Below are 57,671 nucleotides of genomic sequence, written 5' to 3'. Positions count from 1 at the left end.
CATAAATTTAATGGTCGTTGAAAATTGAGTACACAGAAAAGTGTCAAAGCCAATGGATGGCCTTTTCTTAAGCGACCAAGGACGGATCAGTGTCTTTTCGGCACATTCAAATTGATCAAATATTAAATGGAATGGGTATTATTCAACTTTTGTCATTGTTATAAGTAGAGTTCGTATGTCTGGTGAATTTAATTTAATCGACCGGTATTTTTCTCATCGTCAGGAAAATCGTTCGGATGTACAACTGGCTCTTGGGGATGATTGTGCATTGCTGACGGTGCCAACAGGCTATCAATTGGCGGTCAGCACCGATACTGTGGTGCTTGGAGTGCACTTTTTAGCCGACGCTAATCCGGCTGATATTGCCTATAAAGCTTTAATGTCTAATATCAGTGATTTGGCCGCGATGGGTGCTACGCCAGCTTGGTTATCAATGGCGATAAGCATGCCCCAGTTTGCTCAAGAGGTTGAGAATAATGCTACTCTAGGCACGGATGATTGGTTTACTGAAAACTGGCTAGAGGCATTTTGTGACAGTATGTTTACTTTGGCCAATCAGCATAATTTGCAGTTAATTGGCGGTGATACCACCAATGGCCCACTGACGATCACCTTCACTATTCAAGGTTTTGTGCCATCAGGACAAGCAATGACTCGAAGTGGCGCTAAGTTGGGTGATTGGTTGTATGTCAGTGGTAACCTTGGTGACAGTCTGGCTGGGTTAGAGGTAATATTAGATCCAAGCAAATCAAACAGGCCGCATGCGCAATATTTAGTACAACAACATTTTCGAGCTCAGTCTCGCATCAATTTTTCGCAATCTTTGCGTGGTTTAGCATCAAGCTGCATTGATATTTCCGATGGGCTGACTTCTGATCTTCTGCATATTCTCAAGCGTTCAAATGTTAGTGCTCGCTTGAATATTGATGCGTTGCCTGTTTCAATCCAAAGCTGTGACTTTTACGGCTCAATGGCACAAGCCCAACAAGCAGCGTTAACGAGTGGTGAAGAATATGAATTGTGTTTTACTGTCCCCGATCAATATAAAACAGAAGTTGATAAATTAGAGGCAACGTCGAATGAAAACTTTGCTAAGGCTTATTGTATTGGGCGAATTATTGCACATCCAGAATTAACTCAACAACCAGAAATTCAATTGTATCTCGATGATAAATTACTTAATTCAAACAATAGCAGTAAACTGTTAACTGGTTTTGATCATTTCAAATCTTAATAACATCTTTAACGCTTAATAAAAAGGCAACAACATGTCCAATCAAGCAAGCGATGTAAACCCAAAATCGAGGATTAAACTTTCTAATCCATGGCACTTATTAGCGGTAGGGTTTGGCAGTGGTTTGTCTCCGATCATCCCTGGAACCATGGGAACATTAGCTTCTATCCCTTTCTATTACCTCTTGGTTCAATTGCCGTTAATCGCTTATATCGTAGTGGTAGTGGCGTCGTATTTTATTGGTGTAACCATTTGCCAGAAAACCTCCGATGATATGAAAGTGCATGACCATGGCTCTATCGTATGGGATGAGTTTGTTGGCTTTTGGATCACCATGCTCGTAGTGCCTTTAATGGGGATCTCTATTTGGAACTGGCAAATGGTGGTAGCGGGTTTTGTGCTATTTCGCTTTTTTGATATGGTAAAACCTTGGCCAATTAGCGTGTTAGATCGCCGTGTTGGTGGCGGTTTTGGCATTATGATTGATGATGTTCTGGCCGGTGTTATGGCGGCAATCGTATTGTATTTTGTCAGTGGTTATTTAATCTAAAATAGTATTATTTTAAAAGTTAGCTAGGAAGAATTATGTCTAAGAAAGTTTATTGTGTGGCTCAGTTTCAACCGAAAGCCGGCAAGGAAGATGAATTATTTGCAGTGCTGCAAGCATTAGAGCCCAATACATTACGCGAAGATGGTTGCATTCAATATGTGGTGACGCGTCATCGCACCAGCCCTTACGCGGGCGGTGAAAGTTATCCGATTGCGTTCCATGAGATTTGGGCAAGCAATGAAGCGTTTGAAGCACATTGTGACCGTAAAGAAATTGGTGATTTTTTCCAGCAGCAATGTGTGGCAGAAAGCGGTTTAGTTGAAAAGTCGAATGTAGCCATTTACAGCGACGAACCCAATAACTTTGATGCGCCTAAAATTTAAATGGTGAAATAAAAATATAAAAAAACGAGCCTCAATATGAGTCTCGTTTTTTTTGTTTCAATGCGGGTTCTTTTATTTGAATAGAGGCGAGTGCTTAAGCTAAATAGGCCTTAATCTGCTTTTCTATTCCTGCTGCATCTAACTCAAGATCAGCATATAACTCTTGCTGTGTGCCTTGAGAAACAAAGCGATCGGGTAAACCAAGTTGCAATACCGGTTTGAGTAGTTTTTGCTGCATCATAAACTCAATAACACCAGATCCTGCGCCGCCAGCAATTACATTTTCTTCCACCGTGACCAGTACATCGTGTGTATTAGCCAGTTCACGGATCAGAGCTTCATCGAGCGGTTTGACAAAGCGCATATCTGCCACGGTGGCATTAAACGCTTCAGCGGCTTTTACTGCATCTGGCAGGAAAGTACCAAAACATAAAATCGCCACTTTAGGTGTTGTTTTATCGTCCTTTTGGCTCGTGCGAACAATACGCCCTTTGCCTATTTCTAATGCGTTCATATCTTGTTGGATCTCTGTGCCACAACCGCTACCGCGTGGGTAACGAACCGCACTTGGTCCTTGATGCATATGACCGGTGTAGAGCATTTGACGACATTCGTTTTCATCGCTTGGCGTCATGATCACCATATTCGGAATGCAGCGCATAAAACTGAGATCAAACGCACCTTGATGAGTTTGACCATCAGCGCCAACCAGACCGGCGCGATCAATTGCAAACATCACTGGCAAATTCATGATCGCCACATCGTGGATCAGTTGATCATAACCACGTTGTAGGAAGGTCGAATAAATGGCCACGATAGGGTGATGGCCTGAAACCGCCATCCCAGAGGCCAGCGTAACCGCATGTTGCTCGGCAATTGCGACATCAAAATATTGGCTTGGGAACTCTTTAGAAAAACGCACCATGCCAGAGCCTTCACGCATAGCAGGGGTAATTGCCATGAGTTTCGGATCGGTGGCGGCCATATCACATAAGAAGTCACCGAAGATTTTAGAGAATGTCGGTTTGCCGCCGCTGCTTTTTGGCAACGAACTTTCTTGTGGATCAAATTTTGGCACGCCATGATAACCAATGGGATCTTTCTCGGCAGGCTCATAGCCTTTGCCTTTTTTGGTCATCACATGCAAAAATTGCGGCCCTTTAAGGTTGCGCATGTTCTTTAATGTTTTAACCAGTTCATTGACATCGTGTCCGTCAATTGGGCCAATGTAGTTAAAGCCAAGTTCTTCAAACATGGTACCCGGAACCACCATACCTTTTAAATGTTCTTCAGTGCGGCGTACTAACTCTTTGATTGGTGGCACGTTAGAGAGCACTTTTTTGCCGCCTTCACGGATAGAAGTGTAAAAGTTACCGGTTAATAATTGAGCTAAGTGATTGTTGAGCGCGCCAACATTTTCCGAAATCGACATCTCATTGTCATTTAAGATCACGAGCATATCAGAGTGGACATCACCGGCGTGGTTCATGGCTTCAAATGCCATACCCGCAGTAATAGCACCATCGCCGATAACGCTAACCACTTTACGATCTTTCCCTTCTTTTTGTGCGCCAATCGCCATGCCTAACGCAGCGCTGATTGAGGTGGAAGAGTGGCCGACCGATAAGGTGTCGTATTCACTTTCTTCGCGCCACGGGAAAGGGTGCAAGCCATCTTTTTGACGAATGGTTGAAAGGCGATCGCGGCGTCCGGTTAAAATCTTATGCGGATAAGCTTGGTGACCCACATCCCACACGAGCTGATCAAAAGGGGTGTGATAGACATAATGCAAAGCGACGGTGAGTTCAACCGTGCCAAGACCAGAAGCTAAGTGACCACTGGATTGGCTAACAGAGTTGAGCAAATAGGTACGCAGCTCATCACATAATTGAGGTAAGCTTTCTTTTGGTAACGTGCGCAATTCATCCGGCGTATTGGCGAGTGCGAGCGTTGGATATTTTGAGATATCAAGAGTCATAAGGTAGTCGCGCTTATTATGTTAGTTCTTATAATTTTAATGGCTACGCTCGACGGCGTATCGTGCGAACTCTTCGAGTAATCGAGTATTGTACGGTATTGCTTGCAGAGCGAGTAGAGCTTCTTGCAGCAAGTTTTGCGCTTTTTGTTGTGCGCCCTCTAATCCTAGCAGTGCTGGGTAGGTGCTTTTATTCAGTTCTTGGTCTGAGCCTTGGGGTTTGCCTAACGTTTCAGTGTCACTCGTCACATCTAAAATATCATCGTGAACTTGAAAAGCCAGACCGACTGCATCGGCGTATTTATCTAATTGTGGCAATATTTCAATACATTTGGCACCGGCGCATAATGCCCCCATACGAATGGCACATTTGATCAGTGCACCGGTTTTGTTGCGATGAATGTTTTCAAGCTCATCGAGTGTAACTGACCGGTTTTCAGCTTCTAAATCTAACGATTGGCCCATGCACATGCCAAGTGCGCCAGAAGCACGCGCCAGTTCTTGGATTAAACGAATACGTTGCGGTTCGCTGATTGGATCTAAATAACCTTCAGATAAAATAGTAAACGCCAAGGTTTGCAGTGCGTCACCGGTTAAAATGGCGGTCGCTTCATCAAATTCAATATGGCAAGTGGCTTGACCACGGCGCAATTCATCATCATCCATGGCGGGTAAATCGTCATGGATTAATGAATAAGCGTGAATACATTCAATCGCGGCAGCCGGCGTATCAAGTGCATTAGGCTCTAACTCAAACATTTGACCCGTTATATAAACTAAATACGGGCGTGCGCGCTTACCACCTAATAACAAACCGTAGCGCATCGCTTGAGTGAGGGCTTGTTTTTGCTGCGGAATGCGGTCTAACCACGCATTAAGCTGTTGAGTATTACGGGTTTGATATTCGGTTAACGCCATTTTCATATTAAATATCGCTTTGTGGATCAAACGGAATTAACTCAGCATCATCACTGTCGTTTAATAAAATTTCGACACGCTGTTCTGCTTCGCTCAGTTTGCCTTGGCTCACACGGGCAAGAGATATACCGCGTTCAAACTTTTTAAGGGCATCTTCAAGATCTAAATCACCGTTTTCAAGTTGATCCACCAAGCTATCGAGCTCAGCAAGTGATTCTTCAAAACTCATATTTTCAGGTTTTTTATTGGCCATATTCTTCTGCTTGGTCGTGATACCCGTATGAGAGTGAAAGCCTTGGCTTAACGCGGGTATTTTAGAAGGTTAATTGTATTTATCCCTAGAGACTGAAACAAGGGCTAATCTCATGTTTGTCACATTCATTTCAATATATTTTTAACTTTAATCTAGTAACAGGGGAAATCAATTTTGTCGGTGGATAATGTAGTGTATAATTTTGCGCCTCAGATTTGGCGATATCTTAACCTAGTTGATAGCGATGAGCTTCAGTTGAATAAGCTCTTAAACTTAAACATAGAGAATGAAGGTATTGCGCTCCGTAACCCGATTAAAAGCGAATCATAATATGAAGTTTATTGTTAAGCCCCATCCAGAAATTTTTGTCAAAAGTGACTCGGTCCGTAAACGTTTTACCCGAGCTCTGGAGCGCAATATTCGCACTATTATCCAACGTAGAACGGACTCTGTTGCGGTATTTAACCGTCGTGACCATATTGAAGTGGCGGCTAATAGCGATAAATATTTTGCCGAAGTGCTGGAAATTCTCACCCATACACCGGGGATTCATCACTCACTTGAAGTGGTGCAGTCAGAATTTACCGATATGCACAATATTTACGAGCAAGCATTAGTGCAAAGCCGTGATCTTATTGTTGATAAAACCTTTGTTGTGCGTGTTAAGCGCCGTGGCAAACATGATTTTACCTCAATTGATGTAGAACGTTACGTGGGTGGAGGTTTAAACCAAGCGGTAGAATCGGCCAAAGTGAAACTCAACAAGCCGGATGTCACGGTTAATATTGAGATTGATGGCGATACGCTCAATCAAGTAGTGGCGCGTCATAAAGGTTTAGGCGGTTTTCCTCTTGGTACTCAAGAAGATGTATTAAGCCTGATCTCTGGTGGTTTTGACTCAGGCGTTTCAAGTTATTTACACATTAAACGCGGCTCTAAAACCCATTTCTGCTTCTTTAATTTAGGCGGTCCTGCGCATGAGATTGGCGTAAAACAGGTGTCGCACTTTATTTGGAATAAGTACGGTTCGTCAGCCAAAGTGAAATTTGTCGCTGTCGATTTTGAACCGGTTGTAGCTGAAATTCTTGAAAAAGTTGATGATGGCCAGATGGGCGTGGTACTTAAGCGTATGTTTATGCGCGCCGGTGGCATGATTGCTGAAAAATTTGGCATTGAAGCTTTAGTAACAGGCGAAGCGCTTGGACAAGTATCCAGCCAAACCTTAACTAACTTACGTTTGATTGATAACGTCACCGACACATTAATTCTGCGCCCGCTGATCAACTGGGATAAAGAAGACATCATTAATGTGGCGCGTGATATCGGCACCGAAGACTTTGCCAAAGTGATGCCAGAATACTGTGGTGTGATCTCGAAAAAACCAACCGTTAAAGCGGTCAAAGCCAAACTTGAAAAAGAAGAATTGAATTTTGATTTCGATATTCTAGAGCAAGTGGTGATGAATGCGCGCGTGATGGATATTCGAGATATTGAAGCACAAAGCCAAGAGCAAGCGCCAGAAGTGGAGCAAGTTGCGGAAATCGCAACAAATGCTGTGGTGCTGGATATCCGTAGCCCAGATGAGCAAGAGACCAGCCCACTTAAGATCGCCGATGTTGAAGTGAAACATTTGCCGTTTTATAAATTGGCCACTCAATTTGGCGATTTAGATCAAGCTAAAGAGTACTTATTGTATTGCGATCGTGGTGTCATGAGTCGCTTGCAAGCTTTGTATCTACAAGATCTTGGTTTTAATAATGTTAAAGTGTATCGCCCTTAGTTTTTTGACTCAGTGAATGATTAAACGGTTCAAGTTAATTATTTAAAATAACGCTCTAAAGTAAAAAGTAAAAAGTAAAATGCCGACATTGACGTTATTTCAATTGTCGGCATTTTTGTATTATTACAATAAGCAAAAAAAAAGCACAGCCGACTAAAAAGCCGACTGTGCGCAAAGTTTGATAAATAATCAAAATACTATAAAAGTAAAGCAATGAGGGACTATCGCTTTACTGAAAACTCAAAAAGAGTTAATGCAAACACAACATTAGCATTAGTAAATTACAAGGTGATCCTTGCGAATACATCGAGTAAGTCATTAATGTGGGATGAAATATAGAGTTTTAATGGTAGTTCAGCAATGGACAATTTATAATACTTCGCATAAGAAAAATTAATGAGTAGGTTTTGGTTATGGCACGACGTTTACCCCCACTAAATTCATTGCGCGTTTTTGAAGCAGCCGCACGTTACTTGAGTTTTACACGCGCTGCTGAAGAATTGTTCGTTACCCAAGCGGCAGTCAGTCATCAAGTCAAAGCATTAGAAGAATTTTTAGGAATGAAGCTGTTCCGCCGTCGAAATCGCTCCTTATTACTGACTGAAGAAGGCCAAAGTTATTTTCTCGATCTGAAAGATATTTTCACCGCCATCTCTGATGCCACTGATAAAGTATTAGAGCGCAGTGAAAAGGGCGCGTTGACGATCAGCTTGCCGCCGAGTTTTGCCATCCAATGGCTAGTGCCTCGCTTGGCCGATTTTAATGCTCAAGAGCCGGATATCGATGTGCGTATTAAAGCGGTCGATATGGATGATGGTTCTTTGTCAGATGATGTTGATGTGGCGATTTATTATGGCCGTGGCAATTGGCCGGGTGTTCGCGCCGATAAACTCTATTTAGAATGTTTGATCCCCGTGTGTTCACCGCAGTTATTACTGGGGGCGAAGCCTTTAACTGGGCTTGAAGATTTAAAGCATCACACCTTGTTGCATGACAGCATGCGTAAGCATTGGAAAAGCTTTATGAAAGAACATCAAGTGGATGGTGTTAGTGTGAATCATGGCCCGATCTTTAGTCACTCGATGATGGTGATCCAAGCGGCAATGCATGGTCAGGGGATCGCCCTTGTCAATAATGTATTGGTGCAACCTGATCTCGATGCCGGGCGTTTGGTGCAACCGTTTGACGAAGTGTTGATGAGTAAAAACGCCTTCTATGTAGTGTGTGATAATAAACAAGCCGATAGCGGCCGTGTGGCGACCTTCCGTGATTGGATGATAAGCAAAGCAGCAGCAGAACAAGATGTGTTACTCGACAATGATTTAGAAGAAAACCATTTAGGCAATCAAGCATGAAACTTGCGCCTGAAAGAGACCTGAATCGTGAGCAAAAAATCGTGATTGATGACATCGATATACCCGTGTTAGTTGATGGCAATGAACATGCCGCTATCACGGTTTTGTTGGCTCATGGCGCTGGTGCGGGAATGGATCATGAGTTTATGACTGATATCGCGCAGCGTTTAGCTTGCGAACAAATCAAAGTGGTGCGCTTTAATTTTCCTTACATGGCCAAGCGGGCGATCACAGGCAAGAAGAGTCCGCCGGATCGCGCACCAAAATTATTAGCCGCGTTTGAAGCGTTAATTGCCCATTATACTCAATCAAAAACCTGCTTATTTTTAGCGGGTAAGTCGATGGGGGGACGCATGGCAAGCCATCTATCTCAACTTGAAACCGTGCGCGGCGTAATGTGTTTAGGTTTTCCTTTTCATCCGCCAAAACAGCTTGAAAAATATCGTGGTGAGCATCTTGCCTGTGTGACTAAACCTATGTTGATTGTGCAAGGCGAGCGCGATACTTTCGGTACCCGTGAGGAGTGTAGTGCGTTTGTACTGTCATCTTCTATTGCACTTGAATTTATCCCAGATGGTGATCATGGTTTTAAACCTCGAGTGCGTTCTGGTTTTACTGAAACGGGCAACCGCGAATTAGCCGTGACCAAGATGCGTGATTTTATTGAGCGTAATACTGGCGCGATGAGGAATGACAATGACAACAACATCTAAAGTGTTTGCATGCAAAGGACAGCGTTTACTGGCCGTTGCGGGTATCTCTGGCTTTATCGTGGTGGCGCTAGGTGCATTTGCCGCTCACGGCTTAACTAAAATGTTGCCAGAGTATTTGCTAGCGGTATTTAAAACCGGGGTGCAATACCAAGCGTGGCATACCTTTGCACTGTTGGCGTGTGGCATTTTATTGCAAATAACGGCCCAGCAGCAACAGATGGGCTCGAAACAACAACAGGCGGATTCGCAAAATCAACAGACGGATCCTAAGCATCAAATAAACCGCTATAATGAAAAAGCACGAAAAGGGCTAGCTTATGCTGGTGGTTGCTTTATCATCGGCATCCTTTGCTTTAGTGGTAGTCTTTATGCGCTGGCACTAACCGGCATAAAATGGTTTGGTCCGATTACCCCACTCGGTGGTGTGTTCTTTATGCTGGGCTGGATCATTTTTACCCTTTCTGTAATAAGACTTAATAAGGTGACATCGTGAAACACGTTTTACTTTACTGCCGCTCTGGCTTTGAAAAAGAGTGTGCGGGTGAAATTCAAGACAAAGCCAATGACCTAGAACTTTTTGGCTTCCCACGTGTTAAAAAACAATCGGGCTATGTTGTGTTTGAATGTTACCAAGACGGTGATGCCGATAAGCTGATCAGTAAGATTGACTTTAAAACTCTGATCTTTGCTCGTCAAATGATGGCGGTCAGTGCTGAGCTATCCAATTTACCGGTGGAAGATCGTATTTCTCCGATTTTAGCGGCACTGGAAGCGCAAGATAAATTTCCAATGTGTGGTGATATCCGGATTGAAACGCCAGACACCAACGAAGCCAAAGAGCTACTGAAGTTTTGCCGTAAATTTACCGTACCAATGCGCTCGGCATTACGTGGTAAAGGCTTTTTGTTTGCTAAAGATAATGCCAAAAAGCCAGTCTTGCACGTGTGCTTTACCGCGCCAGGCCAGTGTTATGTGGGCTATTCATTGCCGCAAAACAACTCGCAGTTTTTTATGGGGATCCCGCGTTTAAAATTCCCATCCGATGCACCGAGTCGTTCGACTTTAAAACTCGAAGAAGCGTTCCATGTGTTTATTCCTAAAGATGAGTTAGATACTCGTTTAGCACCTGGCATGTGGGCAGTTGACCTTGGGGCTTGCCCTGGCGGTTGGACTTACCAATTGGTGAAGCGTTCGATGTTTGTACACGCCGTCGATAACGGTGCGATGGCGCAAAGCTTAATGGATACCGGCCAAGTGAAGTATCACGCTGCCGATGGCTTTAAGTTTATCCCACCGAAGAAAAACGTGACTTGGATTGTGTGTGACATGATCGAGAAGCCATCACGTGTTGCTCAGCTAATGGGTGAGTGGTTGATCCGTGGTTTGGCGAAAGAAGCGATTTTCAATCTTAAACTGCCAATGAAAGGCCGTTACGATGAAGTGCTGGATGATATTGAAAACTTGAAGCAGTTCTTCGATGAAAATGAAGTGCCTTACAAGCTACAAGCGAAACATTTGTACCATGATCGTGAAGAAATCACTGTCCATGTGCAAGTATTGAAAAATATCTCCCCATACTAAAAAGTGATTTAGGGCGAGCTGGACAGCTCGCCCTTGTTTTTAACTTAACTTGTGTTGTGACAAGAGAGAAAATAAATAATTAAATTAGGCTATCTTACAAGCGAGATTCCCTGTCTATTCGCTTAAGCTCATGCATGGAATGATAGTTGTGGGTCGATTTTGATTCCGTTGTTACGCTTTATTCTCAAACCTCACATCCTGCAAATTAAAGCCAAGCTTCATATCGGTTTTTAAGGCAGCGATCTGCTTGCAGGTTCTGGCCAGTTCAATATGTTCATCCAATTTCTTTCGATATTTAGGTGCTAGATCTTCAGCGGCATAAGCGCTTTCAATATCGCCATATTGTTGCAATATTTCTTTGGCAGCTTTAGGCCCAACACCAGGGACGCCCGGTACTTTACTGGAACTGATCCCAGTCAATCCCCAATAATCGGCCAGTTGCTGTGGTTGTACCCCAAACTCTTGCTCGATAAATGGTGCGTCTAACCAGCGGTGTTGGAAGTAATCACGAATTTGGATATTGAGCGTCAGCAGTTGGCAATAGCCTTTATCGGTCGAAATAATAGTCGTTTTCTCTCCAGCAGAAGCCACTTTACACGCCAAGGTTGCCACTAAATCATCGGCTTCATCACCATCGGATAACAGAGAATCAATCCCAAATTCCCACCATGCCGCTTGAATCGATTCTAAACCTGCGAGTAACGCTTCAGGCATCGGCTTTCGATTTTCTTTGTAACTTGGCAGTACTTCGGCGCGCCAGCCACGGTTTTGCAAATGATGATCAAACACCGCAATAATATGAGTCGGTTGGGATTCATTAATGATTTTATGCAAGGTTCGAGTAGTGGTCTCAATGGTGCGGGCGATATCATTGGGATCGGGCTGAGCGGAATGGACGCGGCGAATTAAGTTGAGCGCATCAATGATCACCAAATGAATCGACATAGTTTTCCTTGCTGAGTATTAAATATACCCGTCTTACTTGAAGCTGCAGCTTTGTTGGCTGCGCTAACTCACCCCAATCACTTAGGCAAGCTAAGCTCATGGGGCTTCGTTTACTTGCCGCCTCACTGCAACTTCAATTACTTTGGGTATAGAAAGTGATAGAACAGGTATAAAAAAGCTTCTGGCACGTCATGTACCAGAAGCGTATTAGCTTAACATATTCGTTGCGGTTGATCTTTGATGATCATTTGGCGATTTGATAGCAAGGAATGTATTCAGAGCCAGGTAATTTCATGCGTTGCTGAGTCACGAAATCATTGAGCAAAGTATCCATTTTGGCCATTAAATTACGGTCGCCATCAATAATAAATGGACCATGCTTTTTGATCTCTTTGATCCCTTCCGATTTTACATTACCCGCTACAATGCCAGAGAAGGCTTTGCGTAGATTGGCCGCCAGTTTTTCTGGTGGTTGTTCTAAATGTAAATCCAACGCGGCCATTGATTGATGGGTTGGGATAAATGGGGCTTGGAATTCTGGCTCAATATGCAAAGACCAGTTAAAACTGTAGGCATCTTCATTGGCTTTGCGGTGCTCTTTTACTTCCACCATTGCATCTTTCATAATGCGTGCGGCTTGGGCAGGATCATCAATCACGATCTGGTAATGTTTCTGCGCGTCAGGCCCTAGTGTGTCATGGATAAATTGATCGATTGAGCGGAAGTAAGCTTCACTTTCTTTTGGCCCCGTTAACACTAGTGGCAAGGGTTGATCGGCGTTATTTGGATGCATTAAGATGCCAAGTATATAAAGCAATTCTTCGGCTGTGCCAGGGCCACCGGGGAAGATAATGATCCCATGTCCCATGCGCACAAAGCTTTCTAAACGCTTTTCGATATCTGGCATGATGATCAGCTCATTAACCACTGGATTTGGTGGCTCGGCGGCAATAATAGAAGGCTCGGTTAAGCCAATATAACGCTGATTAGTATAACGCTGTTTGGCATGACCAACTGCCGCGCCTTTCATTGGGCCTTCCATTGCGCCAGGACCACAGCCGGTACAAATATTCATTTCACGCAAACCAAGCTCGTTGCCCACTTTACGCGTATATTGATATTCAATTTCGTTAATCGAATGTCCACCCCAACACACTACAAGATTAGGATCAAAACCGGCGTGTAAGGCTTTGGCATTCCGCAGAATACTAAACACTAAATTGGTGATCAGAACCGGTTCAGTCAAATTTAATGCTTGTCGGTCTGCCAGTTGCATGTGCAAAAACACAATATCGCGCAGCACTGAGAATAAATGCGATTGGATACCTTTAATGATGGTGCCATCGACAAAGGCATGCTCGGGCGGATCGGTGAGTTCAATTTGGATCCCGCGTTCACGGCGTAAAACTTCAACTTCAAATGAGAGATTTTGGCTGAGTAATTGCTCTGAGTTATCGGTGTGACTGCCTGAGTTGAGCACGGCTAGAGAACAGCTACGATATAATTGATAGAGGTCACTAGAGGCGGCTTTTTTGAGTTTGCTAACTTCTAATTGGGATAATAAATCTAAACTGCCCATTGGGCTTATTTGGGTGATCATAACAGATTCCTTCCAACTTGATCTTCTATACCCGTTTAACTTAAAACGCTAGCGCCAAGTTAAGCGGGTATAGAATCGGGTTTGTTGTTATTTTTCTTAACATTACACCGATTAGTCAAGCGATACTACAAACTTTGTTGTGTAGTTAGAAGTCAGGCTTTTCATTGCGGATGATTTCTTTGGCTAGCTCATCATTACCACTTAAGGTTTGAATTTTTATTAGTCCTTGGTTGACCGCTTGTTGGCAAGCTAAGCGAGTGTTATCGGACGCAAAGCTGGCTGCTGGAGCATTTTTAATTGCCGATAAATGGATCCATTGACTTTTGGTTTCGCCTTCATGCTTACTCATTTGACTCCCGATATAAATGGCCATTAATAATATATCGATTAACTCTTTATCGTTAATGGCGGTGTAGGCTTTCGGTAAAAACGGATATTCCGCCATCCCCATTCTTATGTGGCGTTTAATATCAGTATCAGTTTGAAAACCTTCGACCCAAGAATTGATTTTTTCAAACATTTCTTTAGCCGACCCTTGGTGGGTAGCTTTGGGTTCAATATATAAAAATCTCCCATCAGCAAAATGATAGAGGCGAGCAGGGGCGGTGACAAAGGTTTTTAAATGTGCGCCAAATGCTTGTTCTATTTCTAGCCCTGCTTGATAACCGCGTTTTAGATAAACATTGCGTAAGAAAGTGACATCAAACATCACGAAATACAGTCGGTCGATCAAAGGTTCGTTAATTAATTCGCCCAATCGCCACTGTTCAAATACCGCACTACTGCGTTGTAATGATTTGGGGAGCTTAACATTGAGTAGCTTTAAATTTTGTAATCGTGAACGAGTGTGGGTATAGAGTTCAAGAGTTTGCTCCTCTAGATCTGCCCGTATTTTCGTATTCACAGAGCCGCGATAAATGATAAGAGCTAGCATTAAAAAGCAAACAAATAACAATATAAAGGTGGATTTTTGATATTCACTATATTGCTGCTGACTGCGCGCAAGGTTATCTTCTAAACCTGCATAATGGAGAGATTGTTCAATAATATCCTTTTGTTGACGAAATACTTTGTCATTAATCGCATTAAATTGTTCCTGCTGGTTTTTCCATAAAGCTTGGTAGTGCTTCTGTGTTTTAAAAGCTTGCTGGTAATTCCCTTGTTGTTGATAGGCAGAGGAGCGAATGTTATAAGCATCCATTTTGAGGCGATTGTTTCTTATTTTATTCGCAATGGTTAACGCATGTTGACTACTGTTTAATGCTGCGCTCGCATCATTATTGGAGAGCGCTAATGCGGCCTGTAATAAATAAATTTCGGCATCTCGCCCCGAGTAACCGCTACTTTTTACCATGGCGATGGTTTGGGTGAGGTAAATTTCAGCATGGGAAAAATCAAATAATTTCAGATAGGTATTGGCAATGTTAATTTTTAAATCAATGATTTTTTCAGGTTTTTTTAAGGCTGTTTCATTGTCTAATACATTGAGATAATTGACTAAAGCAAGGTTATATTTACCTTGCTGAAAATAAGTGTCAGCCATTAGTTTCAATGTGTCAGATAATGCCTCGGAATAGGGGTAATTATCATAAAAATCGGCGGCTTCTGTGGTGTGCTCTATCGCTTTGTCAAATACCTGGCGAGTATAAAACAGTTTGGCGAGTAATAAGTTTGCTTTGGCTAATTCGATACTATCGCCTTCTTTTACCGCCATCCAATAGGTAATAAGAAGTTGGGTAAGCGAGTCGTCGTACTCGCTTTGCTCAAGGTAATATTGACCTAAAGTGAGGTGGTAATCGATGGTAAGTAAGGTCGATTTTAACGCAATGACGTAGTTTTCAGCTTGTTTAAATGCTGCTTCTGCTTTGATTGTGTCACCTTGATATGCATAGATTTTAGCTTCAAACATATAAAGATTATAATGGAACTCTTGCTTCCAGTTAGTAGCTTGTGCTTCTTGCTGTAACTGATTTTTTATCTGGGTGATTTTCTGGTTGATCGAACTAATATTATGATTTTGTTGCCACAATAATTGGCTTTGGATCAGTTGCGAATCGAGTAGAGGTTGAGGTAATTGATAATGTTGTGCAATGCTTTCGGCGTTTCTGATGGTGAGCAGTGCTTGCTGTGGCTGGTTGCTGTGTTGATAAGCCAAAGCCATAATTTGCAGAGCTTCAATGCTGGTGGCGGGCGTGCGGATGCTATTTTCGCTGCCATCTTTCGATAAGGTGTAATCTTGACTGTTATTGGCCACCAGTTTTCGGGTCGCCAAAAACTGCTTGGTGACTTCAAGCGATTTTTGTGGATTAACGCTTAAGAGTCTTTCCGCTTCTTGCGCAACTGGCGATAGGTATACTTTAGCTTGTGCTAGGGTGCTAAAAAGTAAGCTACTCAATAAAAAACTGAGCACCATAAGGCTTTGAGCCAATCTATTCATTGCAGTGTATATTCTCTTGAAATTAAAATTACTGACGTGCCATACGTTGCATATTCGTCGGCTGTGCACATTTACTCGAGCGATAAGGATTGATGTCTAATCCACCTCGACGAGTATAGCGGGCATAAACGGTTAATTCTGTCGGTTGGCAGTATTTCTGGATATCACAAAAGATACGTTCCACGCATTGTTCATGAAATTCATTATGTTCACGAAAAGAAACCAAATAACGTAATAGTGCTTGTTGTGAAATTTTATTGCCTGTGTATTGAATTTCAACACTGCCCCAATCGGGTTGGTTGGTGATCAAACAATTGGATTTTAATAAATGGCTGTGTAGGGTTTCACTTACTTGTTGGTCGCAAGTGGCATCTTGTAGATATTGCTCATTAAATTGGTAATCGGTGATTTCGATATCTTGATTATCAATGCATAACCCTTGCATGCTGACGATCGGTTGTTGATTGTAGTGATCAACATGATGCAAGCACACCTCAACGGGTTCTCCAGCACAGGCTGATAAATCTGCTTTTAAAGTCTCTTCGACTTGCTGCCAATTCTCAAAACGAGTTTGGTTGATGCTATTTAAATACAGCTTAAACGATTTTGATTCAATTAAATTAGGGCTGGTGAGCGGCAGTGATACATCACCAATGGCAACTTGCGGCAAACCTTTATTATTGAGCCATGATATCTCATATAACGTCCAGATATCACAACCAATAAAGGGCAGATTTTCGACTTGATGTAATCCCAGATCTTGACGATTTAAACTGCGCGGCACACCTTGCAATAAACTGGCGTCATAATCGTGACGATATTGAGTGTGTTGACCTAATGTTAAGCCTTGTAATTCTTTAGCATTGGCATATTTGGTGGAGCTGGTTTGGGCAGATAAAGATTTAGATTTTTCAGGGTTAGTCATAGTAGAATCTTGGTTTGTTACAATTACCCGAATAGTAATACCAATTCCATTTGGTATCTATACAATAGCCATATAATTTTGAATTTGGAGCCTTGAATGAACCATAATATTGCTCACACTTTAGCGGCGCTCACTTCCGATTTTGTGACTCAATGGGAACAAGCGTACCAAAGCCGCCCAATTGCCAATGAAATGCAAGGCTTACCTTCACCGTGTTTACAAACTAGCCTCGGCAGCAAAGAGGTTGAGTGGCTACCACAAGAGCGTGACCAAGTAGCAGATTTTGGCAATTTAGAACGTGGTATTGAGCTGATTATTCATTCTGATATCAAAGCGTTCTATGGCTCACAATACAGCGCCGATTTAACCCTTTCGTGGAACAATAAACCATTCACTTTATTGCAAGTGTGGAGTGATGAGGACTTTGTGACTCTGCAAGAAAATATCTTGGGGCATTTAGTGACTCAGCGCCGTCTAAAATTAAAACCCACCGTGTTTATTGGCACCACTGATGCCGAGTTAGATGTGGTGTCGATCTGTAATATGACTGGCGAAGTGATTTTAGAACGTTTGGGCACCGCCAACCGCGATGTATTAAGCCCCAATATCGAACAGTTTTTAACCCAATGCAAAGTCGAAGTGTAAGAAGGAAGTCGAGTGTACGTTGTAGAGTTGCAATTTGAATGTTTTGATAACACCACTATGGATGCGGTTGAAAAATCGATCAATGGTTTATTAGATGCGTTACGTTTTAATGGCCAGATTTTAGGTCGTGAATTTCCAATCATCATTGGTGAGGGGGAATTTCGGGTTCGCTTAATTTGTCCAGAATCCGATAGTATGCATCCGCAGTATCACTCGGCGTATGTCAAAGTGTGCTTGCAGCGTTTAACCGAAGCGAAAGTCTTAGCGCCTAAAGTAAGAGTGTTAGGGCAAGATTTAAACTCAGAGCAGACGGTATCGCATCAAGAGATGGGGCAGTCGAGTTGGCAGATTTTGTACACTACTTTTGTGCATTCTTGTTCGCCATTACGCTGCGGTGATACCTTTAGGCCAATCCCGTTATACCATAATCCACCCACGTTAAATGGCGATCATAAAGCGATTATTAAGTGGCAAACTGAATGGCAAGCGTGTGATGAAATTCAAATGGCTGGCGCGACCCAAGCCGAACATGCGACGCTAAAAGAAATCTCCGATGTGAGCAGTTATTTGTTTCGTCGTGGTTGGGATTTGCGCGGACGCCTAGAATACTTAACGAAAATTCCGACCTATTACTATTTATATCGTATTGGCGGCGAAAGCCTAGAAGCGGAAAAGCAACGCCGCTGTCCACGTTGTGATGGTGACTGGAAACTGGAAAAACCTCTGCATGATATTTTTTATTTCAAATGTGATGATTGCCGGATCGTGTCAAATATCTCGTGGGATCAGCTGAAAAGCTAAGTTTGTCCGGCTCAATCATCTTGCTACCTTAAAGAGAAAAACGAGTGATTAATAATGACTCGTTTTTTGTTATTTGGCTCTGGCTAAAATCTTATCCAAATGATTCGCAAACTCGCGTTTATCGGTTTGGGATAGAGGTGCTGGGCCACCGCTTTGCAGTCCGCTAGAGCGCATGGTGTCCATAAAATCACGAATATTAAGACGCGCTTTTATGGTGTCTTTGGTATAAAGCTCACCGCGCGAGCTTAATGCTTGACCGCCTTTGGTGATCACTTCATCCGCCAGTGGGATATCTGAGGTGATCACCAGATCGCCGCTTTCAACTAAACGCACAATTTCGTTATCGGCAACATCAAAACCACTTTCTACTTGAATAGAGTGAATGTTGACGCGCTTTGGCACTGGAACTTGGTGATTGGCGACAAAAGTGGTGGTGATGCCGGTTCTTTCGGCGGCGCGACAAATGGTTTCGCGAATGGTTTTCGGACATGCGTCGGCATCAACCCAAATCTTCATATTATTTCTCTTCTTTGTTTGCTTTAAGTTGCTGCTCTAAGCTGGTCACTCGTTGCAGTAGGTCTTGAATTTGCTGTTGAAGTTGCTGTTGAAGTTGCAGGATCTTAGCATCGCTGTCATTAACAGGCTGTTGAGCTGCAATTTCAACTTTAGGGACTCGGTTGGAGGCTTTCCACGATTTAATAGTGCTAATAATCGCAGGCATAGGCACCGTAACCGACATGCGAGCTTTGACTAATGCCACGCTCGGTTCTTTGCCTTCGGCGCGTAATGCTGATAACACTTGATGCAGTTCTTCAGTAATGTTTTGGGTATTCATTTTGAAACCTTTTTGAGTATTTGGCCTACCATGTTGTTTTTAATGGCCTGCGGTTTTTTAATCATACCGAGACGGTTAATAATCATAGTTGTCGACCATTCTATACGGTGGCAAGCGAAAGTGGGTGCCTTTAAAGCCTATCATGATCATTGTGCCTTGGTAGCAATCATCACCGCGAGAAGAAAATTCAAACTGGTATTGCGAATGAAAACGCCAGCGGCCATCGGGTAGCTTTATTTTATAGCGCAGTAACGAAGTAGAAAGAACCTGTAAATCCAGTTGTTCGCAGTGGCGCAAAATGGCTTGGTGAGCCAATTCCGATTGACGACGTTGTTGCCAAAACAATAAGGCAATAAACATCACCAATAGAATCATTAATAAATCCGTTATCATCCAACTTTCCTTGGGCTTATAGCTTCAATTTGATTTGTGGCTTCAATTTAACGTATAGCTTAGATGTATCTCATAGCTTAGATGTACGTTATAGCTTCGATTTACGTCAATACTTAAATGTACGTTATAGCGTCGATTTGATTTATTGGCCTGATTTGGTCTGCTGTTGCAAAGTGATTAATGCATTGGCGAGCTCAGGGCTTGGAGTATTATGCAATAAAGGCAAAAATGTCATGCGCAATTCTGGCAGCATCACTAAATCGGCAAATAATTGGTTAAATAAATTTTGGTTGTCAGTTTGGGCCAAGCGCAATAAAAACTTGCCTGCTCGCGCTTCTGTGGTCAATTGTGACCAACAGCGGCCTGCAATCGCGATCAACACTTCGGCGTGGCTTAATTCTGGCTTAGCTAAAATTGCTTCAATCACTGCTTGTAATTGAGTTTCGTCACCGCCAGACAGTGCTCGCACATAAGCCGATAATAAAAATAAATCGGGTTGAGCGTGTTGGCTTTGCTCAAGCGCCAGTTCAGCAATACGTTGACTTAATTTTTCATCTAAAGTGACATGCTCAAGCGCGCCAAGTAAGACATACAAGGCTGGGTGGCATTGAGTGTCTTTGGCCAGCTGTGGCAGGGCTTTACGAATGGCAACGGTATTTTGATTGTCCGACAGGCGAGCGCACATATCGGTGATACCTTGTAATCCAACGGTCTGCCAGTTAGCCCAACCTAAATCGCCACTAAAGTAATGCTGCGCATGCTCATAATATTGGCTGGTGGCTAAGTTTAAATGGGCGCGGATCAAGCTATGAAATGCCGCCATTTTGTCATCTTTAGGAGTAAAAGTGTAAGGGTTGTCGGCAAGGTGCTGTTGTTGTTCTTCAGTCAAGCTTTGACCCAGTTGCGCGCCCATTGCTTCGGTGACGTACTTTAAGAAATTACCAACATCACTTTGGTTTAACAGGCCGCGTTCATCAAGTGGGAATTTTAAAAACCAGATCCAAGGTTGATTTTGCTCGGTCCAGTAAGCGACCGCAATATGCGCATGACGTTGCAATGGAAATGGGTAGGGTTTTTGTCCCATTTCGACTTGTAAAAAAGTTTTTTGATTGATGGATTGAATGCGGCGACCTAAGTCAAAAATTTGGTATTGGCACTGACTTTTTTCTAATAACTGGCTTAAATTGTGTATCGCATTCATGATGAAACCCAATGATAGATGAAGGTAATATAATAAAACTTATTAATTAAATGGTATCCTAGTTCTTCAATATCAAGGGGACAGCCGCGAAAATGATTGATTACACTAAATTAATCGATGCACTTGAGCAATTAGAAGACAAAATGATTGAACTCACCTTTTGGGAAGCGCAAGCGCCATCAGCGGAAGCGTTAGCCAGTAACCAGCCTTTTTCGGTCGATACTTTATCGCCAACCCAATGGCTGCAGTGGGTTTTTATGCCCAAAATGCGTTCATTAATGGCGTCCGATTGTGAGATGCCGGCTGGTTTTGAAATCAGTCCTTATTTTGAACAAGCTTCGGTTCGAGATACGTCTTTAAACGATTTATTACTCACCATTAAACGAATAGATGACGCGGTAAAATGAGCCCAATAATGAAAACACAATCAGATTCACATGATGAAGCAAAGCGCGATGGTTCGATTGATGAGCCACTGCCAACCGATGAAGAGATGGTTGAATTAGAGATCATTTATCGTGATGAGTTCTTGATCGCAGTAAATAAACCGGCGGGAATGTTGGTGCATCGTTCGTGGCTTGATCGCCATGAAACGCGTTTTGTGATGCAAACCTTGCGCGATCAAATAGGTCAGCATGTGTTTCCTTTGCATCGACTTGATCGCCCCACCTCTGGGGTGTTGTTATTTGCACTTTCCAGTGAGATGGCATCACAGGCCGCGCCAATGTTTGCCGAGCATAAATTTGAGAAAATCTACCATGCGATTGTACGCGGCTGGGTTGAAGAGGGAGCGCGGCTCGATTACCCACTTAAAAAAGAATTGGATAAAGTGGCCGATAAATTTGCCAAGCAGGAACAAGAAGCACAGTCGGCAGTGACTGATTATCAACCTCTGGCGAAAGTGGAAGTACCGTATTCAACCGGACGTTTTCCAACCAGTCGCTTTGGTTTGGTTGAAATGAAACCACTGACAGGGCGCAAGCACCAATTACGCCGACATATGGCGCATTTACGTCATCCCATTATTGGTGATACTTCGCACGGTGATGGTAAACAAAATCGACTGTTTCGAGATAATCTTAATGCTCATCGCTTAATGCTGCATGCGACACGATTAAGTTTTATTCACCCGATCACCGAGCAGGCGATCGTGATTGAAGCTAAGTTTGACGAAGTGTGGCAAGCTTTATTTGCCGAATTCGAATGGAATATGGATGATTTAATAGCTTAATAGCTTAATAGCTTAATAGCTTAATAGCTTAATAGCTTAATAGCTTAATAGCTTAATAGCTTAATAGCTTAATAGCTTAATAGCTTAGCTTGCCTAAGTGATTGGGGGGAGTTAGCGCAGCCAACAAAGCTGCAGCTTCAAGTAAGACGGGTATAGCTGTGGACGTGACGAGCAATTTATACCAATGCCATAAATTTAATGATGGTTCAAAATTGAGTACAGAGAAAAGTGGCAAAGACCATCGATGGCCTTTTTTCAAGCGACCAAGGACGGATCAGCGTCTTTTCGGCGTATTTAAATTGATCAAATATTAAATGGAATTGGTATTAACACCCGTTACACCGCTAAGTTATCGCTGCTTGAAATGACTTAACTGCCGCTACTTCAGTTTTTCTAAATCCGCTTCAATTTCGGCAATTTTTCCTGATACCACTTTTTCTAAATGGCGCAAATCGGTCAGGATTTTATGTTTGATATCAGCGCTGTCCATCGCTTTTGGTTTGGTGATTTTATTTAATTCAGTCATTATTTGAGTCAGGTTAGGGCTGACTTCGGTGGTCTCTTTATAACGACCTTGGCTGTTTTCTAAGCGAATGCTTTTGCGTTGGCGTGGATACTTAAACTTAACGCTTTTAGCAAACAATTCGCCTTTTTGTTTGTGAAAATAGACTTTAAGTACATCAACTTGAGCTTCTTGACGCAAGCTGTAACGGGCGATTAGTTTAGGCTCGGTAATGCCAAGCTTTTGCAGGTTTGGATACATAAATATTCACCTCGATTCTTCTAATTTTACATGATCGAATAACCATTATTTTAGCGCTTATTTTTATTTAATGTGGTGACAGTTGCGCGATTTTTGTCATCAATAGTGCTCGAATAGCTTGCTCTTCCTCTTCTTCTAAGCGGCCTCCGGCTGGCGAGGTTAAGATAAATAAATCTTCTGCGCGCTCGCCAATGGTGGTGATCTTAGCGCCATGCAAATGTATGTCTAATTCGGCAAACGCTGAGCCGACTCTTGCCAATAATCCTGGCGTATCTAATGCGACTAATTCCATCAAACTGCGCTTGCCTGTTTTAGTCGGAATAAAGTCGATGCGAGTCTTAACGTTAAAATGCAATAGTTGACGTGGCGTTCGTCTTAAATTAGCGATTTTTGGCTTTGCTGTTTGTAAGATAGTACACAATTGTTGTTGTAAAATTTGGTGTCGGTCATCGTCAATCGGTTCGCCGTTATGATCCAGTACCATAAAAGTATCGAGCGCATACCCATCTTTGCTGGTCATGATTTGTGCATCATGAATACTCAGGTTTCGACGATCAAGCTCTGCGGCCATAGTGGCAAATAAACTGGCTTTATCTTTCGCGTAAATAAACACTTCGGTGCCGCCTCGTGAAGCATTTTTGCTGATCAAGACTAACGGCTGTTTATGGTCGTGCTTGAGTAAATGCTCACCATGCCAAGCGATTTGTTTGGCGGTATGGCGCAGAAAATAGTCGGCTTTAAAGCGCTGCCATAACACTTCGATTTCTCTTGGCGTGAAGTTTTCTTTGCGTAACATTGCCGCCGCCATGTGTTGATTGTGGCGAATACGGTCACGCACATCGACCGGGTTTTCTAAACCGCGACGCAGGGCTCGTTGGGTAGAATAAAATAATTCGGCTAACAAAGTACGCTTCCAACTGTTCCACAGTTCAGGGTTGGTGGCACAAATATCGGCTACCGTGAGGCACACCAAGTTCTCTAGGTATTCTTCGTCACGCACTTTTTTAGCAAATTCGGTGATCACATCGGGATCATAAATATCACGGCGCTGAGCGGTCACCGACATCAAAAGGTGGTTTTGTACCAACCAAGACACCATTTTTGCTTCCGGTTTGGATAGGCCATGTTCGATACAAAAATCATAGGCTTCGACTGCGCCAATCTCGGAGTGATCGCCACCGCGACCTTTACCAATATCATGGAAGATAGCGGCGATAATAAGCAGGTTTTTCTTTTGAATACGAGGGTAAACATCACAACAAATCGGGTGGATAGCATGGTTGTCTGAATCACTAAACGAATGCAGTTGTTTTAACACTCGCATGCTGTGTTCATCGACGGTGTAAACATGGAATAGGTCAAATTGCATTTGGCCGACGATCTGGCTCCATTGCGGCAGATAAGCAGCTAATACCCCTAAACGATGCATTAAACCAAACGCGCGGTGCAACGAATTAGGGTGACTGACTAGATCCATGAATTTTTCGCGTGCGGCAGGAATGGTGTGCAAAAAGCGATTTAAACGACGGCGCGCGGTGCGCAATTGGCGTAATGTCGGAGGGCTAACCCCTTCAATCGATGAGTCATTGGCAATATGAAAAAACATATCCAAAATGGTTTCTGGACGAGCTTGGAATAACGCCGGTTTGCGCGCTTCAATTAAGGTGCCCCGACGTTGAAAATCTGCCGATAGCACTTCAATCTCTAGCTTTTTGCCTTTATTGGTGATCGCTTGATCAAACAATTTTAATAGCATGGTGTTGAGTTCGGCGACACGACGCAAAGTGCGGTAGAACTCTTTCATCATCATTTCAATGCCGCGATTACCTTCGGCAATAAAGCCGAGGTTTTCAGCAACACTGGCTTGATGACCAAAGGTGAGGCGGTTGTCGTAGCGTTTAAGTTCAATATGCAGCGCAAACCGCACTCGCCATAAGAAGTTCTGACATTCGACTAGTTCGCGGTATTCCGCATCGGTTAAAAAGCCGGCATAGCTCATTTCTCGTAACGAGGTGGCGCCAAAGTGCCGACGAGCGACCCAACTTAAGGTATGAATATCCCGCAAACCGCCAGGGCTAGACTTGATATCTGGTTCTAAATTATACGTGGTGTCGTGATAGCGAGAATGACGCTCACGTTGCTCTTGGAGTTTTGCTGGATAGAAAACCTCACTCGGCCAAAAGGTCGGGGCGCTGATTTGTTCCATTAAATCATCATAGGTTGCTTCACTGCCAGATAAAAAGCGCGCTTCTTGTAAGTTGGTGGCAACGGTAAGGTCATCTTGCCCAACTTGAATACACTCGTTGATGGTGCGAACACTATGACCCACTTCTAAACGTAAATCCCACAGCAAAGTGATGAACTGACTCACTTTAGCGCAGATGTCATCAGATATAGTATTTTGGGAAAGAATTAAGATATCAATATCTGATAACGGGTGTAACTCTGCGCGACCATAACCGCCCACTGCAATCAAACTCAGAGAGGATTCTTGTTCAAAATTAAAATAGGTCCATAAACGAGATAAAACTGAATCCATATAATCAGAGCGTGCCTGCACTAATTCTTCAACCGGTTGGTGAGCCAGAAAAGCTTCTTTTTGATGGAGAGAAAACTGTTCAAGTTGAGATTTTAATTCGGCCGGACAGATTTGGTCATCTTGTAAACTGACAGGGGATTGGTAAGGCATGCGCATTCCTTGCAACAAATATGAGCTTATTTCGATAATAGCGTTTCAAGCATAGAAAACCAATGCTCCACGGCAGAGAAATCTTGGTTTGATAGTAATAAAAAGCCCTTGTTGATAAATCAGCAAGGGCGAAAATTTTTGTGCTTTAGGCTTTTAATATCAAGCGTTATGCATAATACGAGGAATGGTTTCATCCGAACGTAAGGTCATCACTTCACAACCGGTTTTGGTCACCAAAATCGTGTGCTCAAATTGGGCTGAATTTTTACCATCGCCCGTATAAGCGGTCCAGTCATCCATTGCATCAACCGTGACACCAAACTTACCGGCATTGATCATAGGTTCGATGGTGAAGATCATACCTTCTTTTAAGATACGGCGATCGGTATTTTTATAATGCACCACTTGCGGTTCTTCGTGGAATTCATCGCCAATGCCATGGCCACAAAAATCTTTTACGATAGAGAACTTATTACGTGGGTTTTTCTTGTTATTATCTTTAATGTATTTTTCAATCGCAGTACCAATTTCACCCAGTTGCACACCAGGTTTGACTTTACGCATACCGACATAAAGCGCTTCTTGGGTCACCATGCATAAACGTTTATTGGCCGGTGTTACCTCACCAATTAAAAACATTCTTGAGGTGTCACCATAGTAACCTTCAGGTCGCACACTCAGATCAGCATTAGGATCATTGGGTACAATCACGGTAATGTCGATATTTAAGATGTCGCCATTTTTCAGCACTGCGGGTTTGATTTGACCGTTGCTGCCCACTTCATCTTGAGAAGCTGGAATGCCATGACAAACGATATGGTTGATTGAGGTGCAAATTGATTTTGGATAGCCGTGATAATCTAATGGCGCAGAATACGCACCATGTTCAAGACCATAATCGTGGCAGATTTTATTCAGCTCTTCAGTGGTCACGCCTTCTTTGACGTAAGGTGCGATCATCTCAAGGGTATCGGCCGCTAATTTGCAGGCGATACGCATTTTTGCAATTTCTTCGGCAGTTTTAATTCTAATCGTCATGTGACAGGGGCCTTATATTTCTATTACCACGCGATACCCTTTAAAATTGAAGTTATCACTTTAATGTCAGGGTAAATAACTATTGCAATAGTGTATTCAGTGGGAGCGCTAATCGCAATTGAAATCCGTTATCATCGACATAATTGCGATAAAAAAACAAAAAAATAAAAAATGCACCCGAGATAAGCGGTTTTTGTGGATTTATAGCCGTGTTTTATGATATAAAGCGCACCGAAATTGGCATATGTTCACTCCTGTATTTGGCGGAGCATTGTGAGTTTCACATACTATTTCTTAAATCACACACATTCCGACACGTGATCCGGGGTGCTCGAGCCAATCATTGGCTTAGAGTCGGACTCATGGGGGATGTGGAGGCCTAACCCCATTAAAGAGGATTATATAATGGCAACTGTATCAATGCGCGATATGCTTAAAGCTGGTGTTCACTTCGGTCACCAAACTCGTTACTGGAACCCAAAAATGAAGCCTTTCATCTTTGGCGCTCGTAACAAAGTTCATATCATCAACTTAGAAAAAACAGTTCCTATGTTCAACGATGCATTAGCTGAGCTAAGCAAAATCGGTGAGCGTAAAGGTAAAGTACTTTTCGTAGGTACTAAGCGTGCCGCTTCTGAAGCAGTAAAAGAAGCCGCAATCGCTAGCAACCAGTACTACGTAAACAACCGCTGGTTAGGCGGCATGTTGACTAACTTTAAAACAGTTCGTCAATCTATCAAACGTCTTAAAGAGTTTGAAGCTCAATCTCAAGACGGTACGTTTGAAAAAATCACTAAGAAAGAAGCTCTAATGCGTACGCGCACAATGGAGAAACTAGAAAAATCTCTTGGTGGTATTAAAAACATGGGTGGCTTACCTGACGCATTGTTCGTAATCGATGCTGACCACGAGCACATTGCAGTTAAAGAAGCAAACAACCTAGGTATCCCAGTATTTGCAGTAGTAGATACTAACTCTGATCCAGATGGCATTGACTTCATCATTCCTGGTAATGACGATGCAATCCGTGCGGTACAGCTTTACCTAAACGCTGCTGCTGAAACAGTAACTGAAGGTCGTAACAAAGACGTAGTTGCAGTTTCTGATAAAGACAGTTTCGTAGAAGAAGCTTAATATCACTGCTCCTTGTCACTTAGTGTTGACGGTCTTATTGGCTAGTTGAGATTAAGTTATAGTTAGTAATAGGGGCCATGCTTATTCATTTGAAATTAGCAGGCCCCTGTTTTTTACCATTTTTGGAAACAACCGAGGATTATACAATGGCAACAGTAACAGCTGCTCTAGTTAAAGAATTGCGTGAGCGTACTGGCGCAGGCATGATGGATTGTAAAAAAGCGCTTGTTGAAGCGAATGCTGATATTGAATTAGCAATCGAAAACATGCGTAAAAGCGGTGCTGCAAAAGCGGCTAAAAAAGCGGGTAACGTTGCTGCTGAAGGTACGATCCTAATTAAAGAAGGCGAAGGTTTCGCAGCACTTCTAGAAGTGAACTGTCAGACTGACTTCGTAGCAAAAGATGCTAACTTCCTAGGTTTTGCTAACTCTGTTCTTGACGCAGCAATCGCTGAACGTCTTGACGTTGAAGCACTTCAAGCTAAGTTTGAAGAAACACGTATTGCTCTAGTCGCTAAAATCGGTGAAAACATCGGCGTTCGTCGCGTTGTTTACATTGAAGGCGCTAAAGTAGGTTCATACCGTCACGGCGAGCGTATTGGCGTAGTTGTTGCGGGTGATGCAGACGAAGAAACTATCAAGCACGTTGCAATGCACGTTGCAGCTTCTAAGCCTGAATACGTAAACCCTGAAGATGTTCCAGCAGACGTGGTAGCTAAAGAGAAAGCGGTTCAAGTTGAAATCGCAATGAACGAAGGCAAACCACAAGAAATCGCTGAAAAAATGGTCGTTGGCCGCATGAAGAAATTTACTGGTGAGGTTTCTCTTACTGGTCAAGCATTCATCATGGAACCTAAGAAAACTGTTGGTGAATTCTTGAAAGAGAAAGGCGCTACAGTAACTAGCTTCGTACGTTTAGAAGTTGGTGAAGGTATCGAGAAAAAAGCTGAAATGAGCTTTGCTGATGAAGTTGCAGCGGTACAAAAAGGTTAATCCCTGTTTTGTATAGCGAACCTAAAGGACCGTAGCCATGCTGCGGTCTTTTTGTAATAAGTTTTTAATTGTTATGAATAAATAACGAAATTACTAATCTCGACACTGTTTATTAATGCTTAAGTGAAAAGTGTTACAAGCGATGAGAATAGGATGATGTTTATCCATAACAGTTAATCAAATCACATTATTTGAGGGTACACTCCATGACAACGAATCCTAAGCCTGCATATCAACGTATTTTGTTAAAACTCAGTGGTGAAGCCTTACAAGGTGCTGAAGGTTTTGGTATTGATCCAACGGTTTTAGACCGCATGGCTCAAGAAGTGAAAGAGTTAGTCGAACTTGGTGTTCAAGTCGGTGTCGTGATTGGCGGCGGAAACTTATTCCGTGGCGCTGGTCTTGCAGAAGCTGGCATGAACCGTGTTGTGGGCGATCATATGGGTATGTTGGCAACCGTGATGAATGGTTTAGCCATGCGTGATGCACTTCACCGTGCTTACGTTAATGCGCGTGTTATGTCTGCCATTCCACTTAAAGGTGTATGTGATGATTACAACTGGGCCGATGCGATTAGCCAATTACGTCAAGGTCGTGTGGTTATTTTCTCTGCCGGTACAGGCAATCCTTTCTTTACTACCGATTCTGCAGCGTGTTTACGCGGGATTGAAATTGAAGCAGATGTAGTATTAAAAGCCACCAAAGTGGATGGTGTTTATACAGCCGATCCTGTGGCTAACCCAGATGCAGTTTTGTGTGATAAGCTAACCTACAACAGCGTATTAGATAAAGAATTAAAAGTAATGGACTTAGCTGCCTTTACTTTAGCTCGTGACCATAAAATGCCAATCCGCGTATTTAACATGAACAAGCCTGGGGCACTACGTCGCGTGGTAATGGGTGAGCAAGAAGGCACATTAATTAGCGATACTGATCAAGCTGAATAAGTTTGACCAGGCAATTAATCGATGGAACTGATACTAAACAGAGTGGATGGATTCATTCGCTTTAACAGATAAAACACAAGGTGATATTGTGATTAACGAAATTCAAAAAGACGCTCAAGAGCGCATGCTAAAAAGTGTCGATGCACTAAAAGGTAACCTATCAAAAATTCGTACCGGTCGCGCGCACCCAAGTATTCTACAAAATATCTCGGTTGAATATTACGGCGCACCAACACCGCTTAATCAACTTGCCAATATCATAGCCGAAGATGCACGTACTCTGGCTATTACGGTTTTTGATAAAGAGCTAACCCCAGCGGTAGAAAAAGCAATCATGAAGTCTGATCTGGGTTTAAATCCAATGTCAGCCGGTACCGTTATTCGTGTTCCACTTCCAGCATTAACCGAAGAACGTCGTAAAGATCTGGTTAAGATCGTACGTGCGGAAGCGGAAGGCGGTCGTGTCGCTGTGCGTAACATCCGCCGTGATGCTAATGGTGACTTTAAATCATTACTGAAAGATAAAGAGATTTCAGAAGATGAAGATCGTAAAGCACAAGAAGATATTCAAAAAATCACTGATGTCGCAATTAAAAACATTGATGAGCTGCTAGCGGTTAAAGAAAAAGAGTTAATGGAAGTTTAATTTTTTTAAGTATAAAGCGCTATGCAGGCTTGTTCTACCTTGCCCAGCATAGCGTTTTTTAATTTTGTCACTCCGCTATTTGGACATTCCTTTTAATAGTCGGATTTATTCTAAAAGATATTGATATGGCCGATCCCCAAGTTTCAGCAGAACTTTTACCGCAACATATTGCCATCATTATGGACGGTAATGGACGTTGGGCGAAGCAACAAGGTAAACCTAGACTTTATGGGCACCGTGTTGCGGTAAAAGCTGTGCGAGAAACGATCAGTACCGCATCTCGTTTGGGCATTCAAGCGGTGACATTATTTGCATTTAGCAGTGAAAACTGGAGAAGACCTCAAGAAGAAGTCAGTTTATTAATGGACTTGTTCATGATGGTATTGACCCGGGAAGTAAAAAAGCTGCATAAAAATAATTTAAAATTGCAGATCATTGGCGACAAAACTCGGTTTAGTTCACCATTGCAAATAAAAATAGCGAAAGCTGAAGCCTTGACCCAAAATAATACGGGTACGGTCGTTAACGTAGCCGCTAACTATGGCGGCAAATGGGATATAACCCAAGCAGTTAAACAATTAGCCATGACGGTTGATAGCGGTGAACTTGCGCCAGCAGACATCACCGAAGAAACAATTTCTCAGTACTTGTGTTTATCTGATTTGCCGGATGTCGATTTGATGATCCGCACCAGTGGTGAATGCCGCATTAGCAATTTCTTATTATGGCAAATGGCCTATGCAGAATTGTATTTTACCGATTTATTTTGGCCAGAGTTTGGTGAGCAGCCATTATTAGATGCCATTACTTGGTTTATTAACCGTGAAAGACGTTTTGGTTGTACCAGTGAACAATTGCAATTATTTATGAGCCAAACCGCGTAAGGATAACAGTTTGAAACAAAGAATTATTACCGCCTTGATTTTAGCCCCGTTGGTTGTATTGGGTATTTTCCTGCTGCCTATTCCATTTTTTATTCTCGCGTTAACCGCGATTGCCATGCTTGGTTTTTGGGAGTGGACCCAATTTGTCGAACCAAAATCTCGTATAATGAGCCTTCTCCCAGCCTTGGTTGCTGTAGCCGCAAGTTTTTTCTTTATTCCATTTGATAGTGTCAGTTTGGGGCAAGCTTCAGACGTTCATTACGCAATTTTATCAACCGGCAGTATGTGGTGGTTAGTGGCAAGTTTGTTAGCCTTAACCTATCCTAGAAGTACCTGTGTATGGCAAAAAAACATCCCATTACGACATATTTTTGGCATTTTATCCCTACTGCCGTTTTTATGGAGCGTGTTTATGCTACGAGCCGTAGATTACGCTTTCGATCCGCTGCATGGTGCTAAACTTGTGATGTATGTTTGTTTACTAGTTTGGGCAGCTGATACGGGGGCGTATTTTACCGGTAAAGCTATTGGAAAGCACAAAATGGCACCCAAAGTCAGCCCCAATAAAACCATTGAAGGTTTGCTAGGTGGCGTGGTGCTGGCGATGGTCATTGGTTGGTTTGTGGCTAAATTATTTAATATTCATTTTGCTAGCCTGACCACGATGTTGTTGATCACCTTTGTTACCGTAGTGATCTCGGTGTTGGGTGACCTCGTTGAGAGCATGTTTAAGCGTGTTTCAAATATTAAAGACAGCAGTAATATTATCCCTGGGCATGGTGGTATTCTTGATAGAATCGATAGTCTAATGGCGGCCTTCCCAGTCTTTGCGCTGTTGTATTTCTTCTGCCAGTAGCTTGTACTGCGTCGTTTCTCTCTTTTTAGTGGTTTGATTTTATGCAAAAGATAACGATTTTAGGTGCAACTGGTTCGATAGGTGAAAGTACGCTTTCCGTTATTGAGCACAATCCTGAACAATTTAGTGTGTATGCCTTAGCGGCAGCATCCAATGTGGATAAAATGTATCAGCTTTGTGTTAAGTGGCAACCTGAATATGCCGCAATGGCCGATGTTAGCGCCGCTTTATTGCTTGAAAAAAAACTTAACGATTCCAATGTCACCACCAGAGTTGTCGCGGGTTTAGAGGGCTTATGTGAAGTGTCCTCTGCCGACGCAGTTGATATGGTGATGGCGGCGATTGTAGGGTCGCCAGGATTATTGCCAACCATGGCCGCAGTAAAAGCAGGTAAACGAATTCTCCTTGCCAATAAAGAAGCACTCGTGATGTCGGGGCAGTTTTTTATTGACGCAGCAAAACACTATGGCGCGCAGATCCTACCGGTTGATAGCGAACATAATGCAATATTTCAATGTTTGTCTCAAAGCGTGCAAACCGATTTAGGTTATTGTGACCTTGATGCGAATGGTGTGCATTCGATTTTACTGACCGGATCTGGTGGACCATTCCGTTATAGTGACATCGCCTCGTTAAGTGATGTGACCCCAGAAATGGCAATTGCGCATCCTAATTGGTCGATGGGCCCTAAAATTTCAGTCGACTCTGCCACTATGATGAACAAAGGCTTAGAGTTTATTGAAGCTAAATGGTTATTTAATGCCAAACAAGAGCAACTCAAAGTCTTGATCCACCCACAATCTGTTATTCATTCTATGGTGCAATACAATGATGGTTCGGTGATTGCTCAAATGGGGGAGCCCGATATGAGAACGCCAATAGCACTGTCGATGTCATATCCAAATCGTATTCCATCCGGCGTAAAACCGATTAATTTTACCCAACTTAATGAATTGACTTTTTTAGCCCCCGATATGGCGAGATACCCCTGCTTACAGCTCGCGATAGATGCTTGCTATACCGGCCAGCATGCCACCACTGCTATTAATGCAGCCAACGAAGTATCGGTTGAGGCATTTTTAAATCGACAACTTAAATTTACCGATATTGCACTCATTAATGAGGCAGTAATGTCGAAAGTGTGTGGCTTATCCACTCTTGATACTCAGAGCTTGGAAAGCTTATTAGAGCTAGATAAAATAGCTCGCCAATACGCAAGAGAATTATTAATAGAGCGTTCATAATGACTAGCATAATATGGAATTTAGCGTCGTTTATCGTCGCGCTTGGCATTTTAGTTGCCGTGCACGAATTTGGTCACTTTTGGGTGGCGCGCCGTTGTGGTGTAAAAGTTGAAAAATTCTCGATTGGTTTTGGTAAATCAATCTGGAGTCGTAAAGCCAAAGATGGGGTGGAATACACTATCGCGATGATCCCGTTGGGGGGCTTTGTAAAAATGCTCGATTCGCGTGTCGATGATGTGCCTGATGAGCAAAAACATCTCGCTTTTGATCATAAAAGCCTCTGGCGTCGTAGTGCGATTGTGGCCGCCGGACCCGCCTTTAATTTTTTGTTTGCCATCCTTGCTTACTGGTTAGTCTTTATGATCGGTGTACCGGCACTTAAACCGGTAATAGGTGATGTCGCTCCCAGTTCTATAGCATCAAAAGCTGGGATCACATCTGGGATGGAACTAAAATCCATTTCTGGTATCGAAACCTCTGATTGGGAGTCTGCTCATATGGCATTGATCTCTCATATCGGAGATAAGCAGATCGTGCTGAAGGTTACTTCGCCACAAGATGTTGGTATTGAAACCAGTATCACCTTGGATACCCAAGATTGGTCTTTTGATCCTGAAACGGATTCAGTAATGCAAACGCTAGGTTTTCAGCCATATCGACCAGCCTTAACCATGGTGATTTCTAATGTCAGTAAAGACAGCGCAGCTGAACAAGCCGGATTTAAAGTTGGTGATAGATTATTAGCGATTAATAATAAACCTGTCACCCAATGGCAAGCTTTTGTTGATGCAGTAAAATTCAGCCCAGAAAAAATGCTTAATTTACAGATTGAGCGTAATGGTCAGCAACAAACAGTGGCATTGATTCCACGATCAAAAACATTAACTGATGGGACTAAAATTGGTTTTGCTGGTATAGCACCATCAATGGAGTCTTGGCCAGAAGAGTACCGGTTTGAACAAAAATACGGCATTTTTGCGTCAATCCCCAAAGCTATCAATAAAACAGGACAAATCATTGATTTAACCATTACAATGGTCAAGAAACTGTTTACTGGCGATGTCGGAATTAATAACTTAAGTGGTCCTATCACAATAGCGAAGGGCGCTGGAGCAACTGCCGATTATGGCTTAGTGTACTTTTTAGGGTTTTTAGCGCTAATCAGTGTTAATTTAGGTATTATTAACTTAATGCCGCTCCCCGTTTTAGACGGTGGGCACTTGTTATTTTTTGCAATTGAAGCCATTATTCGCCGACCTGTTCCCGAGAAGGTACAAGAGATTGGTTATCGTATTGGTAGTACAGCTATTTTCGCTTTAATGTTAATAGCCATTTTTAATGATTTTGCTCGCCTGTAGTGCCAGTAGTGGTTTTAATAAGGCATAGATGTCTAAAGGATTTATGAACAAGTTTATAGCGATCAAGCGAATTTGGATTTTAGCTTTACTGATAGTTAGTTCAGTAGCTCACGCCGACGCATTTAAGGTGTCGGATATTAAAATTGAAGGCTTACAGCGCGTTGCACTCGGTGCCGTGCTATTAAAGATGCCTGTCCGTGTCGGTGATAGTGTCGATGAGCAGGATGCTTCTGCAATTATTAATGCCTTATATTCTTCAGGTAACTTTGAAGATGTGAAGGTGTATCGTGATGGCACCGTTTTGTTATTGAAAGTAAAAGAGCGCCCAACCATTGCTGATATTTCTTTCTCTGGCAATAAAGCGATCAAAGATGAGCAGCTACAACAAAACCTTGATGCTTCTGGTATCCGTGTCGGTGAAGCTCTGGACCGCACTAAATTAAGTACCATAGAAAAAGGGTTAGAAGACTTTTATTACAGTGTGGGTAAATACAACGCCACAGTGAAAGCGGTCGTCACTCCGCTGCCTCGTAACCGTTCCGATCTTAAGTTTGTCTTTACTGAGGGGGTTTCGGCCAAAATCCAACAAATTAACTTTATCGGTAATAAAGTGTTTACCGATGATCAGCTAGAATCGCGTTTTGATCTTAATGCCGATGTGCCATGGTGGAACTTTCTCGCCGATGGAAAGTATCAAAAACAAGTGCTAGCAGGTGATATTGAAAACCTCAAAACCTATTATTTTGATCGCGGTTATTTAAAGTTCCGTGTGACGTCTACCCAAGTTTCGATCTCACCGGATAAAAAAGGCGTGTATATCACGCTCAATGTGACTGAGGGTGAACCTTATATCATTAAAGGTGTGAAGTTTCGTGGTGATTTAATTGGCAAAAAAGATGACTTTAAAGCCATGATCCCATTTGAAGATGGGGATACTTATAACGGCTCTTTAGTGACCAATCTTGAAGATGGGATTAAAAAAACCTTAGGTGAATCTGGCTATGCTTATCCAAAAGTACAAACGATTCCTGAATTTAATGATAAAACTAAAGAAGTTTCCCTAACAGTGCAAATCGATCCGGGTAGCCGCATGTATGTGCGTGATATTCGTTTTACCGGTAATACCATTACTAAAGATGAAGTATTGCGTCGTGAAATGCGTCAAATGGAAAGTTCGTGGTTAAATTCTAAATCGGTGGATACTGGTAAAGCGCGTTTGAATCGTTTAGGTTTCTTTGAAAAGGTAGATGTACAAACTCAGCGTGTACCAGGTACCGATGACCAAGTCGATGTAGTGTACAAAGTAAAAGAAGCTAACTCAGGTAGTATGAACTTTGGTATTGGTTACGGTACTGAATCCGGGGTGAGTTTTCAGGTTGGCCTACAACAAGATAACTTCCTAGGTACCGGTAATAAGATTGGTATTAATGCCATGACCAATGATTACCAGAAAAACATTAGCTTGGACTATCGCGACCCGTTCTGGACATTGGATGGCGTAAGTTTTGGCGGTAAAATATTCTATAATGAATTCGAAGCATCTGAAGCGGGTATTGTCGATTATACCAATGAAAGTTACGGTACTAGCTTGACTTGGGGTTTCCCTATGGATGAGCTGAACTTTATTGAATTAGGGGTCGGCTATACCCATAACAAAATCTCGAATCTTGACCCTTATGTACAGAACGAAGGATTCCTTACCACTCAAGAAGCGGCGGGAAATTATGATCAAGAATCAGGTGAGCTAAACGTTAATGACTATGATATCAACATTTCATGGACACGAAATAACTTAAACAAGGGGTATTTCCCAACGGCGGGTAACCACCAAAGAGCCTTCTTCAAGATCACAACACCAGGCTCGGATGTGCCATATTATAAAGTTCAGTATGATGCTAAACAGTACATTCCGTTGACTAAAAAGCAAGATTTCACCGTATTATTACGTGGACGTTTAGGTTACGGTAATGGCTATGGTTCAGAGAATGGTAATGATAACGTGTTCCCATTCTATGAAAACTATTATTCAGGTGGTTTCTCTACTCTGCGTGGTTTTGGATCAAACTCAGCCGGTCCGAAAGCTGTGTATGATGAAGGTGGTTCAACTGGTGGTAACAACCCTAACTATGTTGCAACCGATAATTCAGTCGGTGGTAATGCCACTATGGTTGCCAGTGTTGAGTTGATCGTACCAACACCGTTTGCATCAGAAGAGTTGGAAAATTCATTGCGCACTAGTATCTTTGTTGATGCTGCCAGTGTGTGGGATACTCAGTTTAACTACTTAGAACCGGGTAATAATATGGCGGGTAAGAAGTATTACTACGATTACTCAGACCCGTGGAATTTCCGTTATTCTGCCGGTGTGGCAATGCAATGGATGTCACCAATGGGACCACTTGTGTTCTCAATTGCGACACCACTTAAAATTTATGAAGGTGATGATGATGAATTCTTTACCTTTACTATTGGACAAACATTCTAATTTTAGATTCTCTTTGTAAGGAAATGATTGTGAAAAAATTAATTAAAGTTGCTAGCCTTAGCTTAGTGGTATTGACCGCATCTCTAACTGCGACAGCGGCTCAAGCAGATCAAAAAATTGGCTATGTTGACACAGCAAAAGTATTCCAAACGGTGCCTCAAGTACAAGCTGTAGAAAAAAAGCTGGAGAAATCGAGTAAAGACAAACGTGCAGAGTTAGATAAATTGAAAGGTCAAATTCAAGCAAAAGCAGAAAAACTCAAACGTGATGCACAGTTAATGTCATCAAGTGATGTTGATAATCTGCGTATCGATATTCAATCAATGCAAGCCAAGCTAGAAGTGAAAGGTAAATCTTTCCAAGCTGATATGAATAAAATGAAGCAACAAGAAATGCAGAAAATCAATGTGAAGATTAAATCAGCTATTGATAAAGTTGCGAAAAAGCAAGGTTATGATGTTGTGCTAAATGGTCAAGCGCTTGTTTATGCAACGCCGGCAGCTGATATGACTGACGCTGTTATCAAAGAATTAAAATAATTACCATTAATCACTAGAAAGATTCAACCTATGCCAAAACTAACACTTGCTGAATTAGCCACAATTACGGACGCAGAACTACACGGAGACGGTGATTGCATCATATCTTCTGTTGCTGCGATGGATAAAGCCGGTGTTGGTCAAATTACTTTTTTGACCAATGCAAAATACCGTAAACATTTATCCGAGTGTCAGGCAAGTGCGATACTGATCAAAGCTTCTGAGCTGGAAGTCTGTAGCACCAATGCACTCGTAGTAGATGATCCATACATTGCTTATGCCTTAATCGCTCAAGCATTGGATAGCACCCCTAAACCAGCCGATTGTATCGAATCAACCGCTGTGATTGCATCCGATGCGATCCTTGGTGAAGGGGTATGTATTGGTCATTACTCGGTTATCGAAACGGGTGTTGAGCTTGGTGATAATGTGGTGATTGGCGCCGGTTGCTTTATTGGTAAAGATACTAAAATTGCTGCGAATACCACCATATGGGCTAATGTAACCGTTTACCACGGTGTGACGATTGGTGAATCTTGCTTAATTCAAGCGAATACCACCATTGGCGCTGATGGTTTTGGTTATGCTAATGCGCGTGGTGAGTGGATTAAAATTCCTCAAACAGGTGGTGTGGTAATTGGTAACCGTGTTGAGATCGGCTCTTGCAGCACTATTGATCGTGGCGCATTAGATGATACCGTGATTGAAGATAACGTTATTTTAGATAATCATCTTCAAATCGCCCATAACGTCCATATTGGCTATGGCACAGCAATGGCTGGTAGCAGTACGGTTGCGGGTAGTGTTAAAATTGGTAAATATTGCATCATCGGCGGTGCATCTGTGATTAATGGTCATATTGAAATTACCGATGGCGTGACTATTACTGGTATGGGAATGGTGATGCGCAGCATTACTGAAAAAGGGGTCTACTCATCAGGGATCCCATTACAAACTAATAAAGAGTGGCATAGAACCGCGGCTCGCACTTTGAAAATTGATGATATGTACAAACGTCTAAGAGCGGTTGAGAAAAAACTGGCAGACTAAGTTTTATAGTTAAGAGCAACGATTGTTATTTTAGATGGCTCTTAAGATGACAAAAGATCTGCTAGTAGCAGATCTTTTTCGTCTATTATCAATGATATATTAAAAACATTTATAGGAAGTTGATTGTGACTACTGAAAAGAAAACATTAAATATTACAGAAATTAGAGAACTACTGCCTCATCGTTACCCATTTTTGCTAATCGATCGTGTGACCGATTATGAAGAAGGTAAATATCTGATTGGTTTGAAAAATGTTTCTGTTAATGAACCTCAGTTTACAGGCCATTTCCCTCAACTACCGATCTTCCCTGGTGTGCTGATTTTAGAAGCAATGGCACAAGCGACCGGTTTATTGGCCTTTAAAACCTTTGGTGCGCCAAAAGAAAACGAGCTTTATTACTTTGCTAGTATAGATAAAGCGAAGTTCCGTAAGCCGGTAATGCCGGGAGATCAACTGATTATTGAAGTCGAATTTATTAAAGATCGTCGCGGGATCGCGCTGTTTAATGGTGTGGCCAAAGTTGACGGTGAAGTTGTGTGCTCGGCTGAGCTTAAATGCGCGCGTCGTGAATTTTAAAAGGTGACCGCTATTATGAAAACAGCAACAGCGATCCATGAAACGGCTCAAATTCATCCTTCAGTTGTGATTGAAGAAGGCGTGAAAATTGGGGCTAATGTCAAAATCGGTCCGTTTACCTATATTGGTGCCGATGTTGAAATTGGGGAAGGAACCGAAATTTACTCGCATGTTGTGATTAAAGGTCCAACAACCATTGGTAAAGAGAACAAAATTTTCCAGTTTTCCTCTATTGGTGAAGCTTGTCAGGATCTAAAGTATAAAGGTGAACCAACTCGCTTAGAAATTGGTGATCGCAATGTGATCCGTGAAAGCGTGACCATGCACCGTGGTACTACCCAAGATAAGCATATTACCAAAGTTGGCAGCGATAACTTGTTTATGGTTAACGTCCATGTCGCTCACGACTGTGTGATTGGTAATCGTTGTATCTTAGCTAATAACGTGACTTTAGCCGGTCATGTCACGGTCGAAGATTTTGCCATTATTGGCGGTATTTCGGCGGTGCATCAGTTCTGTCATATTGGTCAGCATTGTATGGTTGGCGGCGCTTCTGGTGTGGCACAAGATGTCCCTCCGTTTGTTATCGCGCAAGGTAATCATGCCACTCCGTTTGGAGTTAACTACGAAGGGTTAAAACGTCGTGGTTTTGAAAAAGCAGAAATTCATGCCATTCGCCGAGCTTATAAATCTCTTTACCGTAATAAAAACACCCTAGAAGAAGCAAAAGCAGAAATGGCGCAAGATGCAAAAGAGTATGCTTCTGTGCAAGTGCTGATTGATTTTATCAATAATTCTTCTCGTGGCATTATTCGTTAGTTTACGATTTTAGCCAATAGTCTCAATATTATTGATATAAAAAGGCCTAACCTGTTTAGGCCTTTTTTTGTTTAAAAGGATAAAATGTATGGATCGTCCATTACGAATTGGTGTGGTTGCGGGTGAATTATCAGGTGACACTTTAGGGGCCGGGCTAATCAAAGCGATTAAAGCCCTTCACCCAGATGCTGAGTTTGTCGGTATTGGCGGTCCACAAATGATCGAACAAGGCTGTGATTCTTTGTTTGATATGGAAGAATTGTCAGTGATGGGCTTGGTTGAAGTGCTTGGTCGCTTACCACGTTTACTTAAAGTGAAAAAGACCATTACCAACTATTTTATTGATAATCCGCCCGATGTTTTTATTGGTATTGATGCGCCTGATTTTAATCTGCGAGTGGAATTAGCACTTAAAAAATCGGGAATTAAAACTGTGCATTATGTCAGTCCTTCGGTCTGGGCTTGGCGTCAAAATCGCATTCATGCCATCGCGGCGGCCACCAATTTGGTGTTAGCATTTTTGCCGTTTGAAAAAGCCTTTTATGACAAATTCAACGTGCCTTGTGAATTTATTGGCCATACTTTAGCCGATGCTATTCCACTACAAACCGATAAATTAGCCGCGCGTCAAAAGCTGAATTTAGATACCAATAAAACTTGGTTGGCGGTATTACCTGGCAGTCGTAATGCTGAGTTGAAAAAGCTGTGTGAACCTTTCATTCAAACTTGTCAACGATTAGCTCAAAACCACCCTGATCTTGGGTTTGTGGTGGCGCTGGTCAATCAAAAACGTCGTGACCAATTTGAAGCGGCTTGGAAGGAACTTGCGCCAGAGCTGGATTTTAAATTAATTGATGGCACCGCTAGAACAGTGTTAGAAGCTTCCGATGTGGTGATGCTCGCCTCTGGCACGGTGGCATTAGAGTGCATGTTAGTTAATCGCCCTATGGTGGTGGGTTATCGTGTTAATGCATTATCGGCAGCCATTGCCCGTCGAATGTTAAAAACACCTTATGTCTCATTGCCAAATATTTTAGCCGATCAACCATTGGTCAAAGAGCTACTACAAGAAGACTGTACCGTTGATAATTTAAGCGCAGAAATTGAACGCTTAATGAGCGCAGAAGGCGAAGTGATGCAAGCTAAATTCAACCAGATGCATCAGTGGATCCGTAAAGATGCCGATAAACAAGCCGCGCTCGCGGTTTTAACCTTGATTGATCCAACCCTTGTCGATATCAATATTGTCGCTTCAGATCAAAATATAAAAAGTGATGTTTTATGAAAGTAGAATACCCAGAGTTCGAATATCCACAAGGTTTCCTCAATATTGCCGGTGTCGATGAAGTTGGTCGCGGACCCTTGGTTGGCGCCGTGGTCACCGCTGCCGTGATCTTAGATCCAAATAATCCGATTGAAGGGTTAACCGATTCGAAAAAATTATCAGAAAAAAAACGTCTGGCGCTATTCCCCGAAATAAAACAAAAAGCGTTGGCGTGGTCAATTGGCCGTTGTGAAGCATGGGAAATCGATAAACTGAATATTTTACAAGCGACGATGGTGGCGATGCAGCGCGCGGTAGAAGGGTTAGATATTCAACCTGATTTTGTCTTGATTGATGGCAACCGTGTGCCGAACTTAACCATGGCCAGTCAAGCGGTAGTCAAAGGGGATTTACGCGTGGCCGAGATCAGCGCCGCCTCGATCATTGCTAAAGTGACACGCGATCAAGAAATGAAACAACTGGATGTGCAATATCCACAATTTGGTTTTGCCAAGCACAATGGTTATCCGACTAAAGCACACTTAGCCGCGATTGAACAATTTGGTATTAGTCATGATCAAGCTTTACTTGAGCAGTACCGTAAAAGCTATAAGCCGGTAAAGAAGGTTTTAGGACTAACGGATTAATACTTTTTTCATTGTGATGGCTTGCGTTAAGCCGTAAACTTTCATCTATTAAAAATTGAACCACTCAAGCACACAACCTGAGCAAAAATTAAAATTTATGTCTGATCCTAAATTTGTACACCTGCGTATTCACAGTGACTATTCGATGGTCGATGGCCTGTCTAAAGTGCCGCCATTGGTAAAAAAAGTCGCTGAATATGGTATGCCAGCGATGGCGCTCACTGATTTTACTAACTTGTGTGGTTTAGTGAAGTTTTACGGTAATGCGCATAATCATGGCATCAAACCCATTATCGGAGCGGACTTTACCCTTCAATCCGCCGATTTTGGTGATGAACTGACCTCACTCACGATTCTCGCTAAAGATAATGTTGGTTATAACAACCTGACCTTGTTGATTTCAGAAGCCTATCAGCGCGGGCATGTACAGCATCAACCGGTGATTGATAGAGAATGGTTGGTGAATCATAAAGAAGGATTGATCATTCTTTCAGGCGGTCGAGTTGGTGAAATTGGGCGCGCTTTACTGAAAGGCAACAAGCCCTTAGTCGATGGTTGTATCGAATTTTATCAAACTCATTTCGCCGATCATTTCTATTTAGAACTCAGCCGTACCGGTCGCGCCGATGAAGAAAGTTATCTGCATTTTGCCTTAGATCTGGCTGAACAATACAATTTGCCAGTGGTCGCAACCAATGAAGTGGTGTTTATCTCGGCTGATCAATTTGACGCCCATGAAATTCGGGTGGCAATTCATGATGGCTATACCTTAGTCGATCCTCGTCGCCCTAAAAATTACAGCCCGCAACAATACCTACGCACCGAAGATGAAATGTGCCAGTTGTTTGCCGACATTCCTGAAGCGCTGCAAAACTCGGTTGAAATTGCTAAACGTTGTAATGTTACCGTTCGTTTAGGTGAATACTTCTTACCGAATTTCCCCACCGAAGGGATGTCAATTGAAGACTTCTTGGTCAAAAAATCGCAAGAAGGTTTAGAGCTTCGCTTAGCATTTTTATTTCCAGATGAAAAAGTCAGATTAGAAAAACGCCCAGCTTATGATGAGCGTTTACAGATTGAACTCGACGTAGTGAACCAAATGGGATTCCCCGGTTATTTCTTGATCGTTATGGAATTTATCCAGTGGTCAAAAGATAACGATATTCCAGTTGGACCTGGACGTGGGTCTGGTGCCGGTTCATTAGTGGCCTATGCCTTGATGATCACCGATTTGGATCCATTGGAATATGACTTACTGTTCGAACGTTTTTTGAATCCAGAACGTGTTTCTATGCCCGATTTCGATATCGACTTTTGTATGGATAAACGCGATCAGGTTATCGATCACGTAGCTGAAATGTATGGTCGTGATGCGGTATCCCAAATTATCACCTTCGGTACGATGGCGGCCAAAGCGGTGATCCGCGATGTGGGCCGCGTGCTCGGTCATCCGTATGGTTTTGTTGATCGTATCTCAAAAATGGTGCCACCGGATCCTGGCATGACACTGGCAAAAGCCTTTGACGCTGAGCCGCAATTAGCTGAAATTTATGCTGCCGATGAAGATGTCAAAGAACTGATCGACATGTGCCGTATTTTGGAAGGTTGTACCCGAAATGCCGGTAAACATGCAGGTGGGGTGGTTATTTCACCCACCACCATCACCGATTTTGCACCAATTTATTGTGACTCAGAAGGCCACTTCCCAGTTACCCAATTTGATAAAAATGACGTCGAAACCGCTGGCTTAGTTAAGTTTGACTTCTTAGGGCTAAGAACGCTCACCATCATTGATTGGGCATTAGGATTAATCAATCCCCGCTTGAAAAAAGAAGGAAAAGAAGCGGTACGGATTGAATCGATCGATCTGCAAGATCCAGCTTGTTTTAAAGTGCTGCAAAATTCAGAAACCACCGCGGTATTCCAGCTTGAATCGCGTGGTATGAAAGATTTGATCAAGCGTCTACAACCGGATAGCTTTGAAGACATTATCGCTTTGGTGGCGCTATTTCGACCGGGGCCGTTGCAATCGGGCATGGTAGATAACTTTATCGACCGTAAACATGGCCGCGAAGAAGTATCATACCCTGATGCAACTTGGCAGCATGAGTCACTAAAAGAAACTTTAGAGCCCACTTACGGCATTATCTTGTATCAAGAACAAGTGATGCAGATCGCCCAGATCTTAGCGGGTTATACCCTAGGTGGCGCCGATATGTTACGTCGTGCGATGGGTAAGAAAAAGCCAGAGGAAATGGCGAAGCAACGTTCGGTATTTAAAGCCGGCGCCGAAAGCATTGGCGTTGATGGCGAACTATCAATGAAAATCTTTGACTTGGTAGAGAAATTTGCCGGTTATGGCTTTAACAAGTCACACTCTGCAGCTTATGCTTTGGTGTCTTATCAAACCCTGTGGTTAAAAACGCATTATCCGGCTGAGTTTATGGCTGCAGTAATGACCGCCGATATGGACAACACCGAAAAAGTGATTGGTTTGGTGGATGAATGTATCCGCATGAAAATCACCTTGCTGCCGCCAGATGTTAACTCCGGCCTCTATCGTTTTAATGTCAATGAAGAAGGCGAAATTGTCTACGGCATTGGTGCGATTAAAGGGGTGGGTGAAGCGCCGATTGAAAATATTATCGCTTGCCGTGAAAAAGGTGGTCATTTTAAAGATTTATTCGATTTCTGTGCACGGGTCGATTTAAAAAAATGCAATAAACGCGTGATTGAGAAGTTAATTCAAGCGGGCGCATTAGATCGGTTAGGACCGCACCGCGCAGCATTGATGGCGTCAATGGAAGAAGCGGTCAAAGCGGCAGGGCAATTTCACCAAGCCGAATCATTTGGCCAATCGGATATGTTTGGGGTATTAACTGAAGCGCCAGAAGAAATCGAACAAGCGTATGCCCAAGTGCCTGAGTGGCCAGAAAAAGTATGGCTTGAAGGTGAGAAAAATACTTTAGGGCTGTATCTAACCGGTCACCCGATTAATGCTTACCTAAAAGAGCTGAACAAATATACTCAATGTCGCCTGAATGATTTACAGCCAACTCGTCGTGATCAATCGTTAACCGTGGCAGGGTTAGTGATCGCATCACGCGTTATGACCACCAAGCGTGGCACCCGAATTGGCTTAATGACATTGGATGATCGATCCGGTCGAGTGGAAGTCATGCTATTCTCAGATGCACTCGACAGGTATGCCGAATTACTCGAAACCGATAAAATAGTGATAGTTTCGGGACAGGTCAGCTTTGATGATTTCAATGGTGGGCTTAAAATGTCGGCGCGAGAAGTCATGAGCTTGGCGGATGCGCGCGAAAAATACGCACGCGGCTTATCGATTTCATTAAATGAAACGCAAATTGATGGCGTATTCTTTGAGCGGTTCACCCGAATTTTAGAACCTTACCGAGCAGGAACTGTGCCGGTCAATATTTATTATCAACGCCAAAATGCCCGAGCAAAGTTGGCGTTAGGCGTTGAATGGCGAGTGACACCAGAAGATGAATTACTCGACCAATTGAAACTTCTCCTCGGTTCTAAGCAAGTAGAACTCGAATTTAACTAAAAAACAGGGCATTATTAACGCATTAGCGAAAATATGCACTGACTGTCTTTTATTCGTACTTTGAAGGCGAGTAAAAAGCAACTAAATGATATTAAAGGATCCATTGATGAGCCTAGATTTTCTTGAATTTGAAAAACCTATCGCAGAATTAGAAGCCAAAATTGAAGCGTTGCGTGAAGTTTCATTACATGGTGGTAACTCTTCTGTTGATTTAGGTAAAGAGATCAGCCAACTAGAAACCAAAAGTTTAGAGCTGAAGAAAAAAATCTTTGGCGATCTTGGCGCATGGCAAGTGGCACAACTTGCCCGTCACCCAAGACGTCCTTACACTTTAGATTACATCGAACACGCATTCACTGAATTTGATGAATTAGCAGGCGATCGCGCCTACGCCGACGATAAAGCTATTGTGGGTGGGCTAGCGCGGTTAGATGGTCGTTCAGTGATGATTATTGGTCATCAAAAAGGTCGTGAAACCAAAGAAAAAATCCGCCGTAATTTTGGTATGCCTCGCCCTGAGGGTTACCGTAAAGCGTTACGTTTAATGGAAATGGCGGAACGTTTTAATATTCCAGTCATCACCTTTATTGATACTGCGGGCGCCTACCCTGGCGTTGGCGCAGAAGAGCGCGGTCAATCAGAAGCCATTGCTCGTAACCTTAAAGTCATGTCTGGCCTTAAAGTGCCAGTGATTTGTAATGTGGTTGGCGAAGGTGGTTCTGGCGGTGCATTGGCGATTGGTGTTGGCGATTACGTTAACATGCTGCAATACTCAACCTATTCTGTGATATCACCAGAAGGTTGTGCCTCTATTTTATGGCGTGATTCAGATAAAGCGCCACAAGCGGCGGAAGCGATGGGCTTAGTTGCACCTCGTTTGAAAGAGCTTGGCCTAATTGATCAAGTGATTGAAGAGCCATTAGGCGGCGCGCATCGTGATAAAATTGAAGTGGCAGAGAACGTGAAAGCGGTGATCTTAAAGCAACTTGAAGAGCTCGATCAAATGGATCATGACAACTTGCTTGAGCGTCGATACCAACGTCTTATGAGCTACGGTTACTGCTAAACGCCAACTACTTTGAGTGTTTAGGATTGGTTATATATAACTATATGAATTGAAGCGGGCTGAGGCTCGCTTTTTTTATATCTATTGATTATTATCAAATGCTCTATTGAATTAGCTTATCTAACGAGTTATTGATGTTATATCCCGCGTTCTGCCAACAACTTAATGATCCTACGTTATCCCACGCCCAGCCTTCGACTCATTTTGTGTTGGGCCTAAGTGGTGGGGTCGATTCACGGGTAATGCTGCACTTGCTCGGGAAATTTAAAGCGCAGTACCCAAAGCATCAATATCGCGCGGTGTATGTCCATCATGGTCTCAGTGATAACGCTGATCATTGGCAACGGCAATGTGAGCAATATTGCCAGCAAGCCGATATTGATTTTCAGGTTGAGAAAGTGACCTTAGCGTTAGGCGCGCAAGTAAGCATTGAACAAGCGGCGCGTGAGGCTCGTTATCAAGCATTGTCTAAGCATATTGATTCAAATGGGGTGTTATTAACCGGCCAACATGGCAGCGATCAAGTCGAAACCTTTTTATTAGCGCTTAAACGAGGCAGTGGTCCCAAAGGGTTATCCGCTATGCCCGCGCAAGCCGAGTTTGGTAAAGGACGGTTGCTTCGCCCATTTTTAACTTTACCTCAAAGCTGTATTCAAGATTATGCCCAGCAGCATAAACTTAACTGGATAGAAGATGAAAGCAATCAAGATACCCGCTTTGATCGCAACTTTATTCGCCACCAAATCACGCCAATATTAAAAGCACGTTGGCCACATATTGAAAGTACCATTGCTCGTAGCGCCGGACTGTGCGCCGAACAAGAAGACTTACTGCAATCGCTTCTTTCTGAGCGCCTGAAGAGCATGATGCTGCCGGATGATTCGATATCAATCGAAAGTCTTAAACAGCAAACTAAGCCTGCGAGAGACGCCCTACTGCGCATGTGGATAGGGCAGCAGCACCATTTAATGCCAAGTGCCAAGCAATTACAGCAAATATGGCAAGATGTGGCACTGGCTAAAACCGACGCTGCGCCTAAGTTTCGTTATGGTTTAACTCAGCTAGGTCGGTTTGAAAATAGATTGTATGTGTTCGTGGTAAAACCGGATATTAGCAGTCAAGTATTGGAATGGAATGTAGCTGAAGAACTTGAACTTCCCAACGGATTAGGTCATCTGCAACTTATCTCTGGTAATCAAACGGGTGGATTGATGGCGGAGGATGAGAATATTATCACTCTGCGTTTACCTGAAGATATTCAGCACTTACAAGTGCAGTTTTCATTTAATGGCATCACCGCTCACCCCGAATCGCGTCAACACAGCCGCAAGTTAAAGAAACTGCTGCAAGAGTATAAAATCCCAACTTGGCAACGTGATCAAATTCCTTTGTTAATGGATAAGGGAGAGCTGGTGTCGGCGCTGGGCTTATTTGTGTGCAAACCTTACAGTGGTTGCTCGCACCAGTTAAGATGGTTCAAGATGGAAAATGATATTTAATTAATCTAAAACTCAGATGTTACGCTCTTTTCAGTCTTGAGCGAGGTGCGTATACTAAGCTAATATTTCAAGCATTTAGGGACAAAGTAATGAAAAAAATTGAAGCAATCATTAAGCCATTTAAACTAGATGACGTGCGTGAAGCGTTAGCTGAAGTGGGCATTACCGGTATGACAGTATCAGAAGTTAAAGGCTTTGGTCGTCAAAAGGGTCACACAGAGCTTTATCGCGGCGCAGAGTACATGGTCGATTTCTTGCCAAAAGTAAAATTAGAAATCGTGGTGTCAGATGATGTGGTAGAAGATTGCATCGATTGCATTATTAAAACCGCGCAAACCGGTAAAATTGGTGATGGGAAAATTTTTGTCTCTGATGTATCACGCGTGATCCGTATTCGTACCGGTGAAGAAGACGATGAAGCGGTATAAATAATAAGCTATTTGTTTTAAATCATTGCAATCAAGATGGTAAAAGGGGAGCATTATGCTTCCTTTTTTTGTTTTTGATTCACTAGGTTACGAGCTATGAAATTTAAGCGATTGAGCAAGCCGTTAGGTGCGACGGCGGCGGTGACTTTGCTGGGTTTTGTTGGTTTTCAATGGGTATTTTCAGTACCGGATAAACCGCAATTGATCTCGATTGATGATAATCAGCAACATATCGACTGGAACTGCTATCAAGCTGAGCAAACGAGCAGCAGCGAAAACCAATCTTCTCCGATAGATAAACAAGGGGAATTGAATGTGCTGGTGTGGAATATTCACAAACAAGGTGATCAAGGTTGGCAGCAAGCACTGCAAGAGTACAGCTCTCAAAGCAACTTGATGTTATTGCAAGAAGCCAGTTTAACCCCAGAATTGAATCAATGGATTGGCGAGCAAGCATGGGGCGCCAGTTATGTTAATGCTTTTAAAGCGTTTGGGGTGAGTGCGGGAGTGCTTAATTTATCCGACGCTCTGCCGATTAAAGCGTGTGCTTATACTGCGCTAGAACCATGGATTTTATTACCAAAGTCTGCGCTATTCGCACAATATGCTTTATCGAATGGACAGCAATTGGGGGTGATTAACCTGCATTCGATTAATTTCACCTTTGGCACCAAAGAGTTCCAATTACAAATAAACCACTTATCTCAAGCGGTAAAAAGTCATATTGGTCCGTTAATCATTGCGGGTGATTTTAATACTTGGAGTGAGACTCGCACCAAAGAAGTGCGAGCTAAAATGGCTCAACTGGGGATGCATGAAGTCCATTTTTCGGTTGATAATCGACGTCGCTTTATTAATGGTTTAGTGTTTGATCATGTTTTTTATCGTGACTTAGAATTAAACAGCGCCATGTCACCTAAAACGACTGCTTCAGATCATAATCCAATGTTGGTGAAATTTACGCTACAAAACCAACATTAGGACAAAAGCTTCTCGCTAAAAATGATAGGGTAAAAAGCAAAAAACGTCTTACCAAAATAAATGGTGAGACGTTTTTTTGTTCGTACTTTAGTCAATGAGCTTAGACGCTGCCTACTTTTGTCACATCAACATGGAGCTTGAGTTTTTGTCCCGGCTTTAAGTACTTTTGTTTATCAATGCCATTCCAATCAATAATATCGGCTGATTTTACTTTGAATTTTTCAGCTATATCACCAAGGGTGTCACCATCACGAACACTATAGTAGACGGTACGCATGATGGCACCGCTGCTATTGTTCTTCCAAATTACTAACTTCTGGCCACTGCGTAGTGAATCTTTTGGCGCCATGCCATTCCAACGAGCTAAGGCATCTACGGTCACTTTATGTTGCTTGGCAATTGACCAAAAGCTATCCCCACTGGCAACAGTGTAATTGGTCTTATATTTACCGCGTGCGACCGATTGGGTTTTAGCTAAGCGGTTACTTGCGCTTAAAGCATAAGCTTTATTATTTTTAGTTGAGCGTGGCACTAACAAATATTGACCAATACGGATGTTGGCGTTATCTAAACTATTGGCTTGTTGGATCACTTTAGTGGTGGTTTGATTTTTTTTGGCTATCACGCTTAAGGTATCGCCAGATTTCACTTTATAACGAATTAATTTTACGCCTTTCCCGCGATTTTCGACCGATTTTTGATTAAATTGTTCAACTTTCTCAATTGGGATCAAGAAGTTGTAAGGTCCATTAGGCGCGGTGGCCCATTGATTAAACCCAGGGTTATAGCTTTGAAGTTCTTTAACTGAAATACCGGCGTATTGAGCAGCAATCGCAAGATCCACTTGCTCTTTCGGGTTGACCTTTGCCAATACGGGTTTATTGGCTATCGGTGGAACTTCAATCCCATACTCTTTTTCGTTGGCTAAAATATCGGCCAAGGCTAATAGTTTTGGTACATAGCTACGAGTTTCTTTCGGTAGATCCAATGAGAAGAAATCGGTCGGTTTGCCCGCTTTCTTATTTTTACGAATGGCGCTAGAAACACGGCCACCACCACTGTTATAAGCCGCTATCGCATTTTCCCAATCACCATCAAAGCGATTGCCTAGGTAAGTCATGTAATCAAGCGCAGCATCGGTTGCGGCATCGACATCGCGGCGTCCGTCATACCAGTAGTTGCGCTCTAAACCAAATCGGTCTGCGGTAACAGGTACAAACTGCCATAAGCCTGCAGCACTGCCAAAAGAGTAAGCAAACGGGTCAAATGCACTTTCGACTACGGGCAATAAGGTGAGCTCTAAAGGTAAACCACGATCTTCAATACGAGTGGTGATCATGTAAAGAAAAGGTTCGGCACGTTTCGAGACAGTTTTCAGATGATCGGGATGCGTTAAATACCAAGTGCGATAGTAGTTGACGGTTGGATCATCATTTGGGATCGGCAGAGTAAACTGCATCGAAATACGCTTCCATAAATCGGTTTGTTGCTGCGCCGTGAGCGGTTTAGGTGGTTCCACTGGTTTTACTTTTGTCGGTTCTGCTTTGACTGTTTTTGCTTCGTTGTCCGATATTTTGGCATTATCGTTAGTTGAAGGGGCAGTTTGGCAGCCGGCTAAAAGCAGGACCAATATCCAGATAAACGGTTTCATTCATGTCGCCTTTTCGAAAATGGTTGCAAATAATACGTGGATTAGTGATTTACTGGCAAGTTAGAAAACGGTCAAATTAGCATAAACTTTGATTTTAATGGCTTTTAAAATCGTAACGGGTTGTATATAGCGACATGGTTAATATTTACACTACGACCGTTTGATGTTTTTCATCACTAGGGTTACATATTGCTTACAAATTTAACAAAAAAGGTGCAAGTTATTAGAAGTCGTTTTTCCAATCGCGCAAAGCGGTGAAAACAGAAAGCGCGGACAGATCATCGGTTCTGGCTGATACCGCTTTCATGACATTAGGCTCTTGGCAGCGCAGAAAAGGGTTGATCCACTTTTCTTGGCGCAGTGTGGTTGGGATGGTAGGTTTATCTTGCGCTCGTAAGCGGTTCACTTCATCACGATATTGATGTAATAAATCGTTTTCTGGCTCTACCGCTAATGCAAAAGAGAGATTGGCCGAAGTATATTCGTGGGCGCAGTAAACTTGGGTCTCTTGTGGTAGAGAAGCTAACTTTTGTAATGAGTCGTACATTTGTTGGTAAGTGCCTTCAAATACGCGGCCACAGCCAGCCGAAAATAACACATCACCACAAAATAATTTTCCATCACCCACATAGGCAATATGCCCAGCAGTATGGCCGGGTACATCAATGACAAGGAAAGTTTCGCCAAAAATATCGATACGATCGCCACCGTGCACTGATTGAGTCAGCATCATAACCGGATCATTGGCCGGACCAATCACTTTGGTTTTTGGATAATGACGTAGCAACTCGGCAACACCACCAACATGATCGGCATGATGATGGGTTAGAATAATAGTGTCGAGATCTAAGTTATGTTGCTGTAGATGAGACAGAGCGGGCGCAGCTTCACCGGGATCGACTAATACACAACGTTGATCATGATTTTGAATCGACCAAATGTAGTTATCATTAAATGCTGTTATGGTTTCTATCGTTAAGCCAGTTATCGATAGTCTTGCTATATTTGTTTCTGTTAACATTGTGATACTCCAATCTTGCCGCTAAGAGATAAAGTCTATGAAGCCAGCACGAATTCAAAAAACGTTTGCCCAACCGCATTCTTGGCAGCAATTGAAAAATGCGCAATGGGCTTTTGATTCGATCCAATCTCGTCTTGATGAATGGTGCCCTAAATTGTTTGGCTACCATATGTTAAAGCTGGGTGGTTTAAGCTGTGAGCTTGAAACAAGCCACTGTAATATCAAGCATCAAGTCCATCTTGATATTACTAACCCACGCCATACGATTATTGCCGACGCTTTCGACTTACCTTTTATTGAAAAGAGCATTGATACCGCATTGGTTTGCCATCAGCTCGACTATTGTAGCGATCCTCACCGACTGTTGCGAGAGGTTGATAGAATAATTATCGATGACGGCTATATTATCCTGACCGGTTTTAATTCAATCAGCTTAACAGGATTGGCAAGATGGTATCCGTGGCGCAAGAATAACTTACCTTGGAGTGGGCGTATGTTTAGCCCTTATCGCATCAAGGATTGGTTAGGGGTTTTGAACTACGAAGTTATTTATTCTGATTGCAGTGGTTTATTTCCGTCTAAAAAAGGAGAAAAGCCGTTCTCGATATGGTTGGAGCATAGTTTAGGTCGCTGTGCTTCTACTTTTGGTGGGATGTATTTTATCGTAGCGAGAAAGCGCACTTGCCCATTAAAACCTCTTAAACCTCACTGGGAACTCAAGCGTCGTTTAGCACCTGCCAGTGTGGGTTTTAACAAAAATGCCTCTAGTAAAGCATCTTGCAATAACCAAAATCGCCTTAAATAATCGTAAAGGAACAGTATGAATTTTCCATCCCATCCATTTGGAATTGAGATCACCGAGCAACACGTGATTAAAACCATGCAATCTTTTACCAGTTGGGAAGATCGTTATCGCCAAGTGATCATGTGGGGGAAATTATTGCCTAAAATACCGCCACAATTAAAGCAAGATAATGATCTGGTTTCTGGTTGCGAAAGCCAAGTGTGGTTACTCTCTGAGTTTGATGGTGAGGTTTGGCATTTCTTTGCCGATTCGGATGCTCGCATTGTTCGTGGTTTGATTAGCTTGGTATTAGCGGCTTTTAATCATAAAACCCAGCAACAAATTGATGACTTTGATACCCAAGGATATTTTGAACAGTTAGGCCTCATTGAGCATTTAAGTGAAACTCGTGGCGATGGACTGCGCGCCATTGTCGATAACATTAAGAGTGCACAATCTTAAGTTGCATTTAAAATACCACTTTATGGGGATGTATTGAACACAATGAAAGGCATAAGCTGTCTTTTCTATTGAATTAGTAAGGTGAATGAATATGTCGATGCAAAGTGGTGAACATAATTTAACCCAAGACCAGCTACAACAGCTAAGTGAATTGCCATTAGACCAGTTAACTGATGTGATTGTGGCGGGGCATCATGACTATATTCGAGCCACTGGACCTGAATTAATTTGCCTTGGTGATACATTATTGAATGTACATGGCGCAGACTCTGACATTATTCGTGCATTGGTGCCGTTAATTCACGCGCTGGTGGATGATTTAACCCCGCATTTATATAAAGAAGAACAGATCTTATTTCCGGCGATTCAAGGATTGGCAACCGGTCAATCGGTGCAAAGCTGCTTTGGTCATGTGAGCAACCCTATCCGCATGATGATGCACGAACATACCGAAGCGGATAATCTTGCCGTGGCAATGCAAAAAGTGACCAATCATTTTAATGCGCCAGAAGGGGCTTGTAATACCTGGCGTAAATGCTACCAATTGCTAGAAGAATTCTGCCAAGACTTGGTTAATCATATCCATGTTGAAGATACGATTTTGTTCCCTAAAGCGATTACCTTAGCGGATGCTTAATCTCTAATCTCTAATCTCTAATCTCTAAGATCTAAGATCTAAGATCTAAGATCTAAGCGTAAGCAACTGATTAGGTAATCTACCCTGATAAGTTTCTAGCTAAAATCGACTGTTACCGTTCTGTATCTGTATTGTTCATGGAGAAAAGTGTCAAAATACATGGATGTATTTTTCCAAGTGCCCATGGATGGTTCAAACGTCTTTTCGTAATGGGCAATATGGATTGGATACTCACAAGGATATCCCTAAAGCAATTCGATACATTTTGTTAAGGCGTGTAATAGTGCCTTGATATCATCACTATTGGTATAGATACCAAAAGACACGCGAACGGTTCCATTAATCCCTAGCGCATCCATCAATGGGTGAGCACAATGGTGACCTGAACGCACCGCAATGTTTTGTTGATCCAGCAAGGTCGCAATATCTTGATGATGGATCACTTCGCCTTCAATCACCAACTGAAAACTCACCACCGAACTATTTGGTTGTAAGCCGATAAGCACCACTTCATCTAATGCGGTTAAACCTTGAATGAGCTGTTGATGCAAATGATGCTGGTGGTTATGGTGTTGCGTTTGATCAATCTCCGCTAACCATTTAATCGCAGTAGCCAGTGCAATTGCGCCTGCGACATTGGGGGTCCCCGCCTCAAACTTCGCTGGCAGCTCAGCAAAAGTGGTGTTATCAAAACTGACTTGTTGCACCATTTTACCGCCGCCGTGCCAAGGTGGCATCGCTTCTAATAAAGCCAATTTACCATACAACACGCCAATGCCTGTCGGGGCGTACAATTTATGCCCTGAGAATACATAGAAATCACAATCAAGATTTTGCACATCGACGCTTTCATGCACCACACCCTGCGCGCCATCGATCACCGTCACCGCATTATAGTGATGCGCCGCTTGGATGATCGCTTCAATTGGTTGGCGAGTTCCGGTGACATTGGTCATGTGCGCCGCGGCAACGATTTTGGTTCGGCTGCTTAATAAGGCATGAAAGGCATTCATATCCCATTGGCAGCCTGGCGTCATTGGCACTTTAATCACTTTGGCGCCAGTTTGCTGGGCCACAATTTGCCAAGGTACGATATTAGCGTGGTGCTCCATTTCACCGACTAAAATTTCATCGCCCGCTTGTAGGGTGTTGCGAGCGTAAGTTTGAGCAATAAGGTTAATAGCTTCGGTTGCGCCGCGCGTCCAAATGACTTCTTTATGCTGTTTTGCCTGAATAAAGCGTTGTACTTGGCGGCGAGCCTCTTCAAATTGCGCGGTGGCATTGGCGGTTAAGCTATGACTGCCTCGGTGAACATTAGCATTTTGCTTGTGATAATAGTCACTGATGGCATTGATGACACACAAAGGTTTTTGAGTGGTAGCGGCGCTATCTAAATAAACGCTGCCATCAGGTGAAGTCAGAGCCGGAAATTGAGAGCGGATAGTGTGGACATCAAAAGTCATGCAACAACTGCCAAAATAAAGAATGAAATGGGCGCTTAGTATAAATTAAATCTGACCAGTCTCTAGTTTTTTTCAATGCGCATTTTTTACTGCATATGTTTCAGCGTGCATTGATGAGCTGATGATACAACGCAAGGTTAGTGGGCACGTCAATATTATGCTGCGCTGCGCTACGAATGAGGTAGCCGGTGATAAATTCGATTTCGGTTGGGCGTTGATGGGCGACATCTTGTTGCATGGAAGAGTAATTATGCTGAGTCGCATTGATCACTTGATAGATAGCCTTATGTAATGCTTGCTTTGAAATCGGAACCGCTTGTGCTTGCATCACTTGATGAATTTCTGCGATCAACTTGGATAAGGTTGCGTCAAAGCGGTTATTGGCCAGTTCACCATTTTTGCATTGATGAATGGCGGTTAATGGATTGATGGCGCAGTTAATCGCCAGTTTATGCCACAATGCGGTTTGAATATCATGGTGCCAAGTGACGGGCGCAAGAGCGTGGTTGAGCGCGGTAAGGATTCTGGGATTGATGATGCTATTTTCGATTGAATTTCTGTGTACAGAGCTTGCCTCATAGGCACCAATGAATGTTTCTCCTAAGCCGGTATGTTCAACCTGATTGGCTTGTGGTTTAAATGCCGCTTGGGTGGTGGTCGCAAGATAGGTTGGAAACCGGTTTAATTGATCTTGGAATACATCGATAGCGCCCATGCCGTTGTGCATAAAGATGATGGTAGTATTTGAGGATAAATACGGAAACAAAGGCGTGATGGCATCCATGACTTGGGTCGATTTTACCGTCACGAGCACGCATTCACATTGAGCGAGTTGTTCAAGATTGTTAGCATCAAAACGACAAGTAGGGCGATTATCCAGTTGCACCTTAATGTGGCTTTGGTTGGCATGACGAGTATAAGCATAAACATTATGACCGCTTTGTTGCAGCTTGACCGCCCACAATGATCCTATTGCGCCTAATCCCACAATGCCTATTTTCACCTTGTTTCCTTTTCATATTTGATTTGTGGGTAGTCTATATCCATACACATACCCATTGTTGATGATATTAAAGTATGGGGTGAGTTAAAAATAGCACAAAAAAAGCGCAGACTTCAAAGTCTGCGCTGTTTAAATTTTGCTTAATATCAAGCTATGTATTCGAATCGATTAGAACTTGTAAGTGACGTCGAAGTAGTGAGCAACACCACTTGATTGAAGTTTGTCACCACCGCCGATATCTAGGTTATCTTCTATACCATAGACGTTGTGGTACAGTTTTAGACCGTAACCAATGGCAAAATGTTGGCTATGCCAGTAAATACCGTTAAACATCGCGCCGCCATTGTCAGCTGTTGCACCTGCTGATTCTTTCATACCAAATTGGTAATCGATGTAACCTTGGTAGGAAATGAAAGTGTCATTGCTGAAGGTATAGAAAGGTTTAAACCAGTTGGTCGAGATTTGACCACCGTTCCATTCTTTAGCATTTGAATCATAGGTACCGTAAAGGTTTAAGCCCATTTTACCGAACCAAGGTACGTTGATATCTGAACCTAAACCGATTTTTTGAGTATTAACACCACCGATACCGCCATCCCACTCCATAAGAGTAGCAACGTAAAGCTCTTGTACAGGGCCAAACGATAGGTCTTTACCTGTTAACGCATCAAGTGACATACGTGGAGCAAACTTCATAAAGATTTTTTGCGAATCTTTTTTATCGTTTTGGGCATTATCACCTGACGTCAGGTTAAATACATCCACATAGCCGTAAAGATCGAAGATCCCAGAGCGACCGCCGTATTCCATTTCTAAATAGTCATGACCAGAATTACCTTCTGATTTAGCTTGCGGCTTTTCATTCAAAGCGTACATCAAATTAAAGTTTAGGAACTTGTAATCATTCTTGTGAATATTGTCTGAGTAGTCAGCGGCTAAAGCAGGTGCTGCAGCAGCAACTAGGCTAAGAGCTAAAAGTGTTTTGCGCATAAGTGGACTCTCTCGTCATTAAATGGCTGTGTGCATCCATCCGTGATGCGGTGTTCCTTAATGGGGCTGATAATATAGGTTTCAATCTCATTTGTAAGTGAAATAGGCTGCAAATTGGCAATTACTTTGTGACAGTGATCACACTAACAAGATCTTGCTGGAACTTTAAATAAAAAGTTGAACAATAAATTATCAATTGAATAAAAAACACCCAAGGCAAGCGATTGCCTTGGGTGTTTAGAAGTTTAGTCACGAAAGTTCAGCTTTGCTTAGTATTTATCTCAGTAATATAAAAGCCGTTATGGTTTATATTTGGCCTTTTCCAGCAAGTCATTAAAATAGTGTCGCAGTGAATACAACATAATAAGACTTGGGATCACCATTAAGGCTGTAATGACAAAGAATAATGGCCAGTTATTTA

General features: G+C 42.7%; 55 protein-coding genes (1 of these 55 running past the window's edge). 35 read left to right on the top strand and 20 right to left on the bottom strand.

Annotated elements, in window-relative coordinates:
• The first annotated feature begins 175 nt into the window (after window positions 1-175).
• From thiL to HC723_RS01325, 3 genes are read left to right on the top strand one after another with little or no spacing between them, the layout of a single operon-like run.
• The gene (thiL, locus tag HC723_RS01335) at window positions 176-1,234 is read left to right on the top strand and encodes a thiamine-phosphate kinase (RefSeq protein ID WP_190337936.1); all 1,059 of its coding nucleotides are present in this window, start codon (window positions 176-178) and stop codon (window positions 1,232-1,234) included.
• Window positions 1,235-1,268: 34 nt separating this feature from the next.
• The gene (gene pgpA, locus HC723_RS01330; protein WP_190337935.1) at window positions 1,269-1,784 is read left to right on the top strand and encodes a phosphatidylglycerophosphatase A; all 516 of its coding nucleotides are present in this window, start codon (window positions 1,269-1,271) and stop codon (window positions 1,782-1,784) included.
• A 35-nt stretch (window positions 1,785-1,819) separates the two neighbouring features.
• Window positions 1,820-2,167 (top strand): putative quinol monooxygenase, encoded by a 348-nt coding sequence (locus tag HC723_RS01325; protein WP_190337934.1) that lies wholly within the window; start codon window positions 1,820-1,822, stop codon window positions 2,165-2,167.
• A 94-nt stretch (window positions 2,168-2,261) separates the two neighbouring features.
• Here the strand turns inward: HC723_RS01325 and dxs are convergent, their stop codons facing one another.
• From dxs to xseB, 3 genes are read right to left on the bottom strand one after another with little or no spacing between them, the layout of a single operon-like run.
• Entirely contained in the window at window positions 2,262-4,145 is a 1,884-nt protein-coding gene (gene dxs / locus HC723_RS01320) for a 1-deoxy-D-xylulose-5-phosphate synthase (protein WP_190337933.1), read from the bottom strand.
• A gap of 36 nt (window positions 4,146-4,181) precedes the next feature.
• Window positions 4,182-5,066 (bottom strand): (2E,6E)-farnesyl diphosphate synthase, encoded by an 885-nt coding sequence (ispA, locus tag HC723_RS01315; protein WP_153446391.1) that lies wholly within the window; start codon window positions 5,064-5,066, stop codon window positions 4,182-4,184.
• A 1-nt stretch (window position 5,067) separates the two neighbouring features.
• Window positions 5,068-5,313, bottom strand: a complete 246-nt coding sequence (gene xseB / locus HC723_RS01310) for an exodeoxyribonuclease VII small subunit (protein ID WP_153446393.1) — start codon at window positions 5,311-5,313, stop codon at window positions 5,068-5,070.
• 331 nt (window positions 5,314-5,644) lie between these two features.
• On the opposite strand from xseB, the gene thiI reads away from it, so the two are divergent.
• The 5 genes from thiI (at window position 5,645) to rlmM (ending at window position 10,742) form a co-directional block, all read left to right on the top strand.
• Window positions 5,645-7,093 carry a tRNA uracil 4-sulfurtransferase ThiI gene (gene thiI / locus HC723_RS01305; RefSeq protein WP_153446395.1) on the top strand — a complete coding sequence of 483 codons (1,449 nt, stop codon included), beginning with the start codon at window positions 5,645-5,647 and terminating at the stop codon, window positions 7,091-7,093.
• 413 nt (window positions 7,094-7,506) lie between these two features.
• Window positions 7,507-8,448, top strand: coding sequence for a transcriptional regulator GcvA (locus HC723_RS01300; protein WP_190337932.1), 942 nt, complete (start codon window positions 7,507-7,509; stop codon window positions 8,446-8,448).
• Between the two features lie 53 nt (window positions 8,449-8,501).
• Window positions 8,502-9,161, top strand: a complete 660-nt coding sequence (locus HC723_RS01295; RefSeq protein ID WP_153448121.1) for an alpha/beta family hydrolase — start codon at window positions 8,502-8,504, stop codon at window positions 9,159-9,161.
• Window positions 9,145-9,654, top strand: coding sequence for a DUF423 domain-containing protein (locus tag HC723_RS01290; RefSeq protein WP_153446396.1), 510 nt, complete (start codon window positions 9,145-9,147; stop codon window positions 9,652-9,654). The genes HC723_RS01295 and HC723_RS01290 overlap by 17 nt, the downstream gene beginning before the upstream one ends.
• Window positions 9,651-10,742, top strand: a complete 1,092-nt coding sequence (gene rlmM / locus HC723_RS01285) for a 23S rRNA (cytidine(2498)-2'-O)-methyltransferase RlmM (RefSeq protein ID WP_153446398.1) — start codon at window positions 9,651-9,653, stop codon at window positions 10,740-10,742. Before HC723_RS01290 ends, rlmM begins: the two co-directional genes overlap by 4 nt.
• A gap of 171 nt (window positions 10,743-10,913) precedes the next feature.
• On the opposite strand, the gene xni is transcribed toward rlmM, so the two are convergent.
• The 4 genes from xni to queF form a co-directional block, all read right to left on the bottom strand.
• Complete coding sequence (gene xni, locus HC723_RS01280) at window positions 10,914-11,687, bottom strand: flap endonuclease Xni (protein WP_153446400.1); 774 nt, start codon at window positions 11,685-11,687, stop codon at window positions 10,914-10,916.
• Between the two features lie 244 nt (window positions 11,688-11,931).
• On the bottom strand, window positions 11,932-13,287 hold the full coding sequence (ppnN, locus tag HC723_RS01275; protein WP_153446401.1) for a nucleotide 5'-monophosphate nucleosidase PpnN: 1,356 nt from the start codon (window positions 13,285-13,287) through the stop codon (window positions 11,932-11,934).
• Window positions 13,288-13,432: 145 nt separating this feature from the next.
• Complete coding sequence (locus HC723_RS01270; RefSeq protein WP_190337931.1) at window positions 13,433-15,724, bottom strand: tetratricopeptide repeat protein; 2,292 nt, start codon at window positions 15,722-15,724, stop codon at window positions 13,433-13,435.
• Window positions 15,725-15,752: 28 nt separating this feature from the next.
• Window positions 15,753-16,649: an NADPH-dependent 7-cyano-7-deazaguanine reductase QueF gene (gene queF / locus HC723_RS01265; RefSeq protein WP_190337930.1), complete on the bottom strand. Its 897-nt coding sequence runs from the start codon at window positions 16,647-16,649 to the stop codon at window positions 15,753-15,755.
• Window positions 16,650-16,745: 96 nt separating this feature from the next.
• On the opposite strand from queF, the gene syd reads away from it, so the two are divergent.
• Window positions 16,746-17,294 carry a SecY-interacting protein gene (gene syd / locus HC723_RS01260; RefSeq protein WP_190337929.1) on the top strand — a complete coding sequence of 183 codons (549 nt, stop codon included), beginning with the start codon at window positions 16,746-16,748 and terminating at the stop codon, window positions 17,292-17,294.
• Between the two features lie 12 nt (window positions 17,295-17,306).
• The gene (locus HC723_RS01255) at window positions 17,307-18,095 is read left to right on the top strand and encodes a DUF2310 family Zn-ribbon-containing protein (RefSeq protein ID WP_190337928.1); all 789 of its coding nucleotides are present in this window, start codon (window positions 17,307-17,309) and stop codon (window positions 18,093-18,095) included.
• Between the two features lie 69 nt (window positions 18,096-18,164).
• On the opposite strand, the gene HC723_RS01250 is transcribed toward HC723_RS01255, so the two are convergent.
• The 4 genes from HC723_RS01250 to HC723_RS01235 all read right to left on the bottom strand — a co-directional run bounded on the left by HC723_RS01250 (window position 18,165) and on the right by HC723_RS01235 (window position 20,524).
• On the bottom strand, window positions 18,165-18,611 hold the full coding sequence (locus tag HC723_RS01250; protein ID WP_153446410.1) for a YaiI/YqxD family protein: 447 nt from the start codon (window positions 18,609-18,611) through the stop codon (window positions 18,165-18,167).
• 1 nt (window position 18,612) lies between these two features.
• Complete coding sequence (locus HC723_RS01245; RefSeq protein ID WP_190337927.1) at window positions 18,613-18,930, bottom strand: hypothetical protein; 318 nt, start codon at window positions 18,928-18,930, stop codon at window positions 18,613-18,615.
• Between the two features lie 75 nt (window positions 18,931-19,005).
• Window positions 19,006-19,323 (bottom strand): DUF3301 domain-containing protein, encoded by a 318-nt coding sequence (locus HC723_RS01240; RefSeq protein ID WP_190337926.1) that lies wholly within the window; start codon window positions 19,321-19,323, stop codon window positions 19,006-19,008.
• A 142-nt stretch (window positions 19,324-19,465) separates the two neighbouring features.
• A complete protein-coding gene (locus tag HC723_RS01235) occupies window positions 19,466-20,524 on the bottom strand; it encodes a DUF3549 family protein (protein ID WP_153446414.1) in 1,059 nt (352 codons plus the stop codon).
• A gap of 92 nt (window positions 20,525-20,616) precedes the next feature.
• Here HC723_RS01235 and HC723_RS01230 point away from each other — a divergent pair, with 92 nt between their 5' ends.
• Together HC723_RS01230 and truC are read left to right on the top strand one after the other, a co-directional pair.
• Complete coding sequence (locus HC723_RS01230) at window positions 20,617-20,931, top strand: YqcC family protein (RefSeq protein WP_190337925.1); 315 nt, start codon at window positions 20,617-20,619, stop codon at window positions 20,929-20,931.
• Between the two features lie 86 nt (window positions 20,932-21,017).
• Window positions 21,018-21,755 (top strand): tRNA pseudouridine(65) synthase TruC, encoded by a 738-nt coding sequence (gene truC / locus HC723_RS01225; RefSeq protein WP_190337983.1) that lies wholly within the window; start codon window positions 21,018-21,020, stop codon window positions 21,753-21,755.
• Between the two features lie 379 nt (window positions 21,756-22,134).
• Here the strand turns inward: truC and HC723_RS01220 are convergent, their stop codons facing one another.
• The 3 genes from HC723_RS01220 to map all read right to left on the bottom strand — a co-directional run bounded on the left by HC723_RS01220 (window position 22,135) and on the right by map (window position 26,245).
• A complete protein-coding gene (locus HC723_RS01220) occupies window positions 22,135-22,518 on the bottom strand; it encodes a DUF3461 family protein (protein WP_153446419.1) in 384 nt (127 codons plus the stop codon).
• A gap of 67 nt (window positions 22,519-22,585) precedes the next feature.
• Window positions 22,586-25,207 (bottom strand): bifunctional uridylyltransferase/uridylyl-removing protein GlnD, encoded by a 2,622-nt coding sequence (gene glnD, locus HC723_RS01215; RefSeq protein ID WP_190337924.1) that lies wholly within the window; start codon window positions 25,205-25,207, stop codon window positions 22,586-22,588.
• Window positions 25,208-25,366: 159 nt separating this feature from the next.
• Entirely contained in the window at window positions 25,367-26,245 is an 879-nt protein-coding gene (map, locus tag HC723_RS01210; RefSeq protein WP_190337923.1) for a type I methionyl aminopeptidase, read from the bottom strand.
• A 405-nt stretch (window positions 26,246-26,650) separates the two neighbouring features.
• Between map and rpsB the strand changes: the two genes are divergently transcribed.
• The 20 genes from rpsB (at window position 26,651) to HC723_RS01110 (ending at window position 49,239) form a co-directional block, all read left to right on the top strand.
• Complete coding sequence (gene rpsB, locus HC723_RS01205; protein WP_153446424.1) at window positions 26,651-27,379, top strand: 30S ribosomal protein S2; 729 nt, start codon at window positions 26,651-26,653, stop codon at window positions 27,377-27,379.
• Between the two features lie 146 nt (window positions 27,380-27,525).
• A complete protein-coding gene (gene tsf / locus HC723_RS01200) occupies window positions 27,526-28,371 on the top strand; it encodes a translation elongation factor Ts (protein ID WP_153446426.1) in 846 nt (281 codons plus the stop codon).
• A gap of 206 nt (window positions 28,372-28,577) precedes the next feature.
• A complete protein-coding gene (gene pyrH / locus HC723_RS01195; RefSeq protein WP_153446428.1) occupies window positions 28,578-29,318 on the top strand; it encodes a UMP kinase in 741 nt (246 codons plus the stop codon).
• An 88-nt stretch (window positions 29,319-29,406) separates the two neighbouring features.
• Window positions 29,407-29,964 carry a ribosome recycling factor gene (gene frr / locus HC723_RS01190; RefSeq protein WP_153448123.1) on the top strand — a complete coding sequence of 186 codons (558 nt, stop codon included), beginning with the start codon at window positions 29,407-29,409 and terminating at the stop codon, window positions 29,962-29,964.
• Window positions 29,965-30,089: 125 nt separating this feature from the next.
• Window positions 30,090-30,848, top strand: a complete 759-nt coding sequence (locus HC723_RS01185) for an isoprenyl transferase (RefSeq protein ID WP_190337922.1) — start codon at window positions 30,090-30,092, stop codon at window positions 30,846-30,848.
• A 10-nt stretch (window positions 30,849-30,858) separates the two neighbouring features.
• Window positions 30,859-31,704 (top strand): phosphatidate cytidylyltransferase, encoded by an 846-nt coding sequence (locus HC723_RS01180; protein WP_153446431.1) that lies wholly within the window; start codon window positions 30,859-30,861, stop codon window positions 31,702-31,704.
• Window positions 31,705-31,745: 41 nt separating this feature from the next.
• A complete protein-coding gene (ispC, locus tag HC723_RS01175; protein ID WP_190337921.1) occupies window positions 31,746-32,948 on the top strand; it encodes a 1-deoxy-D-xylulose-5-phosphate reductoisomerase in 1,203 nt (400 codons plus the stop codon).
• Complete coding sequence (rseP, locus tag HC723_RS01170; RefSeq protein ID WP_153446434.1) at window positions 32,948-34,306, top strand: sigma E protease regulator RseP; 1,359 nt, start codon at window positions 32,948-32,950, stop codon at window positions 34,304-34,306. Before ispC ends, rseP begins: the two co-directional genes overlap by 1 nt.
• A gap of 55 nt (window positions 34,307-34,361) precedes the next feature.
• Complete coding sequence (gene bamA, locus HC723_RS01165) at window positions 34,362-36,791, top strand: outer membrane protein assembly factor BamA (RefSeq protein WP_190337981.1); 2,430 nt, start codon at window positions 34,362-34,364, stop codon at window positions 36,789-36,791.
• Between the two features lie 29 nt (window positions 36,792-36,820).
• The gene (locus tag HC723_RS01160; RefSeq protein ID WP_190337920.1) at window positions 36,821-37,330 is read left to right on the top strand and encodes an OmpH family outer membrane protein; all 510 of its coding nucleotides are present in this window, start codon (window positions 36,821-36,823) and stop codon (window positions 37,328-37,330) included.
• A gap of 30 nt (window positions 37,331-37,360) precedes the next feature.
• Window positions 37,361-38,380 carry a UDP-3-O-(3-hydroxymyristoyl)glucosamine N-acyltransferase gene (gene lpxD / locus HC723_RS01155; RefSeq protein ID WP_153446438.1) on the top strand — a complete coding sequence of 340 codons (1,020 nt, stop codon included), beginning with the start codon at window positions 37,361-37,363 and terminating at the stop codon, window positions 38,378-38,380.
• Between the two features lie 125 nt (window positions 38,381-38,505).
• Window positions 38,506-38,958, top strand: a complete 453-nt coding sequence (gene fabZ / locus HC723_RS01150; RefSeq protein WP_153446439.1) for a 3-hydroxyacyl-ACP dehydratase FabZ — start codon at window positions 38,506-38,508, stop codon at window positions 38,956-38,958.
• Between the two features lie 15 nt (window positions 38,959-38,973).
• Complete coding sequence (gene lpxA / locus HC723_RS01145) at window positions 38,974-39,777, top strand: acyl-ACP--UDP-N-acetylglucosamine O-acyltransferase (protein WP_153446441.1); 804 nt, start codon at window positions 38,974-38,976, stop codon at window positions 39,775-39,777.
• 88 nt (window positions 39,778-39,865) lie between these two features.
• A complete protein-coding gene (gene lpxB, locus HC723_RS01140; protein ID WP_190337919.1) occupies window positions 39,866-41,062 on the top strand; it encodes a lipid-A-disaccharide synthase in 1,197 nt (398 codons plus the stop codon).
• Window positions 41,059-41,688: a ribonuclease HII gene (gene rnhB / locus HC723_RS01135; protein ID WP_153446444.1), complete on the top strand. Its 630-nt coding sequence runs from the start codon at window positions 41,059-41,061 to the stop codon at window positions 41,686-41,688. Before lpxB ends, rnhB begins: the two co-directional genes overlap by 4 nt.
• Window positions 41,689-41,785: 97 nt before the next feature.
• Window positions 41,786-45,265: a DNA polymerase III subunit alpha gene (dnaE, locus tag HC723_RS01130; protein WP_190337918.1), complete on the top strand. Its 3,480-nt coding sequence runs from the start codon at window positions 41,786-41,788 to the stop codon at window positions 45,263-45,265.
• Window positions 45,266-45,371: 106 nt separating this feature from the next.
• Complete coding sequence (accA, locus tag HC723_RS01125) at window positions 45,372-46,331, top strand: acetyl-CoA carboxylase carboxyl transferase subunit alpha (protein WP_190337917.1); 960 nt, start codon at window positions 45,372-45,374, stop codon at window positions 46,329-46,331.
• A gap of 134 nt (window positions 46,332-46,465) precedes the next feature.
• Window positions 46,466-47,830 carry a tRNA lysidine(34) synthetase TilS gene (gene tilS / locus HC723_RS01120; RefSeq protein WP_153446449.1) on the top strand — a complete coding sequence of 455 codons (1,365 nt, stop codon included), beginning with the start codon at window positions 46,466-46,468 and terminating at the stop codon, window positions 47,828-47,830.
• Window positions 47,831-47,919: 89 nt separating this feature from the next.
• The gene (glnB, locus tag HC723_RS01115) at window positions 47,920-48,258 is read left to right on the top strand and encodes a nitrogen regulatory protein P-II (protein ID WP_153446451.1); all 339 of its coding nucleotides are present in this window, start codon (window positions 47,920-47,922) and stop codon (window positions 48,256-48,258) included.
• A 96-nt stretch (window positions 48,259-48,354) separates the two neighbouring features.
• Window positions 48,355-49,239 carry an endonuclease/exonuclease/phosphatase family protein gene (locus HC723_RS01110; protein WP_153446453.1) on the top strand — a complete coding sequence of 295 codons (885 nt, stop codon included), beginning with the start codon at window positions 48,355-48,357 and terminating at the stop codon, window positions 49,237-49,239.
• 100 nt (window positions 49,240-49,339) lie between these two features.
• Here HC723_RS01110 and HC723_RS01105 read toward each other — a convergent pair whose 3' ends face one another.
• Both HC723_RS01105 and gloB read right to left on the bottom strand, forming a co-directional pair.
• A complete protein-coding gene (locus tag HC723_RS01105) occupies window positions 49,340-50,890 on the bottom strand; it encodes a lytic transglycosylase (RefSeq protein ID WP_190337916.1) in 1,551 nt (516 codons plus the stop codon).
• 223 nt (window positions 50,891-51,113) lie between these two features.
• Window positions 51,114-51,911: a hydroxyacylglutathione hydrolase gene (gloB, locus tag HC723_RS01100; RefSeq protein ID WP_190337915.1), complete on the bottom strand. Its 798-nt coding sequence runs from the start codon at window positions 51,909-51,911 to the stop codon at window positions 51,114-51,116.
• A gap of 37 nt (window positions 51,912-51,948) precedes the next feature.
• On the opposite strand from gloB, the gene HC723_RS01095 reads away from it, so the two are divergent.
• The 3 genes from HC723_RS01095 to HC723_RS01085 all read left to right on the top strand — a co-directional run bounded on the left by HC723_RS01095 (window position 51,949) and on the right by HC723_RS01085 (window position 53,794).
• The gene (locus tag HC723_RS01095; protein ID WP_153446457.1) at window positions 51,949-52,716 is read left to right on the top strand and encodes a methyltransferase domain-containing protein; all 768 of its coding nucleotides are present in this window, start codon (window positions 51,949-51,951) and stop codon (window positions 52,714-52,716) included.
• A gap of 15 nt (window positions 52,717-52,731) precedes the next feature.
• Window positions 52,732-53,157: a cysteine desulfurase sulfur acceptor subunit CsdE gene (gene csdE, locus HC723_RS01090; RefSeq protein ID WP_190337914.1), complete on the top strand. Its 426-nt coding sequence runs from the start codon at window positions 52,732-52,734 to the stop codon at window positions 53,155-53,157.
• Window positions 53,158-53,248: 91 nt separating this feature from the next.
• Window positions 53,249-53,794 (top strand): hemerythrin domain-containing protein, encoded by a 546-nt coding sequence (locus HC723_RS01085; RefSeq protein ID WP_190337913.1) that lies wholly within the window; start codon window positions 53,249-53,251, stop codon window positions 53,792-53,794.
• Window positions 53,795-54,039: 245 nt separating this feature from the next.
• On the opposite strand, the gene csdA is transcribed toward HC723_RS01085, so the two are convergent.
• From csdA to HC723_RS01065, 4 genes are all read right to left on the bottom strand, one after another.
• Entirely contained in the window at window positions 54,040-55,257 is a 1,218-nt protein-coding gene (gene csdA, locus HC723_RS01080) for a cysteine desulfurase CsdA (RefSeq protein WP_190337912.1), read from the bottom strand.
• Window positions 55,258-55,357: 100 nt separating this feature from the next.
• Window positions 55,358-56,260, bottom strand: coding sequence for a 2-dehydropantoate 2-reductase (locus HC723_RS01075; protein ID WP_190337911.1), 903 nt, complete (start codon window positions 56,258-56,260; stop codon window positions 55,358-55,360).
• A gap of 168 nt (window positions 56,261-56,428) precedes the next feature.
• A complete protein-coding gene (locus HC723_RS01070; RefSeq protein WP_190337910.1) occupies window positions 56,429-57,250 on the bottom strand; it encodes a nucleoside-specific channel-forming Tsx family protein in 822 nt (273 codons plus the stop codon).
• A gap of 299 nt (window positions 57,251-57,549) precedes the next feature.
• A protein-coding gene (locus tag HC723_RS01065) for an AmpG family muropeptide MFS transporter (protein WP_153446467.1) crosses the window boundary here: on the bottom strand, window positions 57,550-57,671 show its end. Its footprint extends 1,222 nt past the window's final position; 122 of the gene's 1,344 nt are visible here — the last part of the coding sequence; its start codon lies beyond the right edge, outside the window — the gene reads right to left on this strand; the stop codon is at window positions 57,550-57,552.

The sequence above is a fragment of the Vibrio sp. S11_S32 genome (assembly GCF_014694465.1).
Lineage (GTDB): Bacteria > Pseudomonadota > Gammaproteobacteria > Enterobacterales > Vibrionaceae > Vibrio > Vibrio algicola.
The sequence above is the reverse complement of the archived record's forward strand: the minus strand, read 5'-3'. Positions and strand labels throughout refer to the sequence as shown.

Coding starts and splice junctions, on each gene's coding strand:
- thiL (WP_190337936.1), top strand. CDS start 176: ATGTCTGGTGAATTTAATTTAATCGACCGGTATTTTTCTCATCGTCAG.
- pgpA (WP_190337935.1), top strand. CDS start 1,269: ATGTCCAATCAAGCAAGCGATGTAAACCCAAAATCGAGGATTAAACTT.
- HC723_RS01325 (WP_190337934.1), top strand. CDS start 1,820: ATGTCTAAGAAAGTTTATTGTGTGGCTCAGTTTCAACCGAAAGCCGGC.
- dxs (WP_190337933.1), bottom strand. CDS start 4,145: ATGACTCTTGATATCTCAAAATATCCAACGCTCGCACTCGCCAATACG.
- ispA (WP_153446391.1), bottom strand. CDS start 5,066: ATGAAAATGGCGTTAACCGAATATCAAACCCGTAATACTCAACAGCTT.
- xseB (WP_153446393.1), bottom strand. CDS start 5,313: ATGGCCAATAAAAAACCTGAAAATATGAGTTTTGAAGAATCACTTGCT.
- thiI (WP_153446395.1), top strand. CDS start 5,645: ATGAAGTTTATTGTTAAGCCCCATCCAGAAATTTTTGTCAAAAGTGAC.
- HC723_RS01300 (WP_190337932.1), top strand. CDS start 7,507: ATGGCACGACGTTTACCCCCACTAAATTCATTGCGCGTTTTTGAAGCA.
- HC723_RS01290 (WP_153446396.1), top strand. CDS start 9,145: ATGACAACAACATCTAAAGTGTTTGCATGCAAAGGACAGCGTTTACTG.
- xni (WP_153446400.1), bottom strand. CDS start 11,687: ATGTCGATTCATTTGGTGATCATTGATGCGCTCAACTTAATTCGCCGC.
- ppnN (WP_153446401.1), bottom strand. CDS start 13,287: ATGATCACCCAAATAAGCCCAATGGGCAGTTTAGATTTATTATCCCAA.
- HC723_RS01270 (WP_190337931.1), bottom strand. CDS start 15,724: ATGAATAGATTGGCTCAAAGCCTTATGGTGCTCAGTTTTTTATTGAGT.
- queF (WP_190337930.1), bottom strand. CDS start 16,649: ATGACTAACCCTGAAAAATCTAAATCTTTATCTGCCCAAACCAGCTCC.
- syd (WP_190337929.1), top strand. CDS start 16,746: ATGAACCATAATATTGCTCACACTTTAGCGGCGCTCACTTCCGATTTT.
- HC723_RS01250 (WP_153446410.1), bottom strand. CDS start 18,611: ATGAAGATTTGGGTTGATGCCGACGCATGTCCGAAAACCATTCGCGAA.
- HC723_RS01245 (WP_190337927.1), bottom strand. CDS start 18,930: ATGAATACCCAAAACATTACTGAAGAACTGCATCAAGTGTTATCAGCA.
- HC723_RS01240 (WP_190337926.1), bottom strand. CDS start 19,323: ATGATAACGGATTTATTAATGATTCTATTGGTGATGTTTATTGCCTTA.
- HC723_RS01235 (WP_153446414.1), bottom strand. CDS start 20,524: ATGAATGCGATACACAATTTAAGCCAGTTATTAGAAAAAAGTCAGTGC.
- HC723_RS01230 (WP_190337925.1), top strand. CDS start 20,617: ATGATTGATTACACTAAATTAATCGATGCACTTGAGCAATTAGAAGAC.
- truC (WP_190337983.1), top strand. CDS start 21,018: ATGGTTGAATTAGAGATCATTTATCGTGATGAGTTCTTGATCGCAGTA.
- HC723_RS01220 (WP_153446419.1), bottom strand. CDS start 22,518: ATGTATCCAAACCTGCAAAAGCTTGGCATTACCGAGCCTAAACTAATC.
- glnD (WP_190337924.1), bottom strand. CDS start 25,207: ATGCCTTACCAATCCCCTGTCAGTTTACAAGATGACCAAATCTGTCCG.
- map (WP_190337923.1), bottom strand. CDS start 26,245: ATGACGATTAGAATTAAAACTGCCGAAGAAATTGCAAAAATGCGTATC.
- rpsB (WP_153446424.1), top strand. CDS start 26,651: ATGGCAACTGTATCAATGCGCGATATGCTTAAAGCTGGTGTTCACTTC.
- tsf (WP_153446426.1), top strand. CDS start 27,526: ATGGCAACAGTAACAGCTGCTCTAGTTAAAGAATTGCGTGAGCGTACT.
- pyrH (WP_153446428.1), top strand. CDS start 28,578: ATGACAACGAATCCTAAGCCTGCATATCAACGTATTTTGTTAAAACTC.
- HC723_RS01185 (WP_190337922.1), top strand. CDS start 30,090: ATGGCCGATCCCCAAGTTTCAGCAGAACTTTTACCGCAACATATTGCC.
- ispC (WP_190337921.1), top strand. CDS start 31,746: ATGCAAAAGATAACGATTTTAGGTGCAACTGGTTCGATAGGTGAAAGT.
- rseP (WP_153446434.1), top strand. CDS start 32,948: ATGACTAGCATAATATGGAATTTAGCGTCGTTTATCGTCGCGCTTGGC.
- lpxD (WP_153446438.1), top strand. CDS start 37,361: ATGCCAAAACTAACACTTGCTGAATTAGCCACAATTACGGACGCAGAA.
- lpxA (WP_153446441.1), top strand. CDS start 38,974: ATGAAAACAGCAACAGCGATCCATGAAACGGCTCAAATTCATCCTTCA.
- lpxB (WP_190337919.1), top strand. CDS start 39,866: ATGGATCGTCCATTACGAATTGGTGTGGTTGCGGGTGAATTATCAGGT.
- rnhB (WP_153446444.1), top strand. CDS start 41,059: ATGAAAGTAGAATACCCAGAGTTCGAATATCCACAAGGTTTCCTCAAT.
- dnaE (WP_190337918.1), top strand. CDS start 41,786: ATGTCTGATCCTAAATTTGTACACCTGCGTATTCACAGTGACTATTCG.
- accA (WP_190337917.1), top strand. CDS start 45,372: ATGAGCCTAGATTTTCTTGAATTTGAAAAACCTATCGCAGAATTAGAA.
- tilS (WP_153446449.1), top strand. CDS start 46,466: ATGTTATATCCCGCGTTCTGCCAACAACTTAATGATCCTACGTTATCC.
- glnB (WP_153446451.1), top strand. CDS start 47,920: ATGAAAAAAATTGAAGCAATCATTAAGCCATTTAAACTAGATGACGTG.
- HC723_RS01110 (WP_153446453.1), top strand. CDS start 48,355: ATGAAATTTAAGCGATTGAGCAAGCCGTTAGGTGCGACGGCGGCGGTG.
- HC723_RS01105 (WP_190337916.1), bottom strand. CDS start 50,890: ATGAAACCGTTTATCTGGATATTGGTCCTGCTTTTAGCCGGCTGCCAA.
- gloB (WP_190337915.1), bottom strand. CDS start 51,911: ATGTTAACAGAAACAAATATAGCAAGACTATCGATAACTGGCTTAACG.
- HC723_RS01095 (WP_153446457.1), top strand. CDS start 51,949: ATGAAGCCAGCACGAATTCAAAAAACGTTTGCCCAACCGCATTCTTGG.
- csdE (WP_190337914.1), top strand. CDS start 52,732: ATGAATTTTCCATCCCATCCATTTGGAATTGAGATCACCGAGCAACAC.
- HC723_RS01085 (WP_190337913.1), top strand. CDS start 53,249: ATGTCGATGCAAAGTGGTGAACATAATTTAACCCAAGACCAGCTACAA.
- csdA (WP_190337912.1), bottom strand. CDS start 55,257: ATGACTTTTGATGTCCACACTATCCGCTCTCAATTTCCGGCTCTGACT.
- HC723_RS01070 (WP_190337910.1), bottom strand. CDS start 57,250: ATGCGCAAAACACTTTTAGCTCTTAGCCTAGTTGCTGCTGCAGCACCT.